The sequence below is a fragment of the Kitasatospora sp. NPDC002551 genome (assembly GCF_040296005.1).
In the GTDB taxonomy this organism is placed as follows: domain Bacteria; phylum Actinomycetota; class Actinomycetes; order Streptomycetales; family Streptomycetaceae; genus Kitasatospora.
Genome location: NZ_JBEOWI010000026.1, coordinates 56,184 through 110,807 on the forward strand (window position 1 = coordinate 56,184; position 54,624 = coordinate 110,807).

General features: G+C 74.3%; 54 protein-coding genes (2 of these 54 running past the window's edge). 31 read left to right on the top strand and 23 right to left on the bottom strand.

Annotated features, from left to right (window positions below; all coding sequences use genetic code 11):
* Positions 1 to 526 carry the 5' portion of an aa3-type cytochrome oxidase subunit II gene (gene ctaC, locus ABT093_RS22120; protein WP_350566775.1) on the bottom strand. Its footprint begins 329 nt before the window's first position, so only the first 526 of its 855 coding nucleotides appear in the window; the start codon lies at positions 524 to 526; its stop codon lies off the left edge, out of view.
* A gap of 365 nt (positions 527 to 891) precedes the next feature.
* Here ctaC and ABT093_RS22125 point away from each other — a divergent pair, with 365 nt between their 5' ends.
* Positions 892 to 2,286 (top strand): cysteine desulfurase/sulfurtransferase TusA family protein, encoded by a 1,395-nt coding sequence (locus ABT093_RS22125; RefSeq protein ID WP_350566777.1) that lies wholly within the window; start codon positions 892 to 894, stop codon positions 2,284 to 2,286.
* Here ABT093_RS22125 and ABT093_RS22130 read toward each other — a convergent pair.
* Positions 2,279 to 3,256 (bottom strand): carbohydrate kinase family protein, encoded by a 978-nt coding sequence (locus ABT093_RS22130; protein WP_350566779.1) that lies wholly within the window; start codon positions 3,254 to 3,256, stop codon positions 2,279 to 2,281. The genes ABT093_RS22125 and ABT093_RS22130 overlap by 8 nt on opposite strands.
* A 265-nt stretch (positions 3,257 to 3,521) precedes the next feature.
* On the opposite strand from ABT093_RS22130, the gene ABT093_RS22135 reads away from it, so the two are divergent.
* Positions 3,522 to 3,740 carry a hypothetical protein gene (locus tag ABT093_RS22135; RefSeq protein WP_350566781.1) on the top strand — a complete coding sequence of 73 codons (219 nt, stop codon included), beginning with the start codon at positions 3,522 to 3,524 and terminating at the stop codon, positions 3,738 to 3,740.
* Between the two features lie 115 nt (positions 3,741 to 3,855).
* Positions 3,856 to 4,587: a hypothetical protein gene (locus ABT093_RS22140; RefSeq protein ID WP_350566782.1), complete on the top strand. Its 732-nt coding sequence runs from the start codon at positions 3,856 to 3,858 to the stop codon at positions 4,585 to 4,587.
* 68 nt (positions 4,588 to 4,655) lie between these two features.
* On the opposite strand, the gene ABT093_RS22145 is transcribed toward ABT093_RS22140, so the two are convergent.
* Entirely contained in the window at positions 4,656 to 5,009 is a 354-nt protein-coding gene (locus ABT093_RS22145; RefSeq protein ID WP_350549538.1) for a HesB/IscA family protein, read from the bottom strand.
* Between the two features lie 244 nt (positions 5,010 to 5,253).
* Here ABT093_RS22145 and ABT093_RS22150 point away from each other — a divergent pair, with 244 nt between their 5' ends.
* The gene (locus ABT093_RS22150) at positions 5,254 to 6,120 is read left to right on the top strand and encodes a GNAT family N-acetyltransferase (RefSeq protein WP_350566784.1); all 867 of its coding nucleotides are present in this window, start codon (positions 5,254 to 5,256) and stop codon (positions 6,118 to 6,120) included.
* 62 nt (positions 6,121 to 6,182) lie between these two features.
* Here the strand turns inward: ABT093_RS22150 and ABT093_RS22155 are convergent, their stop codons facing one another.
* The 3 genes from ABT093_RS22155 to ABT093_RS22165 all read right to left on the bottom strand — a co-directional run bounded on the left by ABT093_RS22155 (position 6,183) and on the right by ABT093_RS22165 (position 9,345).
* Positions 6,183 to 7,565, bottom strand: a complete 1,383-nt coding sequence (locus ABT093_RS22155; protein WP_350566786.1) for a pyridoxal phosphate-dependent decarboxylase family protein — start codon at positions 7,563 to 7,565, stop codon at positions 6,183 to 6,185.
* A 188-nt stretch (positions 7,566 to 7,753) separates the two neighbouring features.
* The gene (locus ABT093_RS22160; RefSeq protein ID WP_350566788.1) at positions 7,754 to 8,218 is read right to left on the bottom strand and encodes an Lrp/AsnC family transcriptional regulator; all 465 of its coding nucleotides are present in this window, start codon (positions 8,216 to 8,218) and stop codon (positions 7,754 to 7,756) included.
* Between the two features lie 203 nt (positions 8,219 to 8,421).
* Complete coding sequence (locus ABT093_RS22165) at positions 8,422 to 9,345, bottom strand: NADP-dependent oxidoreductase (protein ID WP_350566789.1); 924 nt, start codon at positions 9,343 to 9,345, stop codon at positions 8,422 to 8,424.
* Positions 9,346 to 9,547: 202 nt separating this feature from the next.
* Between ABT093_RS22165 and nadA the strand changes: the two genes are divergently transcribed.
* Positions 9,548 to 10,729 (top strand): quinolinate synthase NadA, encoded by a 1,182-nt coding sequence (gene nadA, locus ABT093_RS22170; protein ID WP_350566791.1) that lies wholly within the window; start codon positions 9,548 to 9,550, stop codon positions 10,727 to 10,729.
* 91 nt (positions 10,730 to 10,820) lie between these two features.
* On the opposite strand, the gene pspAA is transcribed toward nadA, so the two are convergent.
* Both pspAA and ABT093_RS22180 read right to left on the bottom strand, forming a co-directional pair.
* A complete protein-coding gene (pspAA, locus tag ABT093_RS22175) occupies positions 10,821 to 11,114 on the bottom strand; it encodes a PspA-associated protein PspAA (RefSeq protein ID WP_350566793.1) in 294 nt (97 codons plus the stop codon).
* Between the two features lie 79 nt (positions 11,115 to 11,193).
* Positions 11,194 to 12,000 (bottom strand): PspA/IM30 family protein, encoded by an 807-nt coding sequence (locus tag ABT093_RS22180; protein WP_350566795.1) that lies wholly within the window; start codon positions 11,998 to 12,000, stop codon positions 11,194 to 11,196.
* Positions 12,001 to 12,300: 300 nt separating this feature from the next.
* On the opposite strand from ABT093_RS22180, the gene ABT093_RS22185 reads away from it, so the two are divergent.
* Together ABT093_RS22185 and ABT093_RS22190 are read left to right on the top strand one after the other, a co-directional pair.
* Entirely contained in the window at positions 12,301 to 12,900 is a 600-nt protein-coding gene (locus ABT093_RS22185) for a DUF3043 domain-containing protein (RefSeq protein ID WP_350566796.1), read from the top strand.
* Between the two features lie 245 nt (positions 12,901 to 13,145).
* A complete protein-coding gene (locus ABT093_RS22190) occupies positions 13,146 to 13,844 on the top strand; it encodes a class I SAM-dependent methyltransferase (RefSeq protein ID WP_502884287.1) in 699 nt (232 codons plus the stop codon).
* A 62-nt stretch (positions 13,845 to 13,906) separates the two neighbouring features.
* On the opposite strand, the gene ABT093_RS22195 is transcribed toward ABT093_RS22190, so the two are convergent.
* On the bottom strand, positions 13,907 to 14,110 hold the full coding sequence (locus tag ABT093_RS22195; RefSeq protein WP_350566800.1) for a hypothetical protein: 204 nt from the start codon (positions 14,108 to 14,110) through the stop codon (positions 13,907 to 13,909).
* A 107-nt stretch (positions 14,111 to 14,217) separates the two neighbouring features.
* Here ABT093_RS22195 and cobU point away from each other — a divergent pair, with 107 nt between their 5' ends.
* From cobU to ABT093_RS22230, 7 genes are all read left to right on the top strand, one after another.
* The gene (gene cobU / locus ABT093_RS22200) at positions 14,218 to 14,790 is read left to right on the top strand and encodes a bifunctional adenosylcobinamide kinase/adenosylcobinamide-phosphate guanylyltransferase (protein ID WP_350566801.1); all 573 of its coding nucleotides are present in this window, start codon (positions 14,218 to 14,220) and stop codon (positions 14,788 to 14,790) included.
* A gap of 60 nt (positions 14,791 to 14,850) precedes the next feature.
* A complete protein-coding gene (locus tag ABT093_RS22205) occupies positions 14,851 to 15,966 on the top strand; it encodes a nicotinate-nucleotide--dimethylbenzimidazole phosphoribosyltransferase (protein ID WP_350566803.1) in 1,116 nt (371 codons plus the stop codon).
* Between the two features lie 70 nt (positions 15,967 to 16,036).
* Positions 16,037 to 16,810 (top strand): adenosylcobinamide-GDP ribazoletransferase, encoded by a 774-nt coding sequence (locus tag ABT093_RS22210; RefSeq protein WP_350566805.1) that lies wholly within the window; start codon positions 16,037 to 16,039, stop codon positions 16,808 to 16,810.
* 299 nt (positions 16,811 to 17,109) lie between these two features.
* Positions 17,110 to 18,618: a leucyl aminopeptidase gene (locus tag ABT093_RS22215; protein ID WP_350566807.1), complete on the top strand. Its 1,509-nt coding sequence runs from the start codon at positions 17,110 to 17,112 to the stop codon at positions 18,616 to 18,618.
* A gap of 391 nt (positions 18,619 to 19,009) precedes the next feature.
* Entirely contained in the window at positions 19,010 to 20,416 is a 1,407-nt protein-coding gene (gene lpdA / locus ABT093_RS22220) for a dihydrolipoyl dehydrogenase (protein WP_350566810.1), read from the top strand.
* 57 nt (positions 20,417 to 20,473) lie between these two features.
* Positions 20,474 to 22,267: a 2-oxoglutarate dehydrogenase, E2 component, dihydrolipoamide succinyltransferase gene (sucB, locus tag ABT093_RS22225; RefSeq protein ID WP_350566812.1), complete on the top strand. Its 1,794-nt coding sequence runs from the start codon at positions 20,474 to 20,476 to the stop codon at positions 22,265 to 22,267.
* Positions 22,268 to 22,449: 182 nt separating this feature from the next.
* Positions 22,450 to 22,965 (top strand): DUF4240 domain-containing protein, encoded by a 516-nt coding sequence (locus tag ABT093_RS22230; protein WP_350566815.1) that lies wholly within the window; start codon positions 22,450 to 22,452, stop codon positions 22,963 to 22,965.
* Between the two features lie 30 nt (positions 22,966 to 22,995).
* On the opposite strand, the gene ABT093_RS22235 is transcribed toward ABT093_RS22230, so the two are convergent.
* A complete protein-coding gene (locus tag ABT093_RS22235; protein ID WP_350566818.1) occupies positions 22,996 to 24,042 on the bottom strand; it encodes a DUF2510 domain-containing protein in 1,047 nt (348 codons plus the stop codon).
* Positions 24,043 to 24,171: 129 nt separating this feature from the next.
* The gene (locus ABT093_RS22240) at positions 24,172 to 24,672 is read right to left on the bottom strand and encodes a GNAT family N-acetyltransferase (RefSeq protein ID WP_350566821.1); all 501 of its coding nucleotides are present in this window, start codon (positions 24,670 to 24,672) and stop codon (positions 24,172 to 24,174) included.
* A 105-nt stretch (positions 24,673 to 24,777) separates the two neighbouring features.
* Here ABT093_RS22240 and ABT093_RS22245 point away from each other — a divergent pair, with 105 nt between their 5' ends.
* From ABT093_RS22245 to ABT093_RS22255, 3 genes are all read left to right on the top strand, one after another.
* Positions 24,778 to 25,683, top strand: a complete 906-nt coding sequence (locus tag ABT093_RS22245) for a TIGR01777 family oxidoreductase (RefSeq protein ID WP_350566824.1) — start codon at positions 24,778 to 24,780, stop codon at positions 25,681 to 25,683.
* Positions 25,684 to 26,081: 398 nt separating this feature from the next.
* Positions 26,082 to 27,410: an FAD-dependent oxidoreductase gene (locus ABT093_RS22250; protein WP_350566827.1), complete on the top strand. Its 1,329-nt coding sequence runs from the start codon at positions 26,082 to 26,084 to the stop codon at positions 27,408 to 27,410.
* 138 nt (positions 27,411 to 27,548) lie between these two features.
* The gene (locus tag ABT093_RS22255; protein ID WP_350566830.1) at positions 27,549 to 28,781 is read left to right on the top strand and encodes a cation:proton antiporter; all 1,233 of its coding nucleotides are present in this window, start codon (positions 27,549 to 27,551) and stop codon (positions 28,779 to 28,781) included.
* Between the two features lie 46 nt (positions 28,782 to 28,827).
* Here the strand turns inward: ABT093_RS22255 and ABT093_RS22260 are convergent, their stop codons facing one another.
* Positions 28,828 to 30,657 (bottom strand): NsdA family TPR-like regulatory protein, encoded by a 1,830-nt coding sequence (locus ABT093_RS22260; protein WP_350566833.1) that lies wholly within the window; start codon positions 30,655 to 30,657, stop codon positions 28,828 to 28,830.
* Positions 30,658 to 30,966: 309 nt separating this feature from the next.
* On the opposite strand from ABT093_RS22260, the gene ABT093_RS22265 reads away from it, so the two are divergent.
* From ABT093_RS22265 to ABT093_RS22295, 7 genes are all read left to right on the top strand, one after another.
* The gene (locus ABT093_RS22265) at positions 30,967 to 31,728 is read left to right on the top strand and encodes a 3-hydroxybutyrate dehydrogenase (RefSeq protein ID WP_350566836.1); all 762 of its coding nucleotides are present in this window, start codon (positions 30,967 to 30,969) and stop codon (positions 31,726 to 31,728) included.
* 155 nt (positions 31,729 to 31,883) lie between these two features.
* Positions 31,884 to 32,033, top strand: a complete 150-nt coding sequence (locus tag ABT093_RS22270; RefSeq protein WP_350566839.1) for a hypothetical protein — start codon at positions 31,884 to 31,886, stop codon at positions 32,031 to 32,033.
* A 129-nt stretch (positions 32,034 to 32,162) separates the two neighbouring features.
* The gene (locus ABT093_RS22275) at positions 32,163 to 34,136 is read left to right on the top strand and encodes a helix-turn-helix domain-containing protein (RefSeq protein ID WP_350566919.1); all 1,974 of its coding nucleotides are present in this window, start codon (positions 32,163 to 32,165) and stop codon (positions 34,134 to 34,136) included.
* A 121-nt stretch (positions 34,137 to 34,257) separates the two neighbouring features.
* A complete protein-coding gene (lipB, locus tag ABT093_RS22280; RefSeq protein ID WP_502884288.1) occupies positions 34,258 to 35,028 on the top strand; it encodes a lipoyl(octanoyl) transferase LipB in 771 nt (256 codons plus the stop codon).
* 153 nt (positions 35,029 to 35,181) lie between these two features.
* Positions 35,182 to 36,135 carry a lipoyl synthase gene (gene lipA / locus ABT093_RS22285; protein WP_350566845.1) on the top strand — a complete coding sequence of 318 codons (954 nt, stop codon included), beginning with the start codon at positions 35,182 to 35,184 and terminating at the stop codon, positions 36,133 to 36,135.
* A 198-nt stretch (positions 36,136 to 36,333) separates the two neighbouring features.
* Entirely contained in the window at positions 36,334 to 36,543 is a 210-nt protein-coding gene (locus ABT093_RS22290) for an SCO2195 family GlnR-regulated protein (protein WP_502884289.1), read from the top strand.
* Between the two features lie 110 nt (positions 36,544 to 36,653).
* Complete coding sequence (locus ABT093_RS22295; protein ID WP_502884285.1) at positions 36,654 to 37,352, top strand: DUF4191 domain-containing protein; 699 nt, start codon at positions 36,654 to 36,656, stop codon at positions 37,350 to 37,352.
* Between the two features lie 85 nt (positions 37,353 to 37,437).
* On the opposite strand, the gene ABT093_RS22300 is transcribed toward ABT093_RS22295, so the two are convergent.
* Positions 37,438 to 37,905, bottom strand: coding sequence for an RDD family protein (locus ABT093_RS22300; protein WP_350566853.1), 468 nt, complete (start codon positions 37,903 to 37,905; stop codon positions 37,438 to 37,440).
* A gap of 280 nt (positions 37,906 to 38,185) precedes the next feature.
* On the opposite strand from ABT093_RS22300, the gene glnA reads away from it, so the two are divergent.
* Entirely contained in the window at positions 38,186 to 39,598 is a 1,413-nt protein-coding gene (gene glnA, locus ABT093_RS22305; RefSeq protein WP_350566856.1) for a type I glutamate--ammonia ligase, read from the top strand.
* A 79-nt stretch (positions 39,599 to 39,677) separates the two neighbouring features.
* Here glnA and ABT093_RS22310 read toward each other — a convergent pair whose 3' ends face one another.
* The 5 genes from ABT093_RS22310 to ABT093_RS22330 form a co-directional block, all read right to left on the bottom strand.
* Positions 39,678 to 41,156 carry a GMC family oxidoreductase N-terminal domain-containing protein gene (locus ABT093_RS22310; protein ID WP_350566859.1) on the bottom strand — a complete coding sequence of 493 codons (1,479 nt, stop codon included), beginning with the start codon at positions 41,154 to 41,156 and terminating at the stop codon, positions 39,678 to 39,680.
* Positions 41,153 to 41,590 carry a hypothetical protein gene (locus tag ABT093_RS22315; RefSeq protein WP_350566861.1) on the bottom strand — a complete coding sequence of 146 codons (438 nt, stop codon included), beginning with the start codon at positions 41,588 to 41,590 and terminating at the stop codon, positions 41,153 to 41,155. The genes ABT093_RS22310 and ABT093_RS22315 overlap by 4 nt, the downstream gene beginning before the upstream one ends.
* Complete coding sequence (locus ABT093_RS22320; RefSeq protein ID WP_350566864.1) at positions 41,587 to 43,005, bottom strand: aspartate aminotransferase family protein; 1,419 nt, start codon at positions 43,003 to 43,005, stop codon at positions 41,587 to 41,589. The genes ABT093_RS22315 and ABT093_RS22320 overlap by 4 nt, the downstream gene beginning before the upstream one ends.
* Entirely contained in the window at positions 43,002 to 44,477 is a 1,476-nt protein-coding gene (locus ABT093_RS22325) for an NAD(P)/FAD-dependent oxidoreductase (RefSeq protein ID WP_350566867.1), read from the bottom strand. The genes ABT093_RS22320 and ABT093_RS22325 overlap by 4 nt, the downstream gene beginning before the upstream one ends.
* Positions 44,478 to 45,208: 731 nt before the next feature.
* A complete protein-coding gene (locus tag ABT093_RS22330; protein WP_350566870.1) occupies positions 45,209 to 45,658 on the bottom strand; it encodes a pyridoxamine 5'-phosphate oxidase family protein in 450 nt (149 codons plus the stop codon).
* A gap of 202 nt (positions 45,659 to 45,860) precedes the next feature.
* Here ABT093_RS22330 and ABT093_RS22335 point away from each other — a divergent pair, with 202 nt between their 5' ends.
* Positions 45,861 to 46,499: an exonuclease gene (locus tag ABT093_RS22335; RefSeq protein ID WP_350566873.1), complete on the top strand. Its 639-nt coding sequence runs from the start codon at positions 45,861 to 45,863 to the stop codon at positions 46,497 to 46,499.
* Here the strand turns inward: ABT093_RS22335 and ABT093_RS22340 are convergent.
* Positions 46,486 to 47,703: a cytochrome P450 gene (locus tag ABT093_RS22340; RefSeq protein ID WP_350566875.1), complete on the bottom strand. Its 1,218-nt coding sequence runs from the start codon at positions 47,701 to 47,703 to the stop codon at positions 46,486 to 46,488. The two genes, ABT093_RS22335 and ABT093_RS22340, sit on opposite strands and share 14 nt — an antisense overlap.
* A gap of 154 nt (positions 47,704 to 47,857) precedes the next feature.
* Between ABT093_RS22340 and ABT093_RS22345 the strand changes: the two genes are divergently transcribed.
* A complete protein-coding gene (locus tag ABT093_RS22345) occupies positions 47,858 to 48,214 on the top strand; it encodes an arsenate reductase family protein (protein ID WP_350566877.1) in 357 nt (118 codons plus the stop codon).
* Positions 48,215 to 48,241: 27 nt separating this feature from the next.
* Here the strand turns inward: ABT093_RS22345 and ABT093_RS22350 are convergent, their stop codons facing one another.
* Positions 48,242 to 48,712, bottom strand: a complete 471-nt coding sequence (locus ABT093_RS22350; RefSeq protein WP_350566879.1) for a pyridoxamine 5'-phosphate oxidase family protein — start codon at positions 48,710 to 48,712, stop codon at positions 48,242 to 48,244.
* Positions 48,713 to 48,798: 86 nt separating this feature from the next.
* Between ABT093_RS22350 and ABT093_RS22355 the strand changes: the two genes are divergently transcribed.
* Positions 48,799 to 49,359: a DUF1697 domain-containing protein gene (locus ABT093_RS22355; RefSeq protein ID WP_350566881.1), complete on the top strand. Its 561-nt coding sequence runs from the start codon at positions 48,799 to 48,801 to the stop codon at positions 49,357 to 49,359.
* A 180-nt stretch (positions 49,360 to 49,539) separates the two neighbouring features.
* The gene (locus ABT093_RS22360) at positions 49,540 to 50,085 is read left to right on the top strand and encodes an FHA domain-containing protein (RefSeq protein ID WP_350566883.1); all 546 of its coding nucleotides are present in this window, start codon (positions 49,540 to 49,542) and stop codon (positions 50,083 to 50,085) included.
* A gap of 72 nt (positions 50,086 to 50,157) precedes the next feature.
* Here ABT093_RS22360 and ABT093_RS22365 read toward each other — a convergent pair whose 3' ends face one another.
* Complete coding sequence (locus ABT093_RS22365) at positions 50,158 to 51,120, bottom strand: DUF1152 domain-containing protein (protein ID WP_350566886.1); 963 nt, start codon at positions 51,118 to 51,120, stop codon at positions 50,158 to 50,160.
* A gap of 102 nt (positions 51,121 to 51,222) precedes the next feature.
* Here ABT093_RS22365 and ABT093_RS22370 point away from each other — a divergent pair, with 102 nt between their 5' ends.
* Positions 51,223 to 51,825 (top strand): DUF6891 domain-containing protein, encoded by a 603-nt coding sequence (locus ABT093_RS22370; protein WP_350566888.1) that lies wholly within the window; start codon positions 51,223 to 51,225, stop codon positions 51,823 to 51,825.
* Between the two features lie 87 nt (positions 51,826 to 51,912).
* On the opposite strand, the gene ABT093_RS22375 is transcribed toward ABT093_RS22370, so the two are convergent.
* Both ABT093_RS22375 and ABT093_RS22380 read right to left on the bottom strand, forming a co-directional pair.
* On the bottom strand, positions 51,913 to 52,356 hold the full coding sequence (locus tag ABT093_RS22375) for a hypothetical protein (RefSeq protein WP_350566890.1): 444 nt from the start codon (positions 52,354 to 52,356) through the stop codon (positions 51,913 to 51,915).
* A 116-nt stretch (positions 52,357 to 52,472) separates the two neighbouring features.
* Positions 52,473 to 53,129: a TetR/AcrR family transcriptional regulator C-terminal domain-containing protein gene (locus ABT093_RS22380; RefSeq protein WP_350566893.1), complete on the bottom strand. Its 657-nt coding sequence runs from the start codon at positions 53,127 to 53,129 to the stop codon at positions 52,473 to 52,475.
* Positions 53,130 to 53,239: 110 nt separating this feature from the next.
* Here ABT093_RS22380 and ABT093_RS22385 point away from each other — a divergent pair, with 110 nt between their 5' ends.
* Positions 53,240 to 54,624 carry the 5' portion of an FAD-dependent monooxygenase gene (locus ABT093_RS22385; protein WP_350566895.1) on the top strand. It continues 142 nt past the right edge of the window, so only the first 1,385 of its 1,527 coding nucleotides appear in the window; the start codon lies at positions 53,240 to 53,242; the stop codon falls past the right edge of the window.

The following is a 54,624-nucleotide window of genomic DNA, read 5'->3' on the forward strand; positions in this document are numbered from 1 at the left end:
GCTCGCCGGGGGTACCCACCTCGTACGCGGCCTCCTGGTTGGCCGGGTCCGGGATCTCGGTGTTCTCGTAGTTGAACGCCCAGCTCCACTGGAAGCCCACCACGTTGACCATGTGCTGCGGCTTCTCGGAGACGGCGGTCAGCTTCGACTCGTCGCGGGCGACGAAGTAGAAGAGGACCGACACGATGATGATCGGGACCGCGGTGTAGAGCGCCTCGATGGGCACGTTGTACCGGGTCTGCGGGGGGACCTGCACACCGGTGCGGCTGCGCCGGTGGAAGATCACGCTCCAGATGATCAGACCCCACATCAGTACGCCGACCACCAGCGCCGCGATCCAGGAGCCCTGCCACATGTGGAGGACCATCGGCCCTTCCTTGGTGACGGGGCTCGGGAGGCCAAGCCTGGGGAGGTCGTTGGCCGAGCAGCCGGTGGCGGTCGCGATGACGAGGCCCAGTGCCAGCGCCTGAGGCAGCTTCCGCCGCATCGTGCGCCGCGGCGAGCGGTCGGAGCCGTTGGGACTCACGTAGCGCCTTCCCGAAGTCTCGCCCGCCTTCGCGTCGCCCCGGGGAGGCTTCCCCTCCTCGGCGACCCGTCCACGGGCACGGTTTGAATGCTTATGCGGGCCAAACCCTACTCCAGCCTTATGCGCTGCTGACGGGCAGGTCCCGGTAACGCGCCGCCCGGACACCCGATCAGGCCCGGCAAGGGCTGCGCCGCAGGTCATCCTAGGCATTCGGGGTCCGTACGCCCGATCGGGGGATGACCTCGGACAACGTGTGTGACGCCCCGTCGGACGCGGACGATACGGACATTCGGGGTGATCGACTGACGACCGGTGAGCCGCCGCCGGAGCCCGGAACGCGGCCGGGAGTGTCGTTAAATGTGACCGTGTACTTCGATGTGGCCTCCACCGCACCGCTCCACCCCGTCGCCCGGCAGGCGCTGACCGCCGCCCTCGACGAGGGGTGGGCCGACCCGGCCCGGCTCTACCGCTCCGGGCGGCAGGCCCGGATGCTGCTGGACGCCGCCCGGGAGACCGTGGCCGAGGTGCTCGGCTGCCGGGCCGACGAGATCTCCTTCACCGCCAGCGGCACCCAGGCCGTCCAGCTCGGTGTGCTCGGCGCGCTGCAGGGCAACCGGCGGCGCGGCCGGCACCTGGTGCACTCCGCCGTCGAGCACTCCAGCGTGCTGCACACCGCGGAGCGGCACGCGGCCGCCGGCGGCGAGGTCGGCGAGGTGCCGGTGGACCGGCAGGGCCGGGTGGACCCGGTGGTGTTCGCGGCGGCCCTGCGGCCGGACACCGCGCTCGCGGTCCTGCAGTCCGCCAACCACGAGGTGGGCACGGTGCAGCCGGTCGCCGAGACGGCCGCCCGCTGCGGGGACGTGCCGCTGCTGGTGGACGCCGCGCAGAGCGCGGGGCGGACGGACGTGCCGGCCGGCTGGTCGCTGCTGACCGCCAGCGCGCACAAATGGGGCGGACCGGCCGGCGTCGGGGTGCTCGCGGTGCGCAAGGGCGTGCGGTTCGCCTCCCCGCTGCCCGCCGACGAGCGCGAGGGCGGCCGGGTGCCGGGGTTCGTCAACGTCCCGGCGATCGTCGCGGCGGCGGCCTCGCTGCGGGCGGTGCGGGCCGAGGCCGAGCGGGAGAACGCCCGGCTGCACGAGCTGGTCGAGCGGATCAGGGCCCGGGTGCCGCGGCTGGTGCCCGAGGTCGAGGTGGTCGGCGACCCGGTGCGGCGGCTGCCGCACCTCGTCACCTTCTCCTGCCTGTACGTGGACGGCGAGGTGCTGCTGGGCGAGCTGGACCGGGCCGGGTTCGCCGTCTCCTCCGGCTCCTCGTGCACCTCCTCCACGCTGACCCCGAGCCATGTGCTGGCGGCGATGGGCGTGCTCACCGAGGGCAACGTGCGGGTCTCGCTGCCCTTCGGCACCGCGGAGGCGGACGTCGAGCGGTTCCTGGCCGTCCTGCCGGAGGTGGTGGCCGGCGTCCGCGCCCCGCTGGGGCTGGACCTGGCACCGCCGGCCGCCGCCGGGGAGCCGTCCGACGGGACGCTCACCATCGACGCGCTGGGCAAGCGGTGTCCGCTGCCGGTGATCGAGCTGGCCAGGCGGATCGGCGAGGTGCCGGTGGGCGGTACGGTCGCGGTGCTGGCCGACGACGAGGCGGCCCGGCTGGACGTCCCGGCCTGGTGCGCGATGCGCGGGCAGGAGTACCTGGGCGAGGCCCCGGCCGCCGGGTACGGCGGCGACCGGGGCTCGGCCTACCTGGTGCGGCGGGTCAGTTGACCAGGTGCGCGCGCACCTCCGCGCCGGCCTCCTCGCCGTAGGCGGCGACGAAGCGCTGCAGGAAGTCGTGCGGGCGCAGCTCGTACTCCTGGGTGCCGACGGTCTCGATCACCAGGGTGGCGAGCATGCAGCCGAGCTGGGCGGAGCGCTCCAGCTCCAGGTCCCAGGACAGGCCCGCCAGGAAGCCGGCGCGGAAGGCGTCGCCGACACCGGTCGGGTCCACCTTGGCGTTCTCCGGGGCGCAGCCGACCAGCACCGGGGACTCGCCCTTGCGGTCGATCCGCACGCCCTTGCTGCCCAGGGTGGTGATCCGGGTGCCGACCCGGGTGAGGATCTCCTCGGAGTCCCAGCCGGTCTTGGACTCGATCAGCGCGGCCTCGTACTCGTTGGTGAAGAGGTACGCGGCGCCGTCGACGATCTGGCGGATGTCGTGGCCGTCGAGGCGGGCCAGCTGCTGGGACGGGTCGGCGGCGAAGGCGTAGCCGCGGGTGCGGCACTCCTGGGTGTGGCGGACCATCGCCTGCGGGTCGTCGGCGCCGATCAGCACCAGGTCGAGGCCGCCGACGCGGTCGGCGATCGGCTCCAGCTCGATGTTGCGGGCCTCGGCCATGGCACCGGTGTAGAACGAGGCGATCTGGTTGTGGTCCTCGTCCGTGGTGCACATGAAGCGAGCGGTGTGCCGCGTCTCCGAGATGTGGACGGACTGGCAGTCCACGTTGTTGCGCTCCAGCCAGCTGCGGTACTCGGCGAAGTCCGCGCCTGCCGCGCCGACCAGGATCGGGCTCAGGCCCAGGACACCCATGCCGAAGGCGATGTTCGGCGCGACGCCGCCGCGGCGGATGTCGAGGGTGTCGACCAGGAAGGACAGCGACACGGTGTGCAGCTGCTCGGCGACCAGCTGGTCGGCGAACCGGCCGGGGAAGGTCATCAGGTGGTCGGTCGCGATCGAGCCGGCGACGGCGATACGCACGGGGTCTCCTCAGGATGGCGGCGGGGCCATGGGACAACGGGGTGGAACCCACCCACGGTACCCGGCGGGTACGGGGCGCCAGCAAGACTGCGCGTGCGCCGGTGGCCGTCCGCCGGCACCCGTCGCCCCCGATCGTGTACTACCACGGGGTAGCTCTGGTGGGCCCCGGTCCGCCCGGCCTAGGGTCGCAGAGAGGGGCCTTTCCGGCCCCGTCCCAGGCCCGTGGCGCCGCTGCCACGGCACCGGTGGATCGGAGTGATGGCCGATGATGCCCAGTCACCACCCGCTGCGGGTTCCGCCCGCCCTGCGCGGTGAGGCGGACGGCGAGTCGCTGGACGCGCTGGTGGACTCCTCGCGCCGGCTGCGGCGGTTCTGGCCGCTGCTGGCGACCGGCCCGCAGGACAGCGTGCCGGCCCGGTCCGGCTTCCGCGTCTCCTCCGGGGCGCAGCGACTGGTCGCGTCGATGCCCGAGTACGGCCCCTGAGGCGGGGCGCGAGGGACCGGAGGGGGCCGACGGGAACCGGGATCGTCCGGGGCACGTCACATCCGCGCGGTGCGGCCGGCACGGTGCGCCGCTGAGCCCTCGGGAGGATGTGCAGATGGATCTGGAGACGATGCCCCGGCGTTCCGGCCGGGCGCGGGCCACGGCACTGGCGGGCCTGGCGCTGGCGGCGGCGGCCGTCCTCGCCGGGTGCGGGAGCGGGAGCGGCGCGGGTTCGGACGCGGCGACCCCGGGCGCGGAGCGGACGCCGGCGAGCGCCGCCGCCTCCCCCGGCGCGGCCGCCCCTTCGGCCCCGGTCACCACGCCCGACCCGTCCGCCCCCGCTCCGGTGGCCACGCCGCCGGCCGACCCGTCGGCCACCGCCCCGGAGCCTCGCCCGGCCGATCCCTCGTCGGCCCCCACCGCCCCGGCGCTGACGCCCACCCCGGCACCCACTCCCCCGGGCGCGGGCGGCAACGGCATCGCGGTCGGCGAGCCGGCGCCGAACGGGTCCGGGAAGGGCTCGCAGGTGCATCCGGCGATCACCTACCGGGTGGACGGCAACCGGTTGACCGTCTGGTTCTACGGCGGGGTCTGTCAGCGGTACGCGCTCAAGGCGGACGAGTCCAAGCCGGGCCGGGTGGACGTCCGGGTGACCACGGCCGCGCCCGTCCCGGCCGGGCAGGACTGCGTCGCGGTGGCCCAGCGGCAGACGGTGACGGCCGACCTGAAGCAGCCCCTGCGGGGCCGGGCGGTGACCGATCTGGCGACCGGGCAGGAGGTGCCGCTGGAGGCGGACCCGAAGGTCGGCCCCGACCCGTCCGTTCCGGACATCCCGGGTGCCCCGTGACGGGGTGACCGGCGCCCGGACACGACGAAGGCGGCCCCGGGGATCCGGGGCCGCCTTCGCGTCGACGCCTAGCTGAACGAGTCGCCGCAGGCGCAGGAGCCGGTGGCGTTCGGGTTGTCGATCGTGAAGCCCTGCTTCTCGATGGTGTCGACGAAGTCGACGGTGGCGCCGCCCAGGTACGGGGCGCTCATCCGGTCGGTGACGACCTTGACGCCGTCGAAGTCCTTGACCACGTCGCCGTCGAGCGAGCGCTCGTCGAAGAACAGCTGGTAACGCAGGCCCGAGCAGCCGCCGGGCTGGACGGCGACCCGCAGCGCCAGGTCGTCCCGGCCTTCCTGCTCCAGCAGGGCCTTGACCTTGCCCGCGGCGGCATCGGTGAGGAGGATGCCACCCTCTACGGTGGTCTCGTCCTTGACGGTCATCTGCTTTCTCCCGGTCTTGACGACGGTCTGCCGCCAGTGCCAACCGACGGCCGCCCGGTTTCATTTCCCGGACGGCACGGTGTTTTCGGCGGTTCGTGGCGGCACGGTTCCGTGGGCCGGGCTTGCTACCCGCTCCCCATGCGCTTCCCATGCTCGCACACCGGCGGACACCGGTCACCGCCCGATGGGACCGATCCGGGTGAACCGGCCACGCCGCGGCGCCGGGGCGGCCAGGATGGTGGGCATGATCCTGCGCCCGGTCCAGGACACCGCCGCCGACGCGGAGGTGGTCCAGTCGCTCGCCCGTGCCGCGTTCGCCTCGCTCCCCGACGCCCCGGCCACCGAGCCGCCCCGGCCCTCCGTCTACCAGTCGGCCCGGACGAGACACCTGGCGCGCACCGATCCGCAGGGCTGCTGGCTCGCCGAGCTCGACGGCGAGCCGGTCGGCGCGGTGCTGGCGCTGCGCCGCGAGGGCGTCTGGGTGCTGGCGCTGCTGGTGGTGCTGCCGCGGGCGCAGGGCAAGGGGGTGGGCCGGCTGCTGCTGGACCGGGCCCTGGCGTACGGGCGCGGCTGTCTGCGCGGCATGCTGTGCTCCTCGCCGTCCCCGGCGGCCGTGCGCCGCTACCGGCTGGCCGGCTTCACGCTGTACCCGGCGATGCAGCTGACCGGGCGGGTGGACCGGTCCGGGCTGGTCGATCCGGGGGACATCCCGGTGCACCCGGGCAACGCGACGCACCAGCACCTGCTGGACTCGGTGGACCGGCGGCTGCGCGGCTCCGCGCACGGCCCGGACCACGGGCTGCTGCTCGCCCACTGCGAGGAGTTGCTGATCGCGGACTCGCTGGCGGGCAGCGGCTACTGCTACCGGGACGGCGGGGAGGTGAAGCTGCTGGCGGCCACCTCCAAGCGGATCGCCACCCGGCTGCTGCGCGAGGCGCTGGCCCGGGTGCCGGAGGGGACGCAGGCCCGGGTGGAGGCGCTGACCGCGGAGCAGGAGTGGGCGCTGGACGTCGGCCTGGAGGTGGGACTGACCGTGGAGAGCCGAGGCTTCCTGGGCCTGCGCGGGATGCGCCCGCCGGCGCCGTACGTGCCGAACGGCGGGCTGCTGTAGGGCGCGGGAACGGCGGGACCCCCGCCGGGCCGGGGCCGGGCGGGGGTCCGTCGACGGGTGCGTCACGCCATGGTGTCGAGGATCTCCCTGACCATCTCCATGGTGGTGCCCGGGTGCAGGAAGGCGAACCGGGCGACGGTCTCGCCGTCCCAGCCGGTGGGGGTGACGAAGCCGATCTGGTCCGCGAGCAGCTGCTGCGACCAGCGGTAGTAGTCGTCGTTGGTCCAGCCCTTGCGCTTGAAGCAGACCGCGGAGAGCTGCGGGTCGAACAGCAGCTCCAGGTGGTCGGTGTCGCGGATGAGCCGGGCGGTGTCCCGGGCGAGGGTGAGGCCGGCCTCGATGGCGTCGGTGTACGCCTGGACGCCGTGCACGGCGAGCGAGAACCAGAGCGGCAGGCCGCGGGCGCGCCGGGTCAGGTGGTAGGCGTAGTCGGTGGGGTTCCACTCGTCGCCCTCGGTGTGCAGGACGTCCAGGTAGGAGGCGTCCTGGGTGTGCACGGCGCGGGCGAGCTGGGGGTTGCGGTAGATCAGCGCGGCGCAGTCGAACGGCGCGAAGAGCCACTTGTGCGGGTCGACGACGAAGGAGTCGGCGTGCTCGATGCCGTTGTAGCGCTCCCGGACGGAGGGGGCGAACAGGCCCGCGCCGCCGTAGGCGCCGTCCACGTGGAACCAGAGGCCGCGCTCGCGGGCGACCTCGGACAGGCCCTGGAGGTCGTCGACGATGCCCTCGTTGGTGGTGCCGGCGGTGCCGACGACGGCGATCACGGTCTCCGGGTTCGGGTCGGCGGCCAGCGCGGCGCGCAGCGCCTCGCCGGTGAACCGGCGGTCGACGGTCGGCACCTTGAACGCCTCGACACCGATGATGTTGAAGGTGTTCTTGACCGAGGAGTGCACCTGGTCGGCGACGGCGATCCGCAGCCGGGCCTCCGGACCACTGGGTCGCCCCTCCTCGGCCAGACGGCGGCGGGCGGTGTCGCGGGCGACCACCAGCGCGGAGAGGTTGCCGGCCGAGCCGCCGGAGACGAAGGTGCCGCCGGCCGAGGCGGGCAGGCCGGCGCGGTCCGCTATCAGGCGCAGCACCTGGTTCTCGGCGGCGATCGCGCCGGCCGCCTCCAGCCAGGAGATGCCCTGGAGCGAGGCGCAGGAGACGACCATGTCGAAGAGCAGCGCGGCCTTGGTGGGGGCGCACGGGATGAAGGAGAGGTAGCGCGGGCTGTCGGCGGAGATCACCGCGCGGGAGAGCTCGTGGTCGTAGAGCTTGAGCACGTCGGCGGGGTTGTTGCCGTCCTGGTTGAGCAGGCCGGCCAGCTGGGTGCGCAGGTGCTCGCCGTCACCGGGGTGGTCGAGCGGGACCGGGTCGTACTGCAGCCGCTCGCGCATGTAGTCGAAAACCAGGTCGACCAGGTCGTTGTCGGGCCGGTGCATGCGGTCGGGGGCTGCGGACACGGGTGTCCCTCTCGGCTGTGGGGTGTCGGGGAGGGCCCGGCGGCACGGGGGTTGGCACCGCACGGCCGGACGTGATCAGCGTAGGCAGCGAGGGGCCCCGTCCGCGCGTCGGAACGCGGCCGGTCAGGCAGCTTTCGGGCGTCTTCGGCGGGGGGCGCGCAGGATTCCTGCGCGGGGCCCCGGAGAGGTCAGCCGATGAGCTGGGAGAGCACCACGGAGGAGCGGCTGCGCTGGACGCCGGGCTCGCGGCGGATCCGCTCGATGACCGCCTCCAGGTGGCGCATGTCGGCGGCCCGCAGGTGGACCAGCGCGTCCGGGTCGCCGGTGACCGTCCAGGCGGCGATCACCTCGGGGAACTGGCGCAGGCTGGCGAGGATCTCCTCGGGGGCGGTGCGCTCGCGGCAGTAGACCTCGACGAAGGCCTCGGTCTGCCAGCCGAGCACCGAGGGGTCGAGCACGACGGTGAAGCCGCGGACCACCCCGCGGGCCCGCAGCCGGTCGATCCGGCGGCGGACGGCGGTGGCGGAGAGGTTCACCTGGAGGCCGATCTCCGCGTAGGAGGCACGGCCGTCCCCGGCCAGCCGGGCGAGGAGGAGGCGGTCGGTCTCGTCCAGGGAGGCCCCGACCGTCTCGTGCGCTCGGCTGCTGCTCATCGGTGCGGGGCTCCACGGGTCGTGCGGCGTAGGGAACGGCGGCGGACGGCGGCGGCACGCCGAAACGGTTCGGCAACCATTCTGGCGGATGTCAGGAGTGAGTCCACCGCTGACGGATGACGGAGGGGGGACGTCCGCGCGTCGGCCGGAGGGTGACCGGCCGGTGCGGCGGCCCCCGCGGCGGCTCTCGCGGCGGCCGGTGATCAGCCGGTGAGCAGGACGATCTTGCCCCGGGTGCGGCCCTCCGCGCTGAGCGCCTGCGCCGAGGCGGCCTGGGCGAGCGGGAAGGTGGAGGCGACGGTCACCGTCAGCCGCCCGTCGTCGGCGAGCGCGGCCAGCTCCGCCAGCCCGGCGGCGTCCGGACGGACCCAGACGTACCGGCCGCCGCGCGCCCTGACCCCGAAGTCGGCGACCGAGGCGATCCGCGCCGGGTCGGCCACCAGGGCGGCCGAGACCTCGACGGCGTCGCCGCCGACCAGGTCCACCGCGGCGTCCACACCCTGCGGGGCGAGCGCCCGGACCCGCTCGGCCAGGCCCTCGCCGTGGCCGACCGGCTCGGCGCCCAGCGAGCGCAGGTACGCGTGGTTGCGCTCGCCGGCGGTGCCGATCACCCGGGCGCCGAAGGCCCTGGCGATCTGGACCGCCAGGTGTCCGACCCCGCCGGCGGCGGCGTGCACCAGGACGGTGTCCCCGGCGCCCGCGCCCACCGCCCGCAGCGTCTGGAGGGCGGTCAGCCCGGCCAGCGGCAGCCCGCCGGCCTGCGCCCAGTCCAGCGCGGCCGGCTTGCGGGCCAGGGTGCGCACCGGCGCGGCGACCAGCTCGGCGTAGGTGCCGTGCTCGACCGCGTCCTTGCGGACGTAGCCGTAGACCTCGTCCCCCGGGGCGAACTCGGTGACCCCGCCGCCCACCGCGCGGACCACCCCCGCCGCGTCCCAGCCCATCACCAGCGGGAAGTGCGCGTCGAGCAGGCCGTCCAGCCGGCCCTCCCGCACCTTCCAGTCGACCGGGTTCACCCCGGCCGCCCTGATCTGCACCAGGACCGAGTCCGGGCCGACCTTGGGATCGGGCAGGTCGGTGTACTCGACCACGTCGGGGCCGCCGTAGCGGTGGATCGCGATTGCCTTCATGCCACCAGCGAAACCCGGACCGGCCGGGATCACGGTTCGGCCACGCCGCAGCCGCCCCGGGAAGGCTCCGAACCGGCGAGCGGTTCTCGTCACATCGACAGGATGGCCATCGTCACTCTGACGCTAACCGGTTATCATAGATTGCGTCAGATAGACGAAAAGGCTGCACCGCTTGATCGGCCGCACAGAAGGGCGCCCGCCCGTGACCACCACCACCGAGACCTACGGCGTCGACCCCACCCCGACGCCGCTCGCTCTGCTGCTGCTCGGCCGCGAGGCCGACCCGAACAGCGAGCGCGGCGTCGAGTGCCCCGGCGACCTCCCCCCGGCCTCCGACCCGGACCTCGTCGACCGCGCCCGGGCCGCCAAGGCCGCGCTCGGCGACCGCGTCTTCATCCTGGGCCACCACTACCAGCGCGACGAGGTGATCGAGTTCGCCGACGTCACCGGCGACTCCTTCAAGCTCGCCCGCGACGCGGCGGCCCGCCCGGAGGCCGAGTACATCGTCTTCTGCGGTGTGCACTTCATGGCCGAGTCCGCCGACATCCTCACCGGCGACGCCCAGCAGGTCGTCCTGCCGGACCTCGCGGCCGGCTGTTCGATGGCCGACATGGCCACCGCCGAGCAGGTCGCCGAGTGCTGGGACGTGCTGACCGACGCCGGCATAGCCGACGTCACCGTCCCGGTCTCGTACATGAACTCCTCCGCCGACATCAAGGCCTTCACCGGCCGGCACGGCGGCACCATCTGCACCTCCTCCAACGCCAAGCGGGCGCTGGAGTGGGCGTTCGAGCAGGGCCGGAAGGTGCTGTTCCTGCCCGACCAGCACCTGGGCCGCAACACCGCGGTGCGCGACATGGGCTTCTCGCTGGACGACTGCGTCGTCTACAACCCGCACAAGCCGAACGGCGGCCTGACCGCCGAGCAGCTGTGGGACGCGAAGATGATCCTCTGGCGCGGCCACTGCTCGGTGCACGGGCGCTTCACCCTGGACTCGGTGAACGACGTGCGCGAGCGGATCCCGGGCGTCACCGTCCTGGTGCACCCGGAGTGCCGGCACGAGGTCGTCGCGGCCGCCGACATGGTGGGCTCGACCGAGTACATCATCAAGGCGCTGGACGCCGCCGAGCCCGGCTCCACGTGGGCCATCGGCACCGAGCTCAACCTGGTGCGCCGGCTCGCCAAGGCCCACCCGGACAAGGAGATCGTCTTCCTGGACCGGGCGGTCTGCTTCTGCTCCACCATGAACCGGATCGACCTGCCGCACCTGGTCTGGGCGCTGGAGTCGCTGGTCGAGGGCCGGGTGCCGAACGTGATCAGCGTCGACCCGGAGACCGAGAAGTACGCCAAGGCCGCGCTGGACCGGATGCTGGCCCTGCCGTAGCGGTCCGCCGCCGCGGCGGCGCGGACGACGAAGGGCGGGCCCCCTCCCCGGTGGGAGGGGGCCCGCCCCTGTGTCTGGCCGAGAACGGCGGCTACTCGGGAACGCCCGGGATGAGACCGTCACCCTCGGCCCGCAGCAGTTCGCGGACCTGGTCGATGGTGGCCTCGGCGTCCGGCAGGATCAGGTCGGACGGCTCCAGCGAGTCGTCCGGCAGCGGGGTGCCGAACTCCTTGACGGCGCCCAGCAGCTCGCCGAGCGCCCGGCGGAAGTGTTCCTCGTCCCCCGACTCCAGTGCGGTGAGGAGCTCCCCGTCGAGCTCGTTGAGGTGGTTCAGGTGGGACTCGCCCACCTCGAACTGCCCCTCACCCATGACCCTCATGATCATGCCGTGCGTCTCCCTGTTCCTGGGGGATGTGCCTTTCTGGGGGCCGCGCCCCGGAGAGTGCCCCGGGGCGCGGCTCAGGTCACTTGTTGTAGTTGATCCGCGGGGTGTCCTGCTGCTGCGGCGCGGCGTCCTGCGGGCGCCCCTGCTCGATGGCCTGCGGGCCGGCGGCCGGGGAGCCGCCGGTCAGCTCGGCCTTCATGCGGGCCAGCTCCAGCTCGACGTCGGAACCGCCGGCCACCCGCTCCAGCTCGGCCTCGATGTCGTCCTTGCGGCCGAGACCGCTGGCGTCGTCGAGCGCGCCGGAGGCCAGCAGCTCGTCGATCGCACCGGCCCGGGCCTGCATCTGCGCGGTCTTGTCCTCGGCCCGCTGGATCGCCAGACCGACGTCGCCCATCTCCTCCGAGATGCCGGAGAAGGACTCGGCGATCCGGGTCTGCGCCTGGGCCGCGGTGTAGGTGGCCTTGATGGTCTCCTTCTTGGTGCGGAAGGCGTCGACCTTCGCCTGCAGCCGCTGGGAGGCGAGCGTGAGCTTCTCCTCCTCGGCCTGCAACTGCTGGTACTGCACCTGCAGGTCGTTGATCTGGGACTGCATGTTCGACTTGCGGGTCAGGGCCTCGCGGGCGAGGTCCTCCCGGCCGAGCGAGAGCGCCTTGCGGCCCTGGTCCTCGTACTTCGCCGACTGCTGCTGCAGCTGGGTCAGCTGGAGCTCCAGACGCTTGCGCGAGGTGGCCACGTCCGCGACGCCACGACGCACCTTCTGCAGCAGCTCCAGCTGCTTCTGGTACGAATAATCCAGCGTCTCGCGCGGGTCTTCCGCCCGGTCCAGGGCCTTGTTCGCCTTGGAGCGGAAGATCAGCCCCATACGCTTCATGATTCCGTCGCTCATGGGCCTCGGGTGCCCCCTTCTCCGGCCTGCGGTCTCTATCTCGTTACCAGACACGACGAGTGTATGTGCAGCGAGCCCGTCGCCGCAGTGCACCTGCCTGCAACAAGCCTGCTACAGGTCGGTCCCGCAAAGCCTCCTCCGCGGGGTGGATCCCGCCCTCGTTCCACCCGCCGGTCAGCGGAGTGATCCCCTACGGGAAACCCCGGGAAAGCCCGGCCGCGCGCCGCCGGGACGCGATCGATATGCGTTTGGTTCCCGGGGGACCGGAGGAAGGCGCCCCGCACCCCGTACGCTGGTGGTGTGTTCCGACGCCGTTCAGATGATGCCGCTGCCTCCGCCGCCGTGCTGGAGAAGCAGGACGAGACGACCCAGCCCCGCGACCCGCAGGCGAAGAAGGGCCGGCCGACGCCCAAGCGCAGTGAGGCCGAGGCCCACCGGCGGACCCGGGTGAGCGTGCCCAAGGACCGCAAGGAGGCCACCCGCCAGGCCCGCGAGCGGATGCGCGCCGAGCGCGAGAAGCAGCGCACCGCGCTGCTGGAGGGGGACGAGCGCCACCTGCCGGCCCGTGACAAGGGCCCGGTGCGCAAGTTCACCCGCGACTACGTGGACGCCCGCTGGTCGCTGGCCGAGTTCTTCCTTCCGGCCGCCGTCGTCATCCTGGTGCTCAGCATCGTGAAGGTGCCGGCCCTCCAGCTGCTCTCCACGCTGCTGTTCCTGCTCTTCTTCGTCCTGGTGATCCTGGACTTCGTCCGGCTCGGCTTCGGCCTGCGCAAGCAGCTCGCCGAGCGCTTCGCCGGGCAGAACACCCGTGGCGCGGTCGCCTACGGCCTGATGCGCATCCTGCAGATGCGCCGGCTGCGACTGCCCAAGCCGCAGGTGCGGCGCGGGGAGAAGCCCTGACCGCCGAACCGGTGGACTCCGGCTGGGCCCCTCCCGTCTGGGACGGGCCCGGCCTCTACGTGCTCCCCGGCCAGGGCGGCGGCGGCCACGACCGGGTCGCCCAGGAGCGCGGCGGATACGACCGCGGCGGCCACGGGCTGACCGGGTACGAGCGGCGGCTGCCCTCGCGCAGCGGCTCCTTCGCCGGCGGCGCGGGCCCCTCCCCCGGCCGGTCCGGCTCGCTGCGCAACCTGGTCCGGCAGGAGATGGTCGCCCGGCAGCTCGCCGAGCAGCTCACCGGCCGCGCCGCGCAGCGCGTCCTCGACATCGGCTGCGGCCAGGGCACCCAGGCGCTGCGGCTGGCCCGGGCCGGCCACTACGTGACCGGCATCGACTCCGACCCGGCCGCGCTCGGCGTCGCCCAGCAGGTGCTGGCCGAGGAGCCCGAGGCGGTGCGGGAGCGGGTCCAGCTGCTGATCGGCGACGGCCACCAGTGCGGGCGCTGGTTCGGGGCGCGCAGCTTCGACGTCGTCCTCTGCCACGGCGTGCTGATGTACCTGCCGGACCCCGATCCGATGATCGCCTCACTGGCCCGGCTGCTCGCCCCCGGCGGGCTGCTCTCCCTGCTGGTGCGCAACCGCGACGCGCTCGCCCTGCGGCCCGCCGCCGCCGGCGACTGGCGGGCCGCCCTGGACGCCTTCGAGAGCGACCGGTACTACAACCGGCTCGGGCTGGCGGCCCGCGCCGACCGGATCGCCGACCTCGTCGTCACCCTCTCCGAGGTGTCCGTGCCGCTGCGGCACTGGTACGGCGTCCGGGTCTTCACCGACCACTCCCCCGACGACGCGGCGCCGCCGGTCGACGGGCGGCAGCTCGCCCAGCTGCTGGAGGCCGAGGAGCGGGCCGGGCGCACCGACCCGTACCGGCAGGTCGCCGGGATGCTGCACGTCGTCGGGATGAAGTAGCCCCGCCGGGGCGGGGAGGCCGGTGCCCGGCCGCCCGCCCGGGCGGGCGGCCGTCCGGCGGCTCAGTCCTCGTGCAGGCTCATCGTGTAGATCTCGCGGCCGTCGTCCAGCAGCACGGCGCGGTCCACGCCGTCCTCGGCCAGCTGCTTCCAGTTCTCCCCGATCCAGGTCTCCGCGTCCCCCTGGCCGGCGAACTCCTCCGCCTGCCCGTTGCCCGGGGCCACCACGGTGCCGTCCGCCCTCTCGTACCGCCACGTCCAGACCATGCCCGGCTCCTCCCGCCGACGATCAGCGATGCGCTGTGCAGCGCACCCTAAGCCCTCAGGTTGCCCGGCGGGATCTTCGGTATGCGCGGTGCGCGAGGATGGCGTGCATGACACCTGACGCCCCGCTCCCCCGCACCCTGCTCCTCGGCGGCGCCCGGTCCGGCAAGTCCACCCGGGCCGAGCAGCTGCTCGCGCACCACGAGGACGTGCTGTACGTCGCCACCGGCGGCACCCGCGAGGGCGACGCCGAGTGGGCGCAGCGGGTCGCGCTGCACCGGGAACGGCGCCCGGCGAGCTGGCGCACCGCCGAGACCTGCGACCTGGAGGCGGTCCTGGCCGACCCCGCCGACCCGGCTCCGGTGCTGGTCGACTGCCTGGCGCTGTGGCTCACCGCCGTGATGGACGAGTGCGGCGCCTGGGACGACGCGGTGTGGGCGGACGGCGGCGAGGCCGCGGTGCAGCGGCGCTGCGCGGCGCTGGCGGCGGCCTGGGCCGGCACCCGGCGCCAGGCGGTGGCGGTCAGCAACGAGGTGGGCATGGGCGTCGTCCCGGCCACCGCCGCGGGCCGCCGGTTCCGCGACACCCTGGGCCGGCTCAACATGGCGGTCGCCGACGCCTCGGAGCGTGTGCTGCTGGTGGTGGCGGGGCAGGTTCTCACCGTCAAGCCCGCCGTTGGCTGAACACCTCGCCCGCTCACCTCCAGGGCGTCGGAACACCTGCGGCGTGTAGCCTTCCGGACGATGGACACGACCGTGGATCTCGATACGTTCTCCTCGCTCGTCGAGCGCCCCGACGAGAGCGCCCGGCGCGCCGCCGAGGAGCGGTGGCAGGAGCTGGACCGGCCTCGCAACGGCCTCGGCAGGCTGGAGGAGCTGGGCGCCTGGCTGTCGTCCGTGCAGGGGCTCTCCCCGGTGCGGCCGCTGTCGGCGCCCAAGGTGGTGCTGTTCGCGGCCGACCACGGCGTGGCCCGCCTCGGGGTGTCCCGGCTGCCCGCGCAGGGCGGTACGGCGGCGCGGGTGCGGGCCGTGCTCGACGGCACCGCGCCGGTGGCGCTGCTCGCCCGGCGGTTCGGCGCCGGGGTGCGGGTGGTGGACGTCGCGGTCGACGCCGACGCCGGCGACTTCCCCGACGAGGTGACGGCGCACCGGGTGCGGCGCGGCTCCGGGCGGATCGACGTCGAGGACGCGCTGAGCCCGGAGGAGACCGCCAAGGCGTTCCGGGCCGGCATGGCGGTGGCCGACGAGGAGGCCGACGCCGGGACCGACCTGGTGGTGCTGGGCGACCTCGGGGTGGGCGCCACCACGGTGGCGGCGGTGCTGGTCGGCGCGCTCTGCGGGACGGACGCGGCGGCGGTCACCGGGCGCGGGTCGGGCATCGACGACCGGGTGTGGATGGTCAAGTGCGCCACGGTGCGGGACTCGCTGCGACGGGCCCGGCCGGTGCTGGGCGACCAGCTGGCGCTGCTCGGGGCGACCGGCGGCGCGGACTTCGCGGCGATCACCGGGTTCCTGCTGCAGGCCGCGGTGCGCAAGCTGCCGGTGGTGCTGGACGGCGTCGTCTCGGCGGCGTGCGCGCTGGTCGCGCAGCGGATCGCGTTCCGGGCGCCGGAGTGGTGGCGGGCCGGGCAGAGCAGCGGTGAGCCGGCGCAGGCGAAGGCGTACGACCGGCTGACGCTGACGCCGCTGCAGGAGCAGGGGATCACCATGGGCGAGGGGGTCGGCGCGCTGATGGCGCTGCCGCTGCTCCAGGCGGCGGCGGACACGCTGGCCGAGAAGATGCCGCAGCCGTTCGTGCCGGCGGCGCCGAAGGAGCCGGCGCGGCTGCCCACGGCGGCGGAGCTGCTGGGCAAGCTGTAGAGGATTTCGGGGCCCGGGCCGCGTCGTGACGACGGGCCCGGGCCCTTTCGCTGTTCCGAGTGGTCGGTGGGTGGTCGTTGTGTGGGACGGGCTGCGGTTCGCGTTCGGGACCCTGTCGGTGGTGCCGGTGCGGGTGCGGCGGTGGGACCGGGAGGCCGGGGGGCGGGCGATGGTGCTCGCGCCGGTGGTCGGGGTGGTGCTGGGGGCGGTCGCGGCGGGCACCGGGGCGCTGGTCGCCTGGCGGGCCGGCGGGCTGCTCGGGGCGGTGGCGGCGGTCGGGGTGCTCGCGGTGCTCACCCGGGGGCTGCACCTGGACGGGCTCGCGGACGTCGCGGACGGCCTGGGCAGCGGGAAGCCCGCCGAGGACGCCCTGCGGATCATGAAGCAGTCGGACATCGGCCCGTTCGGTGTGCTCACCCTCGTCCTCGTGCTGCTGGCGCAGGTGGCGGCGCTCGCCGGGCAGTTCGCCGTCTCCCCGCTGCGCGGTGCGCTCGCGGTGCTCGCGGCGGCGGTGGCGGCGCGCTGCGCGCTCGCCTGGGGATGCCTGCGCCGGGTGCCGGCGGCCCGGCCGGGCGGGCTGGGCGCGATGGTGGCGAGCACGGTGGCGCCGGGTGCGGCCGTCGCCTCGACGGGCGGTGCGGCGGCCCTGCTCGCCCTCGTCGGCCTGACCGACGGCTCGTCAGCCGCCCTGCTGCCCGCGGCCGTTGTGCTGGGAGCCGGCGGAGCCCGGCCGCTGCTGCGGCGCTGCGTGCGCAGGTTCGGCGGGATCACCGGGGACGTGCTCGGCGCGATGGCCGAGACCGCCGCGACCGGTGCGCTGCTGGTCCTCGCGCTGCTGGGCTGAGGAGGGCGCCAAAGCCCCTGCGCCGAAAGGCGGTACACCGGGCGGCGCGTGATCCCAGCATGCGGACTACCATGCGGGGAGCACCGCAGCCCTGCACCGTCGCAGGTCCTGCCCGGCGGGCGCGCGTTGAGGCGCCGGGGCCTCTGGTGTGCGCGACCGCCGCCGCGGTGGGCGCGCGCAGCCAGGGGCCCCGGGTCCGGCGGGCACCCGCCGGTCGGCCTGGCCGGCGGTCCGGGCTGCGCCGGTGCGGCACTCGCGCCGCGACCGGTCGTGGACCGCGAAAGAACAGGACGTTTTACGTGACTGCATTGTCTGTGAGCACCTCCGCCGCCGCCTCGCTGCGTGCGGACGCCCTGGTGATCGGTGTGGCGAAGGGCCCGAAGGGCATCGTGCCGGCCCCCGGCTCCGAGGCCGTGGCCGAGGCGTTCGAGGGCAAGCTGGCCGAGGTTCTCAGCACGCTGGGCGCCACCGGCGCCGAGGGCGAGACCGTCAAGGTGCCCTCCCCCGCCGGTCTGAAGGCCCCGCTCGTGCTCGCGGTCGGTCTCGGTGAGGCCGCCGAGGGCGGGTACGAGCTGGAGGCCCTGCGCCGCGCCGCCGGTGTGGCCGCCCGCACCCTGGCCGGCGGCAAGAAGGCCGCGCTGGCCCTGCCGGCCGAGTCGGCCGACGAGATCGAGGCGGTCGCGCTGGGCGGTCTGCTCGGCGCCTACGCGTTCGGCAGCTACAAGAACAACGGCAACGGCGGCAAGGAGCCGGTCGGCGAGCTGGTGCTGCTGTCGACCCGCAAGGGCAGCAAGGAGGCCAAGGCCGCGGTCGAGCGCGCCCTGGTCGTCGGCGAGGAGATGAACCGCGCCCGCGACCTGGTCAACACCGCCCCGAACGACCTGAACCCGAAGTCCTTCGCCGCGATCGCCCAGGCGGCCGGCAAGGAGCACGGCCTCAAGGTCGAGGTGCTGGACGAGAAGGCGCTGCTCAAGGGCGGCTACGGCGGTCTGCTCGGCGTCGGCAACGGCTCGGTCAACCCGCCGCGCCTGGTGAAGGTGGCCTACACCCACCCGAAGGCCAAGGCCAGCCTGGCGTTCGTCGGCAAGGGCATCACCTACGACTCGGGCGGCATCTCGCTGAAGCCGGCCGGCCACAACGAGACCATGAAGTGCGACATGGCCGGTGCCGCCGCGGTGTTCGCCGCCGTCGTCGCCGCCAAGCGCCTGGGCCTGCAGGTCAACGTCACCGCCTGGCTGGCGCTGGCGGAGAACATGCCGTCCGGCTCGGCCACCCGCCCCGGCGACGTGCTGCGGATGTACGGCGGCAAGACCGTCGAGGTGCTGAACACCGACGCCGAGGGCCGCCTGGTGCTGGCCGACGCCATCGTGCGGGCCGGCGAGGAGAACCCGGACGTGATCGTCGACGTCGCCACCCTGACCGGCGCGATGATGATGGCGCTGGGCAACCGCACCTTCGGTGTGATGGCCAACGCCGACGAGCTGCGCGAGACCCTGCACGCCGCCGCCGGCGAGGTGGGCGAGCAGTCCTGGCCGATGCCGCTGCCGGCCGAGCTGCGCAAGGGCATGACCGAGTCGACCATCGCCGACCTGGCCAACATGGGCGAGCGGATGGGCGGCGGCCTGGTGGCCGGTCTGTTCCTCAAGGAGTTCGTGGCCGAGGGCATCGACTGGGCGCACCTGGACATCGCCGGCCCGGCGTTCCACGAGGGCGCGCCGTTCGGCTACACCCCCAAGGGCGGCACCGCCTCCGCGGTGCGCACCCTGGTCCGCTTCGCCGAGCAGAAGGCGGCGGGCGGCAAGGCCTGACGGCCGGGTACGACCAGCGGACGGGGTCCGGCGCGCACGCGCCGGGCCCCGTCCGGCTTCCCGGGCCCGGGTTACCTGCCGGTAGGGGACGCGGGGCGACCGCCGCACCCCTGTTCGCTGCGGGCGAAACTTTGTTCCACCATGCGGAACCGGCGGCTCCGCGGCCCCGCGAGCCCCCGCCCGGCCACCTGTCAATACCGCCTTGAGCTGCGACGATGCCCCTGCGCACAGAGCATTCCCGGTGCTGTCACCACCCCTCGGGACACCCCTGGAGCGGACCCGGACATCAGTCGCCGTGAACAAGTGCGAAGATGTATTTCCGGCACGACTGGGCGCCCCACAAAGGCTTCCGACCCACCGGACCGCGACCGGCCCGGCGATCCACACCCCATTGCATGGAGGACGTGACGTGGCGAACGACGCCAGCACCGTTTTCGACGTAGTCATTCTCGGAGGCGGAAGCGGCGGTTACGCCGCGGCGCTCCGCGGCGCCCAGCTGGGCCTGAGCGTCGCCCTGGTCGAGAAGGGTGAGCTGGGCGGTACCTGCCTGCACCGCGGCTGCATCCCGACCAAGGCCCTGCTGCACGCGGCCGAGATCGCCGACGAGACGAAGGAGGCCGCCGAGTTCGGCGTGCTGGCCACCTTCCAGGGCATCGACATCAACGGCGTCCACAAGTACAAGGACGACGTCATCGCCGGCCTGTACAAGGGCCTGCAGGGCCTGGTGGCGTCCCGCAAGGTCACCTTCATCCAGGGCGAGGGCAAGCTCTCCTCGCAGACCTCGGTGGACGTCAACGGCCAGCGCATCGAAGGCCGCCACATCGTCCTGGCCACCGGCTCCGTGCCGCGCTCGATCCCCGGCCTGGAGATCGACGGCAACCGCGTGATCTCCTCGGACCACGCCCTCAAGCTCGACCGCATCCCGAAGTCGGCCGTCATCCTCGGCGGCGGCGTGATCGGTGTCGAGTTCGCCTCCGTCTGGAAGTCCTTCGGCGTCGACGTCACCATCGTCGAGGCCCTGCCGCACCTGGTCCCGCTGGAGGACGAGAACTCCTCCAAGCTGCTGGAGCGCGCCTTCCGCAAGCGTGGCATCAAGTTCGAGCTGAAGGCCCGCTTCTCCGGCGTCGAGTACACCGAGACCGGTGTGCGCGTCTCCACCGAGAACGGCAAGCAGATCGACGCCGACCTGCTGCTCGTCGCCATCGGCCGCGGCCCGGTCTCGGCCGGCCTCGGCTACGAGGAGAACGGGGTCGCGATGGACCGCGGCTACGTCCTCGTCGACGAGTACATGCGCACCAACGTGCCGACCGTCTCGGCCGTCGGCGACCTCGCCCCGACCCTGCAGCTGGCGCACGTCGGCTTCGCCGAGGGCATCCTGGTCGCGGAGCGCCTGGCCGGCCTCAAGCCGGTGCCGATCGACTACGACGGCGTCCCGCGCGTCACCTACTCCAACCCCGAGGTGGCCTCCGTCGGCATCTCCGAGGCCAAGGCCGTCGAGCTGTACGGCAAGGAGAAGGTCGTCACCCTCAAGTACAACCTGGCCGGCAACGGCAAGAGCAAGATCCTGAAGACCGCCGGCGAGATCAAGCTCGTCCAGGTCAAGGACGGCGCCGTGGTCGGTGTCCACATGGTCGGCGCCCGCATGGGCGAGCAGGTCGGCGAGGCCCAGCTGATCTACAACTGGGAGGCCCTGCCGGCCGAGGTCGCGCAGCTCATCCACGCCCACCCGACCCAGTCCGAGGCCCTCGGCGAGGCGCACCTGGCGCTGGCCGGCAAGCCGCTGCACGCGCACGACTGATCGCGCCCCACACCCCCAACTTCCAGTTCGCAAGACTTGATAGGAGTCGCTGAAACCATGGCGGTCTCAGTAACACTGCCCGCGCTGGGCGAGAGCGTTTCCGAGGGCACCGTCACCCGTTGGCTGAAGGCCGAGGGTGAGCGCGTGGAGGTCGACGAGCCGCTGCTCGAGGTCTCCACCGACAAGGTCGACACCGAGATCCCGGCCCCGGCCTCCGGCATTCTGGCCTCGATCAAGGTCGGCGAGGACGAGACCGTCGAGGTCGGCGCCGAGCTGGCGATCATCGACGACGGCTCGGGCGCCCCGGTCGCCGCGCCGGCCCCGGCCGCCGAGGCCGCTCCGGCCGCCCCGGCTGCTCCGGCTCCGGTCGCGGAGGCCCCGGCCGCCGCCCCGGCTCCGGTCGCCGAGGCCCCCGCCGCCGCTCCGGCCGCCCCGGCCGCCCCGGCCGGCGACGCCACCCCGGTGCTGCTGCCCGCGCTGGGCGAGAGCGTGTCCGAGGGCACCGTCACCCGCTGGCTGAAGGCCGAGGGCGACACCGTCGAGGTCGACGAGCCGCTGCTCGAGGTCTCCACCGACAAGGTCGACACCGAGATCCCGTCGCCGGTCGCCGGCACGCTGGTGAAGATCCTGGTCGGCGAGGACGAGACCGCCGAGGTCGGCGCCCAGCTCGCGCTGATCGGTGCCGCGGGCGCCGTCGCCGCGGCCCCGGCCGCCGCTCCGGCCGCCCCGGTCGCCGCTCCGGCCCCGGCTCCGGCTGCCGCCCCGGCTCCGGTCGCCCCGGCTGCCCCGGCCCCGGTCGCCGCCGCTCCGGCCGCCCCGGTCGCCGCTCCGGCTCCGGTCGCCGCCCCCGCCGCCCCGGCCCCGGTCGCCGCTCCGGCCCCGGTCGCCCCGGCTGCCCCGGCCGCCCCGGTGGCCGACGCCGGTGACGCCTACGTCACCCCGCTGGTGCGCAAGCTCGCCGCCGAGCACGACGTCGCGCTGTCCTCCGTCACCGGTACCGGTGTCGGCGGCCGCATCCGCAAGCAGGACGTCCTGGCCGCCGCCGAGGCCGCCAAGGCCGCCCAGGCCCCGGCCCCGGTCGCCGCTGCTGCCCCGGCCGCCGCGCCGAAGGCCGCCGCCGCGCCGTCCGCCCTGCGCGGCCAGACGGTCAAGATGACCCGCATGCGCAAGGTCATCGGCGACAACATGCTGAAGGCCCTGCACGAGCAGGCGCAGCTCACCAGCGTGGTCGAGGTGGACGTCACCAAGATCATGTCGCTGCGCGCCAAGGCCAAGGACGGCTTCCTCGCCCGCGAGGGCGTCAAGCTCTCCCCGATGCCGTTCTTCGTCAAGGCCGCCGCCCAGGCGCTGAAGACCAACGCGGTCGTCAACGCCCGGATCAACGAGGCCGAGGGCACCATCACCTACTTCGACACCGAGAACATCGGTATCGCGGTGGACTCGGAGAAGGGTCTGATGACCCCGGTCATCAAGGGTGCGGGCGACCTCAACATCGCCGGTATCTCCAAGAAGACCGCCGAGCTGGCCAGCAAGGTCCGCGACAGCAAGATCACCCCGGACGAGCTGTCCGGCGCGACCTTCACCATCAGCAACACCGGTTCGCGCGGTGCGCTGTTCGACACCGTCATCGTGCCGCCGAACCAGGTCGCGATCCTGGGCATCGGCGCCACGGTCAAGCGCCCGGTGGTCATCGAGGCCGACGGCGGCACCGCCATCGGCATCCGCGACATGACCTACCTGTCGCTCTCCTACGACCACCGCCTGGTGGACGGCGCCGACGCCGCCCGCTACCTGGTGGCCGTCAAGGAGATCCTGGAGGCCGGCGAGTTCGAGGTCGAGCTCGGCCTGTAAGGCCCCGGGAGACCGACCCGGCAGCACCGGAACCCCGCACCGTCCCCGGACGGCGCGGGGTTCCGCGCGTCGGGGCCCGGGGCCGGGGGCTTCGCGCCGTTCCGGGTTTTTCGCGCGGTTCCGGGTGATTCACCCGTTCTTCGCATGCGCGCGTGCGCCCGAACAGGGATGCTGGAGCGGTGATGGACGAGACCGACTTCTGGCTGATCATCGACGAGACCCGGGAGGCCGCCGAGGGCGACCCGGACGAGCAGGCGGACCGCCTGGTGGAACGGCTCGGCGAACTGACGCCGGACGACGTCATCGACTTCGCCCGGCTCTTCGAGGCCCGCTTCCAGCGCGCCTACCGCTACGACCTGTGGGGCGCGGCGTACCTGCTGCTCGGCGGCGCCTCCGAGGACTCCTTCGACTACTTCCGGTGCTGGCTGATCGGCCAGGGCCGGGAGGTCTTCGAGGGCGGCCTGCACGAGCCCGACGACCTGGCGGACCTGCTGCCCGGGTTCGACGAGGAGGAGGACGGCGAGGCCGAGGACCTCGGCTACGCCGCCGACGAGGCGTACGAGCAGCTGACCGGGCTGCCGCTGCCCGAGGTGGGCGGGCGGCAGCCCGTGCGGCCGTCCGGGGCCGTCTTCGACTTCGACGACCCGGACGTCATGGCGAAACGGTTCCCCAAGCTCTGGGAGCGGTACGGGGATTGAGGGCGCCCGACACCGTGCGCGGCCGGCGGCTCAGGTGTTCGAGCCCGCCGCCGCGCTGGTGTCCTGCTTGATGCCCTTGAGGATCTGGTCCAGCACCGAGGGGTCGGGCGCGCCCGCGGCGTCGTCCACCCCGCCCTCGAAGGCCACGTAGCCGCCGCCCTTGGCCGGCACGGCCGCCAGCAGGATGTAGCCCTTGCTGCCGTCCGAGGTCACCACGTGCCAGCGCACCGCGTAGCCGGAGATGCCCGCGACGGTGGTGCTGGAGGAGCCCGCGTCGGTGTGCGAGGTGATGTCGGTGAAGATCGCCGCCGCGTAGGCCGGCATCGCCGCCTCGGCCGCCGCGCGGGCGGTGGTGCCGGAGATGGTGTCCTTCTCCACCGAGAACTGGCCGCGGATGCAGTTGCCGCCGCCGGGGCAGGTGTACTGGCCGGTGCCGAGGAAGACCGTCGAGTGCGAGCCGCTGGTGTTCGCCTCCCAGCCGTCGAAGACCGGGACGGTGATGGCGTGCTGCGGGTCCGCCACGGTGTCCTTGAGCTGCGGGGTCGGGCGCGGCGGTGTGGTGGGCGGCGGTGAGACCGGCCGGGTCGTGGTCGGGGACGGTGCGGTCGCGGTCGGGCTCGGGGTGTCGGTCACGGTCACGGTGGTCACCGGCGGGGTCGGGCCGGCGGACGGGCCGTCGCCGCCGCTGTTCAGCGCGACGGCGGCGATCACGCCGACCACGGCCAGGACCGCGACCCCGATGCCGACGGCCGTGCCGGTCTTCATCCGGTTCGGCCGGGAGGGCGCCGGGTAGGCGGCCGGCGGATAGCCGTAGGCCGGCGGGTTCTGCGCCGGGTAGCCGTAGCCCGGCTGCCCCTGCTGCGGCGCGCCGTAGCCGTAGGAGGGCGGCGGGGACCCGGCGGGCTGGCCCGGGCTCTGCCAGGAGACCTGTGTCGGGGCGTCGGCAATCGGGCCGCCGCCCGCCTGGACGGGGCGCACGTCACTGGTCCAGGCCGTACCGTCCCACCAGCGCTCATGGCCGGCCGTGCCGTCCGCACCCGGAACCGGGTACCACCCGGGAGGCGTCGAGTTGCTCACGGCAAGACCGTACCCGGCCGGGTGACCCTCCAGACAGGCCGGGTCTGTCACGACTCTGCACCACGCCGGTACCGACTCTGACGGTTCGTCGGCCATCGGTCCGGGTGGTGCGGCTCGCCCCGCCGGGGCTCAGCCGGTGAGGCGGCGGGCCATCCAGACGTCGTCGACGTACGCGCCGTCGATCAGGAACTCCTCGGTGAGCGTGCCCTCGACCACGAAGCCGCAGCGCGCGTAGAGGGCGCGGGCCGGGGCGTTGTGGCCGAGCACCCGCAGGGTGATCCGGCGGGCGCCCTGGTCACGGGCCACCCGGCAGGCCTCCTCGACCAGCGCGACGCCGATGCCCCGGCCGCGCGCGGAGGTGTCGACCGCCAGGCCCTGGATCTGGCGGACGTGCTGGTTGCTGGGCAGCGGGGTCGGCGGGACGACGCGGACGTAGCCGACGATCCGGCCGTCGAGCAGGGCGAGGTGGACCTGGTCCGGGGTGTGGCGCTCGTCGAACACCCCCGCGTCCTCGGCGGGACGCGCGCTGACGTCGGCCACCGGGGTCCAGGTGGCGCGGTTGAGGACGGCGAGGTCCTTCTCGTCCTCGGCCCGTGCGGGACGAATGATCAGATCGTCGGATTTGCGCATGCGCGGCATGCTAACGAGGCCGCGCGCGGACGTACACGGATTTTCCCGGGCCGCACGCGGTCCGCGCTCCCCCGGCCCCGGCCGCCCGGCTGCGAGGATGGGCGCATGAGAATCGCGGTCACAGGATCCACGGGACTGATCGGCTCGGCCCTCGTCGACTCGCTGCTGGCGGACGGGCACCAGGTGGTCCGGCTGGTCCGGCACCGGTCGAGGACCGGGCCGCGGCCGGACGGCACCACCGGCATCGGCTGGAACCCGCTGCTGGGCCAGGTCGACCTGGCCGGGCTGGCGGGCGCCGACGCGGTGGTGCACCTCGCGGGCGCCGGCGTGGGCGACCGCCGCTGGAGCGAGGGCTACAAGCGCGAGATCCGGGAGAGCCGGGTGCTCGGCACCGAGACCCTGGCCGCCGCGCTGGCCAAGCTGGCCGAGCCGCCGAAGGTGTTCGTCAGCGCCTCGGCCGTCGGCTACTACGGCCAGACCGGGGACCGGGTGATCGACGAGTCCTCGCCCGCCGGGGACGACTTCCTGGCCGAGGTCTGCGTGGAGTGGGAGGCCGCCGCCGGGCCGGCCGAACGGGCCGGGATCCGGGTGGTCCACCCGCGCACCGGGCTGGTGCTCTCCGCGGCCGGCGGCGCGGGCGGCCGGCTCTTCCCGCTGTTCCGGCTGGGCCTCGGCGGGCGGCTCGGCGACGGCCGGCAGTACTGGAGCTTCATCTCGCTGGCCGACGAGGTGGCCGCGCTGCGCTTCCTGATCGACCGGGAGGACGTCAGCGGGCCGGTCAACCTGACCGCGCCGGAGCCGGTGACCAACGCCGAGCTGACCAGGGCGCTCGGGCGGGCGCTGCGCCGGCCCACGCCGTTCCCGGTGCCGAGGGCCGTCCTGGACGCCGTGCTGGGCGAACTGGCGGTCGAGGTGGTCGGCAGCCACCGGGTGGTGCCGCGCCGGCTGCTGGACGCGGGCTTCCGGTTCGAGCACCCGGACGTCGACGCGGCGGTGCGGGCGGCGCTCTGAGGACGGGCCGGGGGCTCTCCGGGGCCGGGCGCGCGCTCGCGCCCGGCCCCGTCGCGTAGGCGCACTACGACGTTCACCCTGGCCAGGGGCATATGCCGGGCGGAGTCCGGGTGACGGCCGGAAGGGGCTCCGGGAGGGGGCGCACGGGAGCACGTGGTGGGCGCGTCGCGCGCCCCCGGTGACCGTGTGCGCCCGCCGGGCCGGGTCGCGGCCGGATCGGCGCACAGTCCGTGACGGCACCCGCACCGGATGCGGCCACTCCCCTTCCCGACCCGGATCGGGACCGGTGCGCTTGTCTGACCCTCACACTGACGGGGCATCACACCGGTCGGACCGTGTCCCAGCACCCCGCTGCCTGCGCCGGCCCGAAACATCCGGGACCAGGGAGGGAGCCACCCGTGCCCACGTACGACTTCATCCGCCGCGCCCGACGACAGTCCGACCCGGACATCGTCGTGGTGGGAGCCGGCCTCGCGGGCCTCGCCGCCGCCCGCGTGCTCACCGGCCGCGGCTTCGCCGTCCAGGTCCTGGAGGCCGCGGACCGGATCGGCGGCCGCGCCGCCTCCCACGAACTGGACGGCTTCCGACTCGACCACGGCAGCCATCTGCTGAACACCGCCTTCCCCGAGCCGCCCCGCGTGCTCGACCTCGACCGCCTCGACCTGCGCCCGCTCGCCCCGGGCGTCCTGGTGCACAACGGCGGGCGCCGGTACCGGGTCGGGGACCCGCAGCTGACCACCGCCCGGCAGGCCGCCGCCCGGGCACCGCTGGGCAGCCCGCTGGACAAGGCGCGCCTCGGCAGCTGGCTCAACCGGCTCGCCGCCACCCCGCCGGCCCGGCTGAAGGCCCGGCCGGAGACCACCGCCGCGCGGGCCCTCGGCGAACGCGGGCTCGCCCCGCGCACCGTCGACGGCCTGTTGCGCCCGTTGCTCGGCGCCCTGCTCAGCGACCCCGCCCTCGGCACCAGCAGCCGGGTCGCCGACCTGGTGCTGCGCTGCTACGCGCGCGGCCGGCTCTGTCTGCCCGCCGGGGGGATCGCGGCCGTGCCGGCCCAGCTGGCCGCCGCCCTGCCCGCCGGCACCGTCCGCACCGGGGTGCGGGTCACCGCGATCGAGGCCGACGGCGTGGAGACCGCCGGACACGGGCGGATCGGCGCCCAGGCCGTGATCGTCGCGACCGACCCGCGCTCCGCCGCCGAGCTGCTGCCCGGTCTGCGGCTGCCCGACTTCCACCCCGTCACGACCTTCTACCACGCGGCCGACCGGGCCCCCCTCGGCGAGGCCGCCCTGCTGCTGGACGGCGACCGGCCGGGCGGGCGACCCTCGCTGGTCTCGCACTCGCTGGTGCTCAGCGAGCTGCACCCCTCGTATGCCCCGCCCGGGCAGGCCCTGATCGCCACCACCGTGCTCGGCCGCCGCACCTTCGACGCCGGCGGTCCGGCCGCGCTGGAGCCGGCCGTGCGCGCCCGGCTCGCGGAGCTGTACGGCACGCCGGCCGGCGGCTGGCAGTTCCTGAGCGTGCGGCACCTGCCGGACGCGGTGCCCGCCATGCCGCCGCCGCACAACACCCGGCGGCCGGTGCGGCTGCTGGCCGGGCTCTACGTCTGCGGCGACCACCGGGACACCAGCAGCGTGCAGGGGGCGCTGGTCTCCGGACGGCGCGCGGCCGAGGCCGTGGCACGCGACCTCGGGCGGCCGGCCACCGAACCGGAGGCGGCGGCCGCCTGACCCTCCCGCCCGACCCTCCCGCCGACGCAGGGCACGCGGTCCGTCACGGGTCCGGCTGCCGGGCCGGTGACGGACCGCGTGCCAATATGCCGATATGACCGCTGATCGGACGATTCCCGCCACCCCGCCGGACGCCGCGTGAGCGGCGGGACCGACGTCCAGCCGCTCGCGCTGATCCTGGTCCCGGCCGCCGCGGTGGCCGCTCCGCTGCTGGCCGACCGGCTGCTGCGGTGGATCGCCGTCCCCACCGTGGTGTTCGAGATCCTGCTCGGGGTCCTGATCGGCCCCGACGTCCTGGGCTGGGCGCACGTCGACGTCCTGGTCGACGCGCTCTCCCGGTTCGGCCTGGCCATGCTGATGTTCCTGGCCGGCTACGAGATCGACTTCGCCCGGCTGCGCGGCGGCCCGCTCCGCCGCGCCGGCACCGCGTGGCTGATCACCGTGGTGGCCGCGCTCGTCCTCGGCGCGCTGGTCAACCCGGACCCGCTGGACGGCGCCTTCGCCGGGCTGGCACTCACCACCACCGCGCTCGGCACCATCCTGCCGGTGCTGCGCGACGCCGGGGAACTGCCCACCCCGTTCGGCTCGCTGGTGATGGCCACCGGGGCGGTCGGCGAGTTCGGGCCGATCATCGCCGTCGCCGTCCTGCTCAGCGGCAACACCCCGGCCCGCACCGCCGTCATCCTGGCCGCCTTCGCGGTGATCACCGCCCTCGCGATCGGCGGCGCCCGGCGCCCCCGGCCGGCCTGGATGACCGGGCTGATCCGGCGCACCCTGCGCACCTCCGGCCAGTTCGCCGTGCGCACCGTGATCCTGGTGCTCGCCACCATGGTGGCCGCCGCGCTCTGGCTGGAGCTGGACATGCTGCTCGGCGCGTTCACCGCCGGCATCGTCTCGCGGCAGCTGCTGTCCGACATCCCCCGGCACGCCGAGGAGGTCATCGACGCCAAGCTGGAGGGCATCGGCTTCGGCTTCCTCGTGCCGGTGTTCTTCGTGGTCAGCGGCATGGACTTCGACCTGGACGCGCTGCTCGGCGATCCGGGCACGCTGCTGCTCCTGCCGGCCTTCCTGCTCCTGCTGCTGGTCCTGCGCGGACTGCCGGCCGCGCTGCTCGCCCCCACCGGGCTGGGACGGCGCGACCGGGCCGCGCTCGGGCTGTACGGCGCGACCGCGCTGCCGCTGGTCGTGGTGATCACCACGATCGAGGTGGACGCCGGCCATCTGTCGTCCTCGACCGCGGCCGCGCTGGTCGGCGCGGGCATGCTCTCGGTACTGCTGTTCCCGCTGAGCGCGCAGCGGCTGCGCGGGGACGTCCGGCCGCCGGCCGCCGTCGGAGGCGGCCGGCCGCGGGTGAACGCCGAGAGCTGGTGAGACCTCGGGCCGACGGGGACCGGGTCGGCGGGGACCTGGGGGCCGGTCAGATCACCCCCGCCTGGCGGGCCGTTTCCTCGAACGCGCGCGCCACCGCGCTGCCCCGGTACGGGGTGAGCCGGCGGTGGAAGTCGCGCACGTACTCCAGCGACCGGGCCGAGCGCATCTCGCCCGCCGCCCGCAGCGCGTCGGTGGCCATGCCGCAGGCCTCGTCGAGGTCCCCCATGCCGAGCCGGGCGGTGGCCAGCACCAGCCGGCAGAAGATCCGGCTGCGCGCGTACGCGGGCGAGCGCAGCCGCAGCGACTTCTCGGCGTGCTGGGCGGCCGTCCGCCACTGCTGGAGGTCGCGGTAGCAGTGCGCGAACTCGTCGGAGAGCTGCGCCTCGTCGAAGAACCGCGCCCAGGAGGGCAGCTCGTCCCCGGTCCGGACGGCCGCCAGCGCCCGCTCGGCCCGGACCAGCGCGGTGGTGCAGGAGCGGACGTCGCCGAGCAGGCCGTGCCCGCGCGCCTCGGCGGCGTGCAGCAGCGCCTGGACGGTCGGCGGCACCGCCGTGCCCACGCCCTGCTGGGCGACCCGGGCCAGCTGGACGGCCTCCCGGCCGTGGCCGAGGTGCACGGCCTGCTGGCTCATCGTCACCAGCACGTACCCGCCGAGCGCGCGGTCCCCGGCGGCCTGGGAGAGCCGCAGCGCCTGGACGAAGTAGCGCTGGGCCAGGCCGTGCGCGGCGATGTCGAAGGACGTCCAGCCGGCCAGCCGGGTGAGGTCGGCGACGGCGCCGAACAGGGCGCGGCCGATCTGCTCGCCGTAGCGGCCGCGCAGCATCGGCTCGGCCTCGCTCTCCAGGTAGCGCACCAGCGCCTGGCGGGCGTGGCCGCCGCCGTAGGCGTGGTCCAGCGCGCGGAACAGGTCGCCGACGGCGCGGATGGCGGCGATGTCGCCCCGGCCGACGCGCAGCGCGGGGCGCTGCTCGCGGCCCTGGTCGTGGAAGGGCGGCTCGACGGCGATCGGCGGGCGGCGGCTCTGGGTGGGCACCCGGGCGCCGAGCGCGGCCGGACCGGCGGCGCCCGCCGTCGGGGCGGTGGCGGCGGGGCCGGACCGGCCGACCGGGGCGCCGGCCGCACCGCGCGGCACGGGACCCGCGGCCGGGCCGGGCGGTCCGGCGGGCGGTGCGCCGGTTCCGGGGTCGGGCCGGGCCAGGGTGGAGCCGTCCCTGGCGACCCGCTCGTCGGTGCGGCCGATCAGCCAGTCGCGGCTGGGCACCACCAGGCCGGCCGGGGTGAAGGCGATCCGGCGCAGCTCGGACTGCGGCCCGTTGTCCTTGCGCCACATGCTCGCGACGATGTCCACCGCCTCCTGCGGCGTCTCGGCGAACTCCAGGCCGGCGTAGACCGGGGCGCAGGCGTCCAGGCCGAGGTCCTGCGCGGTGAGGCGGCGGCCGAGCCGGCGGGTGAACACCTCGGCGATCAGCGCCGGGGTGGCACCGCGGGGCTGCTGGCCGCGGAGCCAGCGGGTGACGGAGGTCTTGTCGTAGCGCAGGTCGAGGCCGTGCTCCAGGCCGAGCTGGTCGACCCGGCGGGCCAGGCCGGCGTGCGAGAAGCCGGCCTCCTCGATCAGCGCGGCGAGCTGGAGGTTCTGGGTGGTGGTGGCCGACGTGTGCCGCTCGGGCGTGTGGCGCTCGGCGGCGTGCCGCTCAGGCGTGTGCCGCGCCGGCGCGTGCCGGTCGGCGGGTGTGGCCTGCTCGGGCAGCCGGAGGTCCTCGGCGGCGGTCGGGGCGTCGGGGGCGTCCGGAAGGGCCCGGCCGACCGGACCCCGGTGCTGGTCGAGCGGGTCGAGCGGTCCGTACGCCGGGCTGTCGGTTGCAGGCCTTTGGGGCATAGTCAGTCAACACCTCTCGGACGCCGCACCGGCTCCACCAGCGGTTCGGCTGCCTGTGGCGACGCCCCCTGTCGGGAATCGGCGTGAATGTAGCGAGCATTCGGGCGCTATGGGTGGTTCTGACCGAGCAATCCTCCGAACGGGTGAAGCATCCGCGCCCATTGTGGGGAAGAGACCTCAGGATGGGTTTGGCTTGCAGGGCGTCCGCCGACCATCGACTGTGATGGCGGGGAACACCACAGTTCAGCGGGGTGCTGTAGGGGGCCGCCACATAGGAGCGCGGCCGTCGGATTCCTACCGTTCTCGGCCATGGACACCACTTCAGCCCGCCCGCTCGACGGCCGCACCGCCCTGGTCACCGGAGCCGCCTCGGGCATCGGCCGGGCCTGCGCCGAGGCCTTCGCCGCGGCCGGCGCCCGGGTCTACGTCGTCGACCTCGCCGCCGGCCCGGCCCGCAGCCTCGCCGAGCGGATCGGCGGCGTCGCGCACGTCGCCGACCTCGCCGACCCGGAGGCGGTGGAGGCGCTCCCGGCCGACGCCGACATCGTGGTCAACAACGCCGGCCTCCAGCACGTCGCCCCGGTCCACGAGTTCCCGCTCGAGCGCTTCACCCTGATGCAGCGGGTGATGGTCGAGGCGCCGTTCCGCATCCTGCGCCGCACCCTCCCGCACATGTACGCGCGCGGGTGGGGCCGGGTCGTCAACGTCTCCTCCGTGCACGGGCTGCGGGCGAGCCCCTTCAAGTCCGCCTACGTGACCGCCAAGCACGCCCTGGAGGGCCTCAGCAAGACGGTCGCCCTGGAGGGCGCCCCGCACGGCGTCACCAGCAACTGCATCAACCCCGGCTACGTCCGCACCCCCCTGGTCGAGCACCAGATCGCCGACCAGGCCCGCACCCGCGGCATCCCCGAGGACGAGGTGGTCGAGCGCGTCTTCCTCGACCGCACCGCCGTCAAGCGCCTCATCGAGCCCGCCGAGGTCGCCCAGCTGGCCCTCTACCTCTGCCTCCCCCAGGCCTCCTACATCACCGGCGCCTCGCTCCCGCTGGACGGCGCCTGGACGGCCCACTGACGCGGGGCCCCGCCGCCGCCGACGGCGGTCCGCGGTGGTGGGGCCACCGCCCACTCCGTGCCACAGGGATATGTGCCCAGGCCATATGGTCCGGGTGTCCCGCGCCTCCTGCCTTGTGGCGACGCGCTCTGCCCCCGGCCCGGAAGTGGTGAGCCATGACGGCCGCTGTCCCGGATCTGGCCCAGGGACGTTCGGTGCTGTGCGGGCACGAGACCCGCGGGCACGACCTGGCGGAGGTGGAGGCGCCGGCGGGGCAGGGCGAGGCGGGTGCGGTACCGGCGGCCGGCAAGACGGCGACGGCCTGACGGTCCGCCCGCCGGTCGGCGCGCGCCCCCGCGTGCGCGCCGACCGGCTACGGCCACCCGGGCCGAGCAGCTACGATCTCGCTTCCCTCCCCCGGGCACGTACACCCACTGTCGATGGGCGGCCGCACCATGAACGACCTCCACACCAGCTCGGCACCCGCGCTCCGCCGCCTGCTGGACCTGCTCGCCTCCGGCGCCGCCACCGAGGACTTCGCCGACGTGCTCGCCGACGCCCGCCGGCAGGGCGCGCCGGCCGCGGTGCTGAGCGAGATCGACGACGCCACCTGGCAGGCGCTGCGGGTCCACCGGACGATGCGTCAGCACCGGCGCCGGGAGGCCGAGCTGACGGCGCTGTTCGACACCGCCGGCGACCTCGCCGCCTCCCGGGACCTGGACGCGGTGCTGCAGGCGATCGTCCGCCGGGCCCGGATGCTGCTGGGCACCGACACCGCGTATCTGACCCTCCCGGACGAGGCCGCCGGCGACACCTACATGCGGGTCACCGACGGCTCGGTCTCGGTGCTCTTCCAGACCCTGCGGCTCAGCCTCGGCGACGGCCTCGGCGGCCTGGTCGCGCAGACCGCCCGCCCGTACGCCACCCACGACTACCGCACCGACGAGCGGTTCCACCACACCGGCAGCATCGACGCGGGCGTGCTCGACGAGGGCCTGGTGGCGATCATCGGCGTGCCGCTGCTGCTCGGCGGCCGGGTGATCGGCGTGCTGTTCGCCGCCGACCGCTCGCCGCGGGCCTTCTCCCCCGACGAGGTCGCGCTGCTCTGCACGCTGGCCGCGCACGCCGCGATCGCGCTGGACACCGCCAAGTCGCTGGCCGACACCCGGGCCGCGCTCGCCGAGCTGAACAGCGCCAACGAGCTGATCCGCGCCCACTCCGCCGCCGTCCAGCGCGCCGCGCAGGGCCACGACCGGCTCACCGACCTGGTGCTGCGCGGGGCCGAGGTGCCGGACGTCGCCGCGGCGGTGGCCACCCTGCTCGGCGGCGAGATAGCCGTCCTGGACGCCGAGGGCGAGCCGCTGGCCGGCCGGGCCGCCGCGCCGGGCACCGGGCTGGCCGAGGCGGCGGCCGCGTCCCGGGCGGAGGGGCGTTCGGTGCGCCACGGCGAGGCCTGGGTCTGCGCGGTGCTGGCCGGGCAGGAGCAGCTCGGCACGCTGGTGCTGCGCGGCCGGCCGGACCTCGACGACGCCGACCGCCGGCTGTTCGAGCGGGCCAGCGTGGTGACCGCGCTGCTCCTGCTGCTGCGGCGCTCGGTCGCCGAGACGGAGAACCGGGTGCGCGGCGAACTGCTGGCCGACCTGCTGACCGCCCCGGACCGGGACCCGGCCGGGCTGACCGCGCGCGGCCGCCGACTGGGCGTCGACCTCGGCCGGCCGCACCTGGTGCTGGTCGCGGAGCCGGGCGACGCGCGGGACACCGGTGCCCGCTCCCGGCTGGCGGGCGCGGCCGGGCGGTACCTGTTCGGCTCGCGCGGCATCAGCGCGGAGCACGGGGAGGCGGTGGTGCTGCTGGTCCCGGGCGGGGACGGCGGGCCGGGCGGCGGGGCCGCGAGCGGGAGCGGCGACGGCAGCGGGAGCGGCAGTGGTGCGGGGGACGCCGCGCAGCGGGCCGCCGGGCAGGCGGCCGAGCGGCTCGCCCGGCTGGCCGGGTTCCCGGTCACCGTGGGCGCCGGGCGGCCCGCCGCGGGGCCGGTGGCGCTGGCCGCCGCGTACGCCGAGGGGCTGCGCTGCGTCCGGGCGCTGCGGGTGCTCGGGCGCTCCGGCGAGGGCGCCTCGGCGCGGGCGCTCGGCTTCCTGGGCGTACTGCTCGGCGACGGCCACGACGTGGCGGGCTTCGTCCGCGCGACGCTGGGCCCGCTGCTGGAGTACGACGCCCGGCGCGGCACCGAACTGGTCCGCACCCTGCGCGCCTACTTCGACTGCGGCGGCAGCCTCACCCGGGCCAAGGACGAGCTGCACGTCCACGTGAACACCGTGGTGCAGCGGCTGGACCGGGTCGAGGTGCTGCTGGGCCGGGACTGGAACGCCCCGGAGCGCTCGCTGGAGCTCCAGCTGGCGCTGCGGCTCCAGCTGCTGTCCGGCCGGTGAGCGGGACCCTGACCGCGAGAGGGGCCCGGCCGGTTCTCCGGCGGGCGGGCGTACAGTGGCGAGGTTGGTCTCGAACGCCTGGCAAGGAGCAGCGGTGAGCGAGAACGTGCGGTTCATACGCATGGGCATGGGCGAGGGAGCCGTCCCGTACCAGGAGGCCTGGGAGGAGCAGCAGCGGCTGCACGCCCTGCGGGTCGCGGACGAGATCCCCGACACGGTGCTGCTGCTGGAGCACCCGCCCGTCTACACCATGGGCAAGCGCACCAATCCGGCCGACCTGCCGCTGGACGGCACCCCCGTGGTCGAGGTCAACCGGGGCGGCGAGATCACCTGGCACGGCCCCGGCCAGCTGGTCGGCTACCCGATCGTCAAGCTGCCGGACCCGATCGACGTGATCGCGTACGTGCGGCGGCTGGAGGAAGCGCTGATCCGCGCCTGCGGCGCGTTGGGCGTGGAGACCACCCGGGTCGAGGGCCGCAGCGGCGTCTGGGTGCTGGGCGCGTCCATCCCGGACGCGGTGGTGGACCCGGCGCAGGTGGTGGACATCGGCAAGCTCACCCTGCGGATGGGCCTGCCGCTGGGCATCGACCCGCGGCTGGCCGGCCCCGAGTACGCGCCGTCCAACGCCGGGCAGCGCGGCGACGACCGCAAGCTGGCCGCGATCGGCGTCCGGGTCGCGCGCGGGGTGACCATGCACGGGTTCGCGCTGAACTGCGATCCGGACATGACCTGGTTCGACAGGATCGTGCCGTGCGGCATCCGGGACGCCGGGGTCGCCTCGCTGGCCGGCGAGCTGGGCCGGGACTTCCCGGTCGCGCAGGCCCTGCCGCTGGTCGAGAAGCACCTGGCCGAGGTGTTCGCCGAGCTGCCGGAGCCGGCACCCGGCCGCTGAAGCGCGCCGCCCCCTTCCCCCTCCCCCGCGGCCTGCGGGAATCTACCCATCGGTAGCCCTGTTGCCCTGCGATTGCGGGGCCGCAGCCCCGGCGAAGGCCGTACAAGCACAGGCGTACCCTGGGGGTACCCCGTCTAGTTCTAGGAGTCGCACGTGTCCGCTGTCGCACCCGACGGCAGGAAGCTGCTCCGCCTGGAGGTCCGCAACAGCGAGACCCCCATCGAGCGGAAGCCCGAGTGGATCAAGACCCGCGCGAAGATGGGCCCGGAGTACAACGCCCTCCAGTCGCTGGTGAAGAAGGAGGGGCTGCACACGGTCTGCCAGGAGGCCGGCTGCCCCAACATCTTCGAGTGCTGGGAGGACCGCGAGGCGACCTTCCTCATCGGCGGTGACCAGTGCACCCGCCGCTGCGACTTCTGCCAGATCGACACCGGCAAGCCCGCCGAGTTCGACCGGGACGAGCCGCGCCGCGTCGCCGAGTCCATCGTCACCATGGACCTCAACTACGCCACCATCACCGGCGTCGCCCGCGACGACCTGCCGGACGGCGGCGCCTGGCTGTACGCCGAGACCGTGCGCCAGGTGCACGCGATGACCGCCGGCCGCGAGGGCGGACGCACCGGCGTCGAGCTGCTGATCCCGGACTTCAACGCGGTGCCGGAGCAGCTGGCCGAGGTCTTCTCCTCCCGCCCCGAGGTGCTGGCGCACAACGTCGAGACGGTGCCGCGGATCTTCAAGCGGATCCGCCCCGCCTTCCGCTACGAGCGCTCGCTGGACGTCATCACCCAGGCGCGCGCCGCCGGGCTGGTCACCAAGTCCAACCTGATCCTGGGCATGGGCGAGACCCGCGAGGAGGTCAGCCAGGCGCTGGCCGACCTGGTCGGGGCCGGCTGCGAGCTGATCACCATCACCCAGTACCTGCGCCCGTCGCTGCGCCACCACCCGGTGGAGCGGTGGGTCAAGCCGCAGGAGTTCGTCGAGCTGCAGGAGGAGGCCGAGGAGCTCGGCTTCGCCGGGGTCATGTCCGGTCCGCTGGTCCGCTCGTCGTACCGCGCCGGGCGGCTGTACCGGCAGGCGCTGGAGCGCCGGGCGCAGGCCTCGGTCTGATCCGGCCGGCCGCACCGGGACGCCGTCCGGAGCGGGTTCGAGCCATGTGAAGGGCGGAGCCTCGGCTCCGCCCTTTCGCGTTCACCACGCTTTGACGGCCAGGTCACGGGCTGGTAACACGGGGTGGTGACGATGGACCCGTCACGGGCGTTCGATTGTTCTCGGCCACGGCCACGAGGGGAGCTGTTCGGGATGCAGATGCGGATCGGGTCGGTCCGGTCGGTGGGGGTTGCGCTGCGGTTCGCCGAGAGCGTCCTGCTGTCCGGCGGGCAGCGGCAGGCCCGGCGCAACGCCTGGGCGGCCGTGTGCGAGAACCGCCGCCTCGCGGCCGACCGGCGGCACGACGCGCTGCTCCCGGGGGCGGCGGAGGGCACCGACGGGGCCGCCGGCGGGCCGCTGCGCCGCTAGCGCCGCCCCTTCCGGATCAGCCCGGCCGGCGGTGCCGGCAGGTCGCCCGGGTCACGGTTCGGGGCGAACGGGCACCCGGGCTTGGATATCCCGTACCCACGCCACGTACCATGAGCGTTATGGCGAGGGAAACATCCGAGAACCCCGGGCGGCTGAAGCAGATCCGCCAGGCGTACACCATGACCAAGAAGGTCGACACCAAGATCGGCCTGATCATCGCCGGCGTCGGCCTGCTGACCTTCGGCGTGTTCCTCGCCATCGGCTTCGCGATCGAGCACCCCGTCTACCTGGGCATCCTGGGCTTCATCGTGGCCTTCCTGGCCATGGCGATCGTCTTCGGGCGCCGGGCCGAGCGCGCCGCGTTCGGACAGATGGAGGGGCAGCCGGGCGCCGTCGCGGCGGTGCTGAACAACATCCGGCGCGGCTGGAGTGCCAACCCCACCCCGGTGGCCGTCACCCGCAGCCAGGACGCGGTCTACCGCGCCGTGGGCCGGGCCGGCATCGCGCTGATCGGCGAGGGCAACCCGAACCGGGTCCGCCAGCTGCTCGCGTCGGAGAAGAAGAAGATGGCGCGGGTCGTCGGCGACGTGCCGGTGCACGACATCGTGGTGGGCAACGGCGAGGGCGAGGTCCCGCTCAAGAAGCTGCAGATCCACCTGATGCGTCTGCCGCGCGCCATCACGGCCGCGCAGGTCACCGAGACCAACGACCGCCTGCGCGCGCTGGGCGACCTGCTCTCCAAGGCGCCCATCCCCAAGGGCCCGATGCCCAAGGGCGCCCGGATGCCCAAGGGCGGCCAGGTTCGCTGAGCCCCTCCCCGTCGACAGTCGGTACGGCAACGGCCCCGCCGCGGATGCTTCCGCGGCGGGGCCGTTCCCCGTGCCCGGGGTCCTTTCAGATCCGCACCTCGACCGTGCCGACCGCCTTGTCGTGCAGCCCGCGGGTGTCCCGGTCCCAGACCAGCGCCGGCACCAGCAGGCAGAGCAGCACGGTGCGCAGCAGCACCTGCGGGATGGTCGCCCGGCTGCCGTCCAGGCGGACGACCCGCAGCCCGAACAGCCGCTTGCCGACCGTCGTCCCGGTGGTGGCGAGCAGCAGCACGGTGACGGTGAAGAACAGCGGGGTGGTCCACATGTTGGCGGAGCCCGGCGAGCCCTTGGCGATCAGCCCGTAGGCGATCAGGGAGACCAGCCAGCCGTCGACGAACAGCGCGCCCATCCGGCGGCCGGGGCCGGCGATGGAGCCGGGGCCCTCCTTGGGCAGTCCGAGGCGCTCACCGCGGTAGCCGAAGTCGGCGCCCATCTTCTCGGCGGCCGCCTTCGGGCCGTCGATCCACGATCCCAACGCTTCTCTGGTGTCCACGAATCCACACTAACCGGGCGAACGCCGGGGACGGCCACCGCCTCCCCGCCGGACCCGCCACCGAAGAGTGAACCGGACGCCGCCGGCTTTCCCCCACCACCCCCAAGTGGTCTAGACCGATACACGGTCCCCACCTGCCGCGGCGAGGCGTTTTGTCCGGTCCCGTACGCCTTTGCCGCCCACCTGGCGACGGCGGTTAACATTCAGGAAACGACTGGGTCACCGACCGGAAACGGCCCGTTCCTAGGGTGAGCCCCATTCGCAACACCGAGGAGGATGGATGTTCAACAACGCCGCCGAAGTGAAGCAGTTCATCCAGGACAACGACGTGAAGTTCGTCGACGTCCGCTTCTGCGACCTGCCGGGCGTCTTGCAGCACTTCTCCGTACCTGCGGCGACGTTCGACCCGTCCGAGGTCCTGATGTTCGACGGCTCGTCGATCCGCGGCTTCCAGGCCATCCACGAGTCCGACATGGGCCTGGTCCCCGATCTCGCCACGGCCCGGCTGGACCCGTTCCGCCGGGACAAGCACCTCAACATCAACTTCTTCATCCAGGACCCGGTGACCGGCGAGGCCTACAGCCGCGACCCGCGCAACGTCGCCAAGAAGGCCGAGGCCTACCTCGCCTCCTCCGGCATCGCGGACACCGCGTTCTTCGGCCCCGAGGCCGAGTTCTACGTCTTCGACTCGGTCCGCTTCGACACCAGCGCCAACGCCTCGTACTACCACATCGACTCCGAGGCCGGCGCCTGGAACAGCGGCTCCACCGAGGGCGACGTCCGCGGCTACAAGGTCAAGTACAAGGGCGGCTACTTCCCCGTCCCGCCCGTCGACCACTTCGCCGACCTGCGCGCCGAGATGTCGCTGGAACTGGCCAGGGCCGGGCTGGAGGTCGAGCGCCAGCACCACGAGGTCGGCACCGCCGGCCAGGCCGAGATCAACTACAAGTTCAACACCCTGCTGCACGCCGCCGACGACCTGATGCTGTTCAAGTACATCATCAAGAACGTCGCCTGGCGGGCCGGCAAGACGGCCACCTTCATGCCGAAGCCGATCTTCGGCGACAACGGCTCGGGCATGCACGTCCACCAGTCGCTGTGGACCGAGGGCTCGCCGCTCTTCTACGACGAGCAGGGCTACGCCGGCCTCTCGGACACCGCCCGCTACTACATCGGCGGCCTGCTCAAGCACGCCCCGTCGCTGCTCGCCTTCACCAACCCGTCGGTGAACTCCTACCACCGCCTGGTCCCCGGCTTCGAGGCCCCGGTCAACCTGGTCTACTCCCAGCGCAACCGCTCCGCCGCGATCCGCATCCCCATCACCGGCTCCAACGCCAAGGCCAAGCGCATCGAGTTCCGCGCCCCCGACCCCTCCTCCAACCCCTACCTGGCCTTCTCCGCCATGCTGATGGCCGGCCTGGACGGCATCAAGAACAAGATCGAACCCCTGGAGCCGGTCGACAAGGACCTCTACGAGCTGGCCCCCGAGGACCACGCCAACGTCCCCCAGGTCCCCTCCTCCCTCCCCGCCGTCCTGGAAGCCCTCGAAGCCGACCACGAGTACCTCCTCGCCGGCAACGTCTTCACCCCCGACCTGATCGAGACCTGGATCGACTTCAAGCGCACCCAGGAGATCGCCCCGATCGCCCTCCGCCCCCACCCCCACGAGTTCGAGCTCTACTACGACCTGTAGGAGCACCTCCGGCCCGGGAAACCCGCCGGCGCCCGCGAGCGGACCGCCCGCGGGCGCCGGCGGCAGGGCCGCGGCCTGCTCAGGCGCCCTCGGGGCGATGGCCGGTGGGCTGCTCCAGGTAGCGGGCCGTCATCAGGTGGGAGAAGCCCATGATGGTCTCCTGCGGGCTGATCCCGGTGGGGCCCGGCAGGACGCTCGCGTCGCACAGCCGCAGGTTCGTGAAGCCGTGCGGGCGGCCCTGGGCGTCGCACACTCCGCCCAGGGCGGGTGGGCCCATGCGGCAGGACGCCATGGCGTGGACGGAGACGAGGTCCCAGCTCTCGGGCCGGCCGTGCTGGGCGAAGTCGGCCGCCTGCGCGGCGGCGGTCAGGCCGGCGGGTGCGGGCGGCAGCAGTTCGACCGCGCCGGCCTCCAGGAGGAGCTCGGCGGTGTGCCGGAAGGCGGAGCGGAGGAGGTCCCGGTCGCTCCCGGTCAGGCGGTGCCGCAGGACGGCGCCGAGGCCGGGTACCGCCAGCAGCCGTGCGGTGCCCCGGACGCTCACCTGGGTTGTGTAGACCGCGATCCGGTCGAGCTGGGCCAGCATCCGGTCGACGGTCCCGGCGGGGTGGGCGGCCAGCGCCGCGGCGAGCGACCCCGGCGTGAGGTTCGCGGGCATCACCCGCACACCCAGGTCGGCGAACTCCTGCAGTTGCGCGGTGAAGATGGTGCCCTCGGTGGCGCGGACGGATTCGCCGAATCGCGCCACCGTGCGGAAGTTGACGTGGAACGCGATGGCCCGGCCGGGGCCGCGTCCGCCGATGGCGCTGCGCCGCAGCAGCAGCGCGCTGCCGATCGGCCCCGCGGCCAGGAACACCGTCCGCGGGAGGTAGCGCAGTCGTCGGCCGTCGCGCAGGGCGTGCACGGCCGTGACCCGGGTGCCGTCATGGTCGAGCCGGACGACCCGGGTGTCGGGCTCGATGACCGCTGCGAGCCGTTCGGCGGCGGGCAGGTAGCTCACCAGCATGCTCTGCTTGGCCCCGGTGGGGCAGCCGGTCACGCACCGGTTGGCGTGCCGGCAGCCTCGCACCGCCCGGCGGGCCGGTGCCCAGCGCCAGCCGAGCCGGTCGGCCGCCTGGGCGAGCAGCACCGAGTCGCGGTTCCCCTGCCCGGGCGGCTGGTCGACGACACCGAGGCGCCGCTCCGCCTCGGCCAGGTGGGGGGCGAGGTGGTGGGCCCGGAAGCCGTCGACACCGGCGGACGCCCAGCACTCCAGCAGGTGTTCGGGAGGACGCCAGAACAGCCCTCCGTTGACCACCGTGGTTCCCCCGACGCAACGCCCCTCCCCGAAGGGGATGGTGGGTGCGCCGTGGATGGGAACCAGACCGCCCTGGCGGTAGAGCAGGCGCAGGTTCTCCGCCGGGGACGCCCGGGTGATCCGTGCCTGCGGGACGAGCGGGCCCTCCTCCAGGACGCGGACCTCCCGGCCCGCTCCGGCGAGTTCCAGGGCCGCGGCGCTGCCTCCGGCTCCCGAGCCGATCACCAGGGCGTCGCAGCGGACGGTGCGGACGGTCCTGGTCATCCGAACCCCTGCCGAGGCGTGGCGCAGGGGCCGTCCAGAGCGCCGTGCAGGGCCAGCGCGAGGCTCACCCTGAGCAGTTCGGCGCAGCCGGGCACCGTGGACAGCCGGTCGGCGACCCGTTGCGGGCGGGTCCGGTCCGAGGTGCCCCGGAACGGGCCCGTCGGGTCCGCGAGGACGGCGGCGACCGGGAACACCCGCATCAGCAGGGCGAGCACCAGGCGGTACGGCGCCGGGAGGGCGGCCAGGGTGGCGGCCGTGTGTCGGACCGCGGCGGCCTGGCGGGACGGTTCGGACAGGGCCGTGCAGCGGCCCGCCCAGAGCGGCGGGAGCCCGGCGGAGCGTACGCGCCGTTCCCAGACCCGCAGGCGACGGTGCTCCCGCGCGGTACGGAACCCTTCGGCGGGCGGTGCGGGACGGGCCGCCGGGGAGCTCATGCGGTGACCTGCTCCCTGGCCAGGCCCGCCAGGAGACGGGGCATTCCCTTGGCCAGGACCGCGTCCAGGGCTTCCAGGAAGAGGTCGAGGTCGGAGTCCTCGGCCACCAGGGGAGGAGCGGCGATCAGGGGGAGGTCGTGGTTGGAGCCGTAGTAGGTGAGCACGCCGTGGTCACGGTAGAGGGCGGCGACCACGGCGGCGGTGGCCAGCTTGGCCCCGGCCTGCGGGTCGCGCGCGAAGGAGGACGGCAGCAGCCGCAGCGCGTGGTCGAGGGCGGCCGGACCGTGGCGCAGGACGACGCCCTGGAGAGCACCGGCGCCACGGACCTCCGCGATCAGGCGCGGGTGGCCGGCGGCGAGGGCGGTGAGGCCGCGGCGCAGCCGCTCGCCGAGGTGGCGGGCTCTGGCGGGGTAGTCGTCCTCGACCGCGATCGCCACGGCCTCCAGCGCGGTGACCGTCTCCTCCCCGAACCCGTAGTAGGTGGTGCTGTGCAGGGTGGCGTCGGGGAGCGAGTCGTAGGCTCTGCGGAAGACCGGCTCCCTGGCCACGTAACCGGAGATGGAGGCCTTGCCGCCGCCGAAGGACTTGGAGGTGGTCACCACGTCCGGGACCAGGCCGGGGTGGCGCATGAAGTGGAAGAGCGAACCGGTCCTGCCCCAGGAGGTGTAGACCTCGTCGAAGATCAGGACGATGTCGTGCTCGGTGCACAGCCGGCGCGCCTCGCGCAGGAACTCCTCCGAGCACTCGCGGAGACCGGAAGCGCTGAAGGGTTCCAGGACCAGCGCGTAGACGTCGCTCTCGCCCTCGGGCGTGGTGTGCCGCTCCAGGGCCAGTTCGAGGGAGCGGAGGTCGTCGAAGGCGAAACCGTCCGTGCCGGGGATCCGCGGGAAGGTGAAGTGCACCTCCGGCGAGGTGGTCAGGCTTCCGGCGCCGAGCAGCTTGCCGTGGAAGGCGATGTCGGTGTGCAGAACGGTGCCGCGATGGCCGCGGTGGTACTTGTAGGCCATCTTGAGGGCGCCCTCGACGGCCTCCGCGCCCGAGTTGGGGAAGTAGCTGACATCGAGATCCGCGGGCAGCAGCTGAGCCAGGTTGTGCCCGAGTGCGGCGACGTACGGTGAGAAGTAGTTCTTGTGCACCTCCATGCGCCGCAGTTCCTCGAAGCGCCGGCGAGCGGCCAGGATGCGGGGGTGGTTGTGGCCGTGGTTCAGGACGCCGATCCCACCGGTGAAGTCCAGGACCCGCCGCCCGTCGCGCAGGGTGATCCAGCAGCCCGAGGCGCTGTCCACGGCATCGCGGCCGAATCCGAAGGCGGAGAGCAGCGTCACCTGGCCTCGGCTGACATGACGGCGGTAGAGCTCGTGCACCCGCGCGATGGGCATCCGCTCGCAATCCTCGGTGCTGATCAGGGAGTTCATGGCGTCCCCTCCTCGGGGCCGGACCGCGGACCCGTGCCGTGCCCGGCGCCGGGAGGCCGTGGATGGGGGGCGGTGCGGCGGGCGGTGCGCATCCGGTCGGCGATCAGGCGGCCGACGTGACGCCCCTGCCGCACGGCGTAGTTGGTGCCCCGGTCCTGGGGGTAGACCTGGGCCATGCTGGCCAGGTAGAGCCCCGGCACATCGGCCTCCATCGCCGGGATGCGGTCGGAGTAGTGCGGGGTGATGACCGGCTGGGCGTGATCGGCCCGCCAGACGTGGTAGCGCCGGACCCAGTCGCGGTGGAACTGCGGGAACATGCGGCTCAGGTGCGGAAGGCTGGCGTGGAACACCGCCTCGTCGTCCATCCGGTACAGCTCGGCGCTGGCCGGAAGGTAGGCGGACAGGTAGACCAGGTGACGCCCGGCGTAGGCGTCGGAAGCCTCCAGGTTGGTGTGCTCGATGACGCCGACGTAGGGGAACGACGGGTCGGTGACGTTGAGCCAGTAGGTGTCCGAAAGGGACCGGTCGGTCTGCAACACCAGGCACAGATTGGCGAGGTAGGGGATGTCGGACAGTCGCCGGCGGACGGCGGGAACGTCCGGATGGGGCGGTGGTCCGGCGGCGGCGGGGGCGAGGAAGCCGGCGAGCAGGTCCGGTGCCGTGGTCGCCAGGACCCGCCGTGCGGGCAGGACTCCGCTCTCGGTGCGGACCCCGCACACCCCGTGGGCGTCGGTCAGTACCTGCCGTACCGGGGTGCCCGTGCAGATCCGGACTCCCAGGTCGGTGAGGCGCGAGACCCAGGCGTCCAGCAGGGCGGCGCAGCCGCCCCGAAGGTAGTAGAGGACCTCGCGGCCGCTGTGTGACCGGCTGCCACCGCGCAGGTGGAGCTTGGTCCACATCCAGGTGGCGCCGACCTCGGTCGCGTACTGGCCGAACTTGCCCTCCAGCAGCGGACGCCAGACCGTCTCGTAGACCTGCGGCCCGCTCAGCTCCAACAGCCACTCGCGGGCCGTGAGGTCCTCCAGGTCCCGCCAGTGCTTCACCCGGTGGGCACGCACCGCGGACCAGCCCAGCCGGACCCGGTCGGGCAGCGGGAGGGGGGCGAAACGCAGCACGTCCCACGGGCTCGACAACCGGTACACCGAGTTCGCGTAGTAGAGGCCGGTCCGGGTCCGGTGCGGCTGGAGCAGGTGGGAGCAGCCGAGTTCCGCGCACAGCCCCCGGACCTCCAGATCGGAGGAGAACCAGTGGTGGTAGAAGCGTTCGAGCCGCACTCCCCCGACCTCGAACGACCCTGCCAAGCCGCCGACGTACGGCTCACGCTCCAGCACCCGGCAGGCCACCCCGGCCAGGGCGAGCTCGTGGGCGGCGGCCAGGCCGGTGAACCCGCCGCCGATCACCAGGACCTCGTCGCCGGGCGCCCGGGCCGGCGCTCGGCCGTCCTGCCGCGCCCCCGCCATCGGGCCGCTCACGAGGCCGCCGCCCGGTCGTCGGGGCCCGTCGGGCCCGCGGGGCGGCCGCGAGTCCGGTCGTACTCCTGGGACGCGCAGCCCGCCGGTACGCCGAGGCACGGCGGTCGGACGCCCAGCGCCCGGGCGCCCCGCGGTGCCGTGCGGCCGGTCGGAGCGCCGGAAGGGCCGAGCGACTCATCAACGCCTGGTGCGCCGGACCTTCCCACCGGACGAGGTCGACGGACGCACTCCGCCGTGGTCTCGGGGAAGTCGGACATCGCTGCTCCCTTCGAATCCTCCGGTGCTGTTCCGTCCGAAGGCGATGGGTACGGGAGGTGTGGAAGGTCCGGGCGGCGCGGGCCGGGCCTCGCCCGCAGCGGAGGCGCCCTCCGCCCCGCCGAAGGAGACGCCGCTGCGCGGGGAGGGCATCGGAACCGCCTCGGGCGATTCGGGCTCCCAGTGGACCGTAGCACCGTGCCTCGCTCTCGTCCTGCGGAGAAGCCGCTGACCTGCCGCGATGCCTGGAGATCCGACTGCTGATCCGTGAACGTGCGACCGTCCGGGTGGGCGATCGCCCGGCGAGTCCGCGCTCGGACCGGATCCGGACCCCCTGTTCCCGCCGATCCTTCCGGGGCCGGTGGGGCGGCGGGCCGCCGTCCCACCGGCCCCGGGGCCCCGGGGCCCCGGGGCTCTCGGGAGGGTGGTGAGGGCGCAGCCGGGCGGTGGTGGTCGGGGCGGGACGGTCGTGCGGGTCAGTCGAGCCAGCGGCCCTCGCGCATCAGCTCGCGGCCGGCGATCTCGTTCGCCTCGCGCCAGGCCTGCACGCGGCGGGGCGTGACCCGGAACCAGCTGTACGACGCGGCGGAGGCGCGCGGGTCGAAGCCGGTCCGGGCGGCGAAGCGGTCGGCGTGCTCGGGCGGGAGGGCGTCCATGCCGAACACCTCGACCCCGCCCTCGACCATGCAGACGTCCCGGGTGTGCCCCAGGGCGAGGCGGGCGGTGCCGGTGGCGGCGAGGTTGCGACCGGTCGGGCTGTCGGTCGGGGTGGCGAGCAGCAGCGCCTCGCCGTCCCAGTCGAAGGAGAGCGGGACGAGGTACGGCACGCCGGTCGGCGAGGCCGTGGACACCCAGACGTCGACGTCGTGGGCGAGGCGGTGCTCGGCGTCCTGGCGGCGCAGGGTGCGGGGGCGCGGTGCGGTCATGGTCTGTCGCTCCTGTCGGGGTGGTCGGCCGGTTGGGTGACAGCCTCTCGCGGACCGCGTGCGGCCCGCCTCCGTACCGGCCGCGGAAAGGGGTACGGAGACCGGCGCTCAGGGGCCGCACACGACGCCGCGGTGCCCGCGTCCGTGATCTCGCCCCGCGAAACCGGTGGCCACGGCCGCTCCGGGGAAAGAGACTTGGCCCATGGGGACGAGGAGCAGGGCGGCGGCCAAGGTCACGCCGACGGTGTACGTGTCGGTGGACGTCGAGGCGGACGGGCCGATCCCCGGCCCGTACTCGATGGTCAGCTTCGGCGCGGTGCCGGCCGGCTGGCACGACGCGGACGGCTTCCGGCGGGCACCGGCCTCGGCGGCGGGCTTCTACCGGGAGCTGCGCCCGGTGTCCGACACGTGGGTGCCCGAGGCGCTGGCCGTCTCCGGGCTCGACCGGGCGGCGCTGCTCGCCGGCGGCACCGATCCGGCCGTCGCCATGGGCCAGTTCACACGCTGGCTGGAGCAGTTGCGCACCGGCCCGGACGGACGGCGGTACCGGCCGGTGATGGTGGGCTATCCCGCCGTCTACGACTGGCAGTTCCTCCACTGGTACCTGGTCCGGTTCACCGGCTCCAGCCCGTTCGGCCACTCGGGGTGCCTGGACGTGAAGACGCTGTACGCGGCCCGCTCGGGCGTGCCGTTCGCCGGGATCGGCAAGCGCTCGATGCCGCCGGAGCTGCTGCCCGGCCTGCCCCACACCCACCATGCGCTGGACGACGCCCGGGAGCAGGCCGTGCTGTTCGCCAACGTGATGGAGTGGGACGGGCCGGACGCGCTCAGCGGACGGTGACGGGGAGGGTCTCGTAGCCGCGCAGGACCAGGCGGTCGCGGCGGGTGGGGACGCCGCCGGGGGCGAGCCGGGGGAACCGGTCGAGGAGGGCCGGGACGGCGATGTCGGCCTCCAGACGGGCGAGTTGGCTGCCGAGGCAGAAGTGCGGGCCGCCGCCGAAGCTGAGCGGCTGGCTGTCGGTGCGGGCGGGATCGAAGCGGTCCGGGCGCGGGTAGCGGGCCGGGTCGTGGTTGGCGGCGCCCAGCAGGGTGAACACCACGGTGCCGGTCGGGGCGGGCACTCCGGCCACCGCGAGGTCGGGGGCGGTGGAGATCCGGGAGGTCAGCTGGACCGGGGAGTCGTAGCGCAGCACCTCGTCGGTGAAGAGCGAGGGGTCGAGGGCGCCGGTGCGCAGGCCCTCGGCGGCCTCCGGGTGGCGGAAGAGCAGGGCGAGGCCGTTGCCGAGGAGGTTGGTGGTGGTCTCGAAGCCGGCCACCAGGAGGAGGACGAGGTTGCTCAGCAACTCCTCGCCGGAGATCCGGTCCGGGGAGTCGGCGGCGATCCGGGCCAGGTCACTGACCAGGTCGCCGGTCGGGCGGGCCAGCCGCTCGGCGGTCAACTCCGCGAAGTAGACAGCGAGTTCCTCGGCCGCCACGTCGGCCGCGGCCAGTTCGCCGAGGTCCTGGACGAGTTCCAGGGCGATGGTGAGGTCCGAGGCGAGGCCGCGGAAGCGGTGGCGGTCCGCGGCGGGGACGCCGAGCAGTTCGCAGATCACCTCGACCGGAAGGCGGAAGGCGAAGGCGTCCATGAAGTCCACCGGCGAGCCGTCCGCCCCCCGGTCGGCCAGCTCGTCCAGCAGCCGGACCACCGCGGCCCCGACCGCCGGCCGCAGGGCGGCGACCCGGCGGGCGTTGAAGGCCGAGGCGATCAGCGAGCGCACCCGGCCGTGGTCCGGGGCGTTGGCCTGGAGGATCGAGCGGCCGAACAGCACGACGGAGGGGTGGGCGAGCAGCTCCGCGCTGTTGGCGGCGAGGGCCCTGGTGTCCTCCAAGGCGAAGGCGGGGTTGCGCAGCACCTGGTTGACGGCGGCGTGCCCGACCGCCAGGACCGCGCCGGGGCCCGCCGGGACGGCCGCTCCCAGCTCGTGCGCCCGCGCGTACAGCGGGTAGGGGTCCGCGCGCCCCTCGGTGGTCATGAGCTGCTCGATGATCGACGCGCCGTCCATCCGGCCTTCCCCTCCGTGGAACCTACTCCGGACGGACAACTGTCGGCGGGCGGAGGGGAGTTCCCGACAGGGGGCGGCGGCCGGTCGGCGCCTGCGGCGCGGCACCCGACGCGGGCGCGGCGGCCGGACGGGGAACGGTCGGTAGGCTGGCGGGATGGAGATCTGGATCAACCCGCGCTGCGGGAAGTGCCGTACCGCGCTGAACGGGCTGACCGGCGCGGGTGTCACGTACACCGTGCGGCGCTACCTGGAGGACCCGCCGAGCGTCGCCGAGCTGGAGCAGGTGCTGGAGCGGCTCGGCCTGGAGCCGTGGGACATCACCCGGACCGACGAGCAGGTGGCCAAGGATCTCGGCATGAAGCAGTGGGGCCGGGAGGCGGGCGACCGCGCGCGCTGGCTCGCGGCGATGGCCGAGCACCCGATCCTGATCCAGCGCCCGATCATCACCGCGGACGACGGACACGCCGTGGTCGCCCGCACCCCGGAGGCCCTGTCCTCCGTCCTGCCCTGAGTCCCCGCCCCTCGGGGACGGCGGCCCTCAGCGGCGCTCGAACCGCCGCACCGGCTCGCCAGGCCGCCAGGAGCTGATCCGCACCGCGTCCCCCTCGACGGTGGTGTGCACGACCTGCTCCAGCTCCAGCCGGAAGGCGTGGTACGGGCCGGGCGGCGGCTCGGACAGCTCGGCCTCGTAGGCGGCGATGTCCGTCTCGTCGGTGAGCTCGACGGCCCGGCCGGACAGCTTGGAGTCGCCGTCGGCCAGCGTCTCGTCGCTCGGGTTGCTGTGCAGCGCGAAGCGGGGGTCGCGGCGCAGGTCGAGGGCCTTGACCGCGCCGAGCATCGACCCGAGCATCAGGTCGGCCCCGACGAAGTCCACCTCGATGCCGCTCACCCGGGGCGAGCCGTCGCTGCGGAGCGTCGCCAGGACGTGGTGCTTGTTGGCCTCGAAGCGGGCCCGTACGGCGGGGGCCAGGTCCGGTGCCTCGTGCTCGAAATCCTGCCAGGTAGCCATGGCGCCAGTGTGGCACCGGGCGCCGACGACCGCCGTCCGGTGCCGGTGCCGTGCCCGGTGTCGGTGCCCGGTGCCACACTGGCCGGGTGACCACTACCACCACCTACATCGCCTTCCTGCGGGCCGTGAACGTCGGCGGCCGGACGGTGAGGATGGAGCGCCTGCGCGCGCTGTTCGGCGAGCTGGGCCTGGAACGCGTCGGCTCCTACATCCAGAGCGGCAACGTCTTCTTCACCGCCCCGGCCGCCGGCGCGGCGGGGCGGGCCGCGCTCACCGAGCGGATCGAGCACCACCTGGAGGAGCGGCTGGGCTTCCCGGTGCCGGTGCTGCTGCGCACGGTGGACGAAGTGCAGGCGGTGCTGGACGCCGAGCCCTTCGCGGGTGTCGAGGTCACCCCGGACGTCCGGCTCACGGTGAACTTCCTCTCCGAGCCGCTGCCCGCCGACTTCCCGGTCCCCTACACCTCGCCGAAGGGCGACTACGAGGTGATCGGCGCCGACCCCGGTACCGCGTACGTGGTGGTGCACCTGAAGAACGGCAAGTGGGTCACCAGCGGTGCGCTCTTCGGGAAGTCCTACCGGGGCTCGGTCACCTCGCGCTTCCTGCACACCACGGCCAAGATCCTCGCCGCCGCCCGGAAGGCCTGACGCCGCCCACGCCCCCCCGGAGACCCCGCTGGCACCACCGCCCGGTCCGCGCCGCGGGGGCGGTACGGCCGGCCGGCGGGAGGCCGGGCGGCGGGCGGCTAGTGGTGGGTGCGGGCTTCCTGATGGAGTGGCGGTCCGGGGAATCTGGACAGGTCGGCGGGGGCGGCCGAGAATCGGTCCATGATGTCGCGTGAGAACCGGACCCGGGTGGTCAGGCCGTCCGAGGCCGAGCGGGAACGGGCGCTCGGGGTGCTGCGGGAGGGCGCGGGGAACGGCCGGCTGTCGCACGACACCTTTCTCGGGCGGCTCGACCTCGTCCTCCACGCGGGCAGCCGCGCCGAGCTGAACGCGGTGATGGCGGACCTGCCGGCCGGGAACCCGGTGGGACGCTTCGCGCTGCGCGCGGTGGGGCGGGTCTCCGCGTTCGGGGTGCGGCTGGGCGAGGCGTGGCGCTCCGAGCGGCTGCCGGGACTGAGCCTCCCGGAGGCCGGGTCCGGGCAGTTGACGATCGGCAGGATCCCCGGGTCGGGGCTGCGGCTGAACGACGCGTCGGTCTCCCGGCACCACGCCGAGCTGCGCCGGGAGGGCGACGGCTGGGTGCTGTACGACCTCGGGTCGACCAACGGCACCCACGTGAACGGGTTCCGGATCGTCGGCGGGGTGCGGGTCCGGGCGGGCGACCAGGTGCGGTTCGGCAACCTGGAGTTCCGGCTCGCCTCGGCCTGAGCCCCGCGGCGCCGGTCCGGGCCGCGCGGCCCCGGCCGCCCCGCCGCCGCCGGGACCGTCGGTGCCCGGCTGTCAGTGCGGGAACTGGCGGGGCGGGCGCTGGGCGGGCAGCGAGTCCTGGAACTCGCCGATGGTGCTCGCTATCTGACGCATCAGCACGGTCTCCTCCAGCCGGTCGAGGTAGCGGTGCTCGCCGGCCAGCGCCTCCACCGTGACGCCGAAGTAGAGCGTCATCAGCGGATTGACGAAGAGCGTGCTGTTGCTGGTCCGGGCGGTGAACCGGACGTCGCCGAACTCGCCGCGCAGCGCGGCCGCCACCGAGCCCTGGACGATGCTCGGGTGCGCCGGGAACGCCGCCCGGGCGTGCTCGACGGCGTCCAGGTAGAGCACGCCCTCGCGGCTGTCGCGCGGGACCGAGAAGGCGCCGAGGTAGCCGCCGGCCCGTTCGAGCGCGGCCAGGTTCTCCAGCACCAGCGCGTGGTTGACGCCGTGGTAGGCGTCGATGCCGAAGCCGAGGCAGGCGACCAGGCGCTCCGGGACCTCGGTCAGGCCGGCGACCGCGGCGAGGCTGGCCATGTCCTCCTCGGGCGTGCCGAGGCCCGCCTCGTCGCCGCGCATCAGGATGTCGGTGCCGCCGTCGACCAGCAGGACGGCGTCGATCCCGAGCCGGCCGGCCAGGGCCCGGTAGGCGGCGCGCAGCGGCTGCACGCCGGTCCGCGGGAACGCCCAGACCGCCTCGGGCATGCCGTGCAGCCGGAGCCAGCGGGCCAGCGTCCGCTCCGGGAAGTAGCCCTCGGGGGCGGGGGTGTCGGGACCGACGAGGGCCAGGTCGGGCTCCTGCCAGACCTCGGCGGGCAGGGCGTCGAGCGCGCTGAAGGAGAGGTTGGCGAGGTGCACCTCCTTGCCGGCCGCGCGCAGGGCGAGGGCGAGCGGCAGGCCCGCGTAGACGTCGAATCCGCCGCCCGCGCCGGCGATCAGGATGCGCTCGGCGGCGAGCAGACGGGTGATCAGCGGGGGCTGGAGAAGGGAGGTCACCGGGGGACGGTAGCACTGCGGTCGCGGGCCGCGGCAGGCGGCGATCGGACGGGCCGGGTCGTCGGCGGCACCAGTGTCAGTGGCGGGTGCTTGGATGCGGGCATGGACCAGGACACCGTGCAGAGCACCCTTGCCGCCGAGGTACTGCGGGACGCCGAGGAGCGGGCCCGCGAGCTGATCCGGTGCGGCTTCCAGGAGCCGGACGAGATAGCCGAGTCCCTGGCCGAGGACCTCGACGACCAGGGACTGACGGTGGAGGAGGCGGAGCGGATCGTCGCTCCGCTGTGGCAGGAGCGTCTGCGGGAGCAGGCCGCCTGGCCGGAGACGACCGACGTCGACCGGCTGGAGGCCGCCTTCGACGCCCTGGAGGAGCTGGGCATCGTCGCCGCGATGGACTTCACCTGCTGCGCGGGCTGCGGCTACGCCGAGATCGGGGGCGAGGCCGACGAGGACTCGCGCGGGTTCGTGTTCTTCCATCAGCAGGACACCGAACGGGCCGCCGCGGGCGGCGGGTTGATGCTGCGGTACGGCGGGTTCCAGGTGGACGGCGAGCCGACGGAGGCGGCCGTGCGGCGGACGGCCGGGGTGGGCCGCGACGTCGCCGCGGCGCTGACGGCGGCCGGGCTTCCGGTGGAGTGGGACGGCTCACCGGAGACGGCGATCGCGGTCACGCCGATCAGCTGGCTCAACCGCCTGCCGGAGTAGCGGTCGCTCGCCACCCCTTCCCGGGACGGCGGACGACGGCCGGCAGACGGCAGACGGCAGACGGCAGACGGCGGCGGCGGGCAACGGTCAGCGGACGACCTGGAGTTCGGCGCTGTGCTCGCGCGCGTTCGCGTGGCGCAGGGTGACCGTCACGGCGCCGATGACGGTCGCCTTGTCCTCGGTGAGGGTCCTGGTCTCGTCGCCGAGCCTGACCTCGGCCGTGGTGTCGGTGATCCGGCCGACGGTCAGCCAGAGGGTCTTGCCGCTGCCGAAGACCTCGATGGTGTTGGCGGCCTCGGAGGAGTCGGTGCGGACGGTGACGGTGCAGCTGATGTCGTCGAGGCAGACCGAGACGCCGCCCTTGCACGCGGTGAGGCCGGCGCCGAGGAGCAGCACGGCGCCGGCCGCGAGGGCGGCCGTGCGGACGGCCGGTACCCGGCGCCGGCCGGGCCGGGGCGACGGGCCGGGGCGACGGGTCGGACGTGGAGCCGGGCGGTCATCCTGGTGGCGAGCGGCGGGCACGCTGGTCATGGCACCGACGGTAGGCGGGCACCGGGGTGCCGGGCATCGGCCCCCGGCGGTACCCGGCCCCTGGCCCATCCCGGATTCCGCGACCCGCCACCACCCGGCCGGGCGGGGGTAAACCCCTAGGGGGCGGAGGGAGTTGACAAAGGCTTCAGCGAGGCTCCGACGCCGGCCACGACGATCGCCAGACCGCGTTCGAAGCGCTGCTCGAAGTCGCCGAAGATCTCCCGGCCCGCGGCGGCGGCGAGGGCGTACTCGGGGTCGATGCCGGCGGCCCGCCGGTCCGGGTCGTAGCCGGGTGCCCGCTCCCCCGGCACCGGGTGGACGGCCTGCTCCTCGATGACGAAACCGATGGTGAACGCGTACGCGGTGGTGAGGGCCAGCACGGCGTCGGCGAGGGCGAAGCCCGCCCGGTCGAAGACGGCGAGCAGGGCGTGCTGCCCGCCGGTGTGCCCGGAGTCGGTGAGCCGGGTGCCGCTGAAGACCTTGGCGCCGTCCCGGTAGCCGAGCAGCCCGTCGCGCAGGGTGCGGCAGGTGCCGGCGAGCGCCTCCCGCCAGTCGTCCGGGAGCTCGGGCGACCCGGCCGACATCCGGCGGAGCATCTCGGTGGCCATCTCGTCGAGCAGCGCCTGCTTGTTGGCGAAGTGCCAGTACAGCGCGGGGGCCTTGACGTCCAGCTCGGTGGCGATCCGGCGCAGGGTGAGCCCGTCCAGCCCGGTCTCGTCGAGCAGGCGCAGGGCGGTGTCGACCACCTGGGCGCGGTCCAGCTTCGGCGGCATGTCGCGCTCTCCTCCACGGCGGCTGCTCTCGTTCCAGCCTTGACAATTTAACACCGTTAAGCCGATGCTTCCGGATGTCCGCCACTTAACAACGTTAAGGAGAGTGTGCGATGGCGCACGCCCAGAACCGGAACAGTACGGACGTCCTGATCGTCGGCGCCGGGCCGACCGGACTGACCCTCGCCTGCGACCTGGCCCGGCGCGGGGTCTGCGCGCTGCTCGTCGAGCAGGCCCCGGCGCTGTTCCCCGGCTCGCGCGGCAAGGGCCTCCAGCCCCGCACCCAGGAGGTCTTCGAGGACCTCGGCCTGCTCGCCGCCGTGCACGCCGCCGGCCGCCCCTACCCGCGCATGCTGAGCTGGGAGAACGGCGAGCGGCAGGGCGAGTGGGACCTCGTCGGGGCCCGCGGGCCGGACCCGACCGTGCCGTTCCCGGCGGTCTGGATGCTCCCGCAGTGGCGCACCCAGGAACTGCTGCACGACCGGCTGCGCCAACTCGGCGGCGAGGTCGCCTTCGGCACCGCGCTGAGCGGCCTCGACCAGCACCCCGACCGGGTCGAGGCCCGGCTGACGGGCCCCGACGGCACCGTCCGCACGGTGACCGCCCGCTACCTGGTCGCCGCCGACGGCGGGCGCTCCACCGTCCGCAGGGCGGTGGGCATCGCGATGACGGGCGAGCAGGTCGACCCGCGCCCCGCCCTGGTCGCCGACGTCGAGATCGACGGCCTGGACCGCGTGAACTGGCACTGCTGGCCGAAGGCGCCCGGCGGTGCGCTGCTGCTCTGCCCGCTGCCGAGCACCACCGCCTTCCAGCTGTTCGCCCAGTTCGGCGCCGCGGACGGCGGCGACGGCGCCGAGGACGGCGCGGAGCCCGACGCCTCGGCGGAGGGCGTGCGCCGGACGATCGCGGCCCGCACCCACCTGCCGGAGTCCGCCGTCGGCGCCGTGCACTGGGCGTCCGGGTTCCGGCCGCGCGCGGCACTCGCCGAGCGGTTCCGCGAGGGCCGGGTCTTCCTGGCCGGCGACGCGGCGCACATCCACTCCCCGGCCGGCGGGCAGGGCCTCAACACCAGTGTCCAGGACGCCTACAACCTGGGCTGGAAGCTCGGCCAGGTGCTACGGCACGGCGCCGACGAGGCGCTGCTGGACAGCTACGAGCAGGAGCGGCTGCCGATCGCCGCCGACGTGCTGGAGATCTCCACCCGGCTGCACCGCGCGGGCGGCGTCCGGGCCGGCGGACTGCGGCGCGGCCCGCGCACCGAGCAGCTCGGCCTCGGCTACGAGGACGGCCCGCTGACCGTGGAGGCGCGCCCCGGCCTGCCCGAGGACGCGCTGCGGGCCGGCGAGCGGGCCCCCGACGCCCCGCTGGACGGTGCCGAACCGGACGGCGCGCCGGTGAACGCCATGGCCGGGCGCCGGCTCTTCGAGCTCTTCCGCGGCCCGCACGTCACCGTGCTCGCGATCGGCCGCCCGCTGCCGCGACTGCCCGCCGCGGTGCG

Excerpts from the sequence above, each read along its gene's own strand:
- ABT093_RS22165 (WP_350566789.1), bottom strand. The coding sequence starts at position 9,345 with ATGAAGGCAATCGCGATCCACCGCTACGGCGGCCCCGACGTGGTCGAG.
- ABT093_RS22180 (WP_350566795.1), bottom strand. The coding sequence starts at position 12,000 with ATGAGCGACGGAATCATGAAGCGTATGGGGCTGATCTTCCGCTCCAAG.
- ABT093_RS22320 (WP_350566864.1), bottom strand. The coding sequence starts at position 43,005 with ATGAACTCCCTGATCAGCACCGAGGATTGCGAGCGGATGCCCATCGCG.
- ABT093_RS22315 (WP_350566861.1), bottom strand. The coding sequence starts at position 41,590 with ATGAGCTCCCCGGCGGCCCGTCCCGCACCGCCCGCCGAAGGGTTCCGT.
- sucB (WP_350566812.1), top strand. The coding sequence starts at position 20,474 with ATGGCGGTCTCAGTAACACTGCCCGCGCTGGGCGAGAGCGTTTCCGAG.
- lipB (WP_502884288.1), top strand. The coding sequence starts at position 34,258 with ATGGGCATGGGCGAGGGAGCCGTCCCGTACCAGGAGGCCTGGGAGGAG.
- ABT093_RS22190 (WP_502884287.1), top strand. The coding sequence starts at position 13,146 with ATGGTCGCCCGGCAGCTCGCCGAGCAGCTCACCGGCCGCGCCGCGCAG.
- ABT093_RS22340 (WP_350566875.1), bottom strand. The coding sequence starts at position 47,703 with ATGGACGGCGCGTCGATCATCGAGCAGCTCATGACCACCGAGGGGCGC.
- ABT093_RS22245 (WP_350566824.1), top strand. The coding sequence starts at position 24,778 with ATGAGAATCGCGGTCACAGGATCCACGGGACTGATCGGCTCGGCCCTC.
- ABT093_RS22265 (WP_350566836.1), top strand. The coding sequence starts at position 30,967 with ATGGACACCACTTCAGCCCGCCCGCTCGACGGCCGCACCGCCCTGGTC.
- ABT093_RS22145 (WP_350549538.1), bottom strand. The coding sequence starts at position 5,009 with ATGACCGTCAAGGACGAGACCACCGTAGAGGGTGGCATCCTCCTCACC.
- ABT093_RS22135 (WP_350566781.1), top strand. The coding sequence starts at position 3,522 with ATGATGCCCAGTCACCACCCGCTGCGGGTTCCGCCCGCCCTGCGCGGT.
- ABT093_RS22195 (WP_350566800.1), bottom strand. The coding sequence starts at position 14,110 with ATGGTCTGGACGTGGCGGTACGAGAGGGCGGACGGCACCGTGGTGGCC.
- ABT093_RS22310 (WP_350566859.1), bottom strand. The coding sequence starts at position 41,156 with ATGACCAGGACCGTCCGCACCGTCCGCTGCGACGCCCTGGTGATCGGC.
- ABT093_RS22295 (WP_502884285.1), top strand. The coding sequence starts at position 36,654 with ATGAGCGTTATGGCGAGGGAAACATCCGAGAACCCCGGGCGGCTGAAG.
- glnA (WP_350566856.1), top strand. The coding sequence starts at position 38,186 with ATGTTCAACAACGCCGCCGAAGTGAAGCAGTTCATCCAGGACAACGAC.
- cobU (WP_350566801.1), top strand. The coding sequence starts at position 14,218 with ATGACACCTGACGCCCCGCTCCCCCGCACCCTGCTCCTCGGCGGCGCC.
- ABT093_RS22380 (WP_350566893.1), bottom strand. The coding sequence starts at position 53,129 with ATGCCGCCGAAGCTGGACCGCGCCCAGGTGGTCGACACCGCCCTGCGC.
- ABT093_RS22330 (WP_350566870.1), bottom strand. The coding sequence starts at position 45,658 with ATGACCGCACCGCGCCCCCGCACCCTGCGCCGCCAGGACGCCGAGCAC.
- ABT093_RS22260 (WP_350566833.1), bottom strand. The coding sequence starts at position 30,657 with ATGCCCCAAAGGCCTGCAACCGACAGCCCGGCGTACGGACCGCTCGAC.
- ABT093_RS22140 (WP_350566782.1), top strand. The coding sequence starts at position 3,856 with ATGGATCTGGAGACGATGCCCCGGCGTTCCGGCCGGGCGCGGGCCACG.
- ABT093_RS22345 (WP_350566877.1), top strand. The coding sequence starts at position 47,858 with ATGGAGATCTGGATCAACCCGCGCTGCGGGAAGTGCCGTACCGCGCTG.
- ABT093_RS22150 (WP_350566784.1), top strand. The coding sequence starts at position 5,254 with ATGATCCTGCGCCCGGTCCAGGACACCGCCGCCGACGCGGAGGTGGTC.
- ABT093_RS22275 (WP_350566919.1), top strand. The coding sequence starts at position 32,163 with ATGAACGACCTCCACACCAGCTCGGCACCCGCGCTCCGCCGCCTGCTG.
- ABT093_RS22335 (WP_350566873.1), top strand. The coding sequence starts at position 45,861 with ATGGGGACGAGGAGCAGGGCGGCGGCCAAGGTCACGCCGACGGTGTAC.
- ABT093_RS22290 (WP_502884289.1), top strand. The coding sequence starts at position 36,334 with ATGCGGATCGGGTCGGTCCGGTCGGTGGGGGTTGCGCTGCGGTTCGCC.
- ABT093_RS22360 (WP_350566883.1), top strand. The coding sequence starts at position 49,540 with ATGATGTCGCGTGAGAACCGGACCCGGGTGGTCAGGCCGTCCGAGGCC.
- ABT093_RS22205 (WP_350566803.1), top strand. The coding sequence starts at position 14,851 with ATGGACACGACCGTGGATCTCGATACGTTCTCCTCGCTCGTCGAGCGC.
- ABT093_RS22230 (WP_350566815.1), top strand. The coding sequence starts at position 22,450 with ATGGACGAGACCGACTTCTGGCTGATCATCGACGAGACCCGGGAGGCC.
- ABT093_RS22375 (WP_350566890.1), bottom strand. The coding sequence starts at position 52,356 with ATGACCAGCGTGCCCGCCGCTCGCCACCAGGATGACCGCCCGGCTCCA.
- pspAA (WP_350566793.1), bottom strand. The coding sequence starts at position 11,114 with ATGATCATGAGGGTCATGGGTGAGGGGCAGTTCGAGGTGGGCGAGTCC.
- ABT093_RS22240 (WP_350566821.1), bottom strand. The coding sequence starts at position 24,672 with ATGCGCAAATCCGACGATCTGATCATTCGTCCCGCACGGGCCGAGGAC.
- ABT093_RS22270 (WP_350566839.1), top strand. The coding sequence starts at position 31,884 with ATGACGGCCGCTGTCCCGGATCTGGCCCAGGGACGTTCGGTGCTGTGC.
- ABT093_RS22160 (WP_350566788.1), bottom strand. The coding sequence starts at position 8,218 with ATGAGCAGCAGCCGAGCGCACGAGACGGTCGGGGCCTCCCTGGACGAG.
- ABT093_RS22370 (WP_350566888.1), top strand. The coding sequence starts at position 51,223 with ATGGACCAGGACACCGTGCAGAGCACCCTTGCCGCCGAGGTACTGCGG.
- ABT093_RS22350 (WP_350566879.1), bottom strand. The coding sequence starts at position 48,712 with ATGGCTACCTGGCAGGATTTCGAGCACGAGGCACCGGACCTGGCCCCC.